Origin of the sequence: Sphingomonas sp. Leaf32 (assembly GCF_001421765.1) — a bacterium.
Classification (GTDB): domain Bacteria; phylum Pseudomonadota; class Alphaproteobacteria; order Sphingomonadales; family Sphingomonadaceae; genus Sphingomonas.
This window is the reverse complement of the sequence record NZ_LMLA01000001.1, coordinates 1-54133: the sequence shown is the minus strand read 5'-3', so window position 1 is coordinate 54133 and position 54133 is coordinate 1. Positions and strand designations below refer to the sequence as shown.

Here is a 54133-nt window from a genome sequence, read left to right as displayed (position 1 = left end):
CCGAGGGCTGCGCGCTGGCGCAAGGCTATCTGTTCGGGCGCCCGGCCGCCGGGCCGGCGCACTGCGTGACCGCGCCGGTGCAGGCACTTCGGGCATGATGCGGCAGAGGTTCGAGGGGGGAAGGGTTCAGATGATCGCATGGTTTTCGCGCAACGCGCCGATCCGGGTCAAATTCCGGGTGCTGGCGCTGGTCTATCTGCTGCTGTCCGGGGGGATGGCGGCACTGGCGACGGTCGCGGCGCTGGGTGCGCCGGTCGGGCCGGGCATCGTCGTCGGCGGCGCGCTGGCGGGAGTGGCGGCGATCGTCGCCGTCACGCTGAGCGCGTCGCGGCTGATCTGCACGCCCTATGTCACGACGGTCGTGCGGATGGAGGCGCTGGCGGCGGGCGATCTCGAAAGTCCGGTCGCCTATACCGGCAACCGCGACTGCGTCGGCCGCATCACCAAGGCGATGGCGACGTTCCGCGAAAGCGCGCTGGCGGCGCTGGAACGCGATACCCAGCGGCAGATGGTGGCGATCATGGGCGAGGGGCTGGGCAAGCTCGCCGCCGGCGACCTGACCGCGCGGATCGATGTCGAGTTGCAGGCGCCGTTCCTGTCGCTGCGCGACGATTTCAACGCCGCCGTCGCATCGCTGCGCGCGACGATGCTGTCGGTGTCGACCGTCGCCGGTGGCATCCACAAGGGCGCGGGCGAGATCAGCACGGCGTCCGACGACCTGTCGCAGCGGACCGAGCAGCAGGCCGCCAGCCTCGAACAGACCGCCGCCGCGATGGAGCAGATCACCGCGTCGATGCGCGAAACCGCCGACAGCGCGTCGCGCGCCGACCAGATTGTCGGCACGGCGCGGGGCGAGGCGATCGAATCGGGCGACGTCGTCCGCCGCGCGGTCGACGCGATGGCGCGGATCGAGCGCACCTCCGCCGAAATCTCCGACATCATCGCGGTGATCGACGGCATCGCGTTCCAGACCAACCTCCTCGCCCTCAATGCCGGCGTCGAGGCGGCACGCGCGGGCGATGCGGGCAAGGGCTTTGCCGTGGTCGCTTCCGAAGTCCGCGCGCTCGCGCAACGCTCGGCCGAGGCGGCCAAGGACGTGAAGCAGCGCATCACCGCCTCCGTCGAGACGGTCGATACCGGCGTTGCCCTGGTCAGCGAAACCGGGCGGTCGCTCGAACGGATCATCGGCCGTTTCGGAGAGATCAGCGCGCTGGTCGCCGATATCTCGGGATCGGCGGATCAGCAGTCGCAGGGGCTGTCGCAGGTCAACACCGCCATCGGCGAGATGGACGGGGTGACCCAACGCAACGCGGCGATGGTCGAGGAAAGCAGCGCCGCCGCCCGCAGCCTGGCGTCTGAAGCCGATGCGCTGTCGGGCGAGATCGCCCGTTTCCGTCTGGGCGGAATCGCGGTCCGCGACCAGCGCGACACGGTCCGGCGCCTGCCGGTACGCCCGGCACCCCGCGCCCTCCCGCAGCGCCTGTCGCACGGCAATGCCGCGCTGGCGATCGGCGAGGACGACTGGTCGGAATTCTGATCCGTGTCGACCGGGACGCGCGACTCCGAGTTGGCGCGTCCTTTTTTCGGGTGACGCACGCGGTCATCGGCGCAGCGCCGATGCTGTTCGTTTCGTGTATCTTAGGACCGATCGACATTCAGCTACTTCTGGTGTCGTTCCTGATCGCTGCCTCCAGCCTCTCCGTCACCCCGGACTTGTTCCGGGGTCCACCGAGCCGCTATCGTGGTCGATAGAGGCTCACGCCGCACCGATTGCCGCGCCGTAGACCCCGGAACAGGTCCGGGGTGACGATAGACCGGTGAATGTCGATCGGTCCTAGGAGTTTGCCCCACCCTGTTTGAACCGAACGTCATCCCAGCGAAGGCTGGGATTTCCTTATCGTAGCGCGGGGCAGGAGCCGGTCGAGGCCCCAGCCTGCGCTGGCGCGACGTTTTCAGAAAGATGGAGCAGACTCTGATCGGGCCATTGCATCGATGGCTGGCATATCTTGCGAACGGGAAAGATCGGATCGCGCAGAAAGATTCGACCCATCTGCGTCGTTCGGCAGGGCGGAGCAGGAAGCACCGTCGAAGGGAGGTCGCGGCATGGCAAAGACATGCCGTCGGTCGCCGCAAGCGGCGCCGGCCAAAGTCGCTGACTATATCGCTGATTAGCGGCCGCTAATCAGCGGCAGCGACTGGAGCGGGCGAAGGGATTCGAACCCTCGACCCCAACCTTGGCAAGGTTGTGCTCTACCCCTGAGCTACGCCCGCTCTGGCGTTCCGAACCGGCGAGCCGGCTGGGGTGAGGCGGGCTATTAGCCGGGGGTTTTGGGGTGCGCAACCCCTAAATGAACTCTTTTCTGTTTTGCTTGGGATGCCCACATAGGGGCGGCTGTCACAGGATAAGGAATCGACGCTTGGCCACGCTAGGACTGACCGCCCCGGAAAAGGACGCCGTGGAGGCGTTCCGCCGCGACGTCGTCGAACCGTCGATGACGCAACTGGTCATCATCGATTTCTGGGCGGAATGGTGCGGGCCGTGCAAGGCGCTGACCCCGATCCTCGAAAAGGTCGCGGAGGCCTATGCCGACAAGGGTGTGGTGCTGGCTAAGATCGACACCGACAAGAACCAGTTCATCGCCTCGCAATTCCAGATCCGGTCGATCCCGACCGTCTATGCGATGTTCCAGGGGCAATTGGTCGCCGACCTGACCAGCGCGCGCACCGAAAGCCAACTGAAGCAGATGCTCGACCAGCTGCTGCGCCAGTTGCCGGTGCAGCCGGGCGAGGCGGCGGGGCCGGACATCGAACCGCTGGTCGCGATGGGCGAGGAGGCGCTGGCCGAGGGCGATGCCGCGCGTGCGCTGTCGATCTTCGACCAGATCGCCGAGATGGTGCCGGACGACGCGACGGTCGCTGCGGGGCGCGTCCGCGCGCTGATGGCGCTGGGCGACCATGACGCGACGCAGGCCGCGCTCGATGCGCTGTCCGAGGATGCGGCGAAACAGCCCGGCATCGAACAGGTCCGCGCCGCCCTTGCGCTGGCCCGCGATGCGCAGCCGGTGGACGACCTTGCCGGCCTGAAGGCCGAGGTGGAGGCCAATCCGGACGACCACGACGCGCGCTTCCGCCTTGCCGGGGGGCAGATGGCGGCGGGCGACCGCGACGGTGCCGCCGAATCGCTGCTGAAGATCGTCGCGGCCGACCGGACGTGGAACGACGATGCCGCGCGCCAGCAACTGTTGAAGGTCTTCGAGGCGGTGGGCCTCGAAGACCCGTGGGTGTCGCAGCAGCGGCGCAAGCTGTCCGCGATCCTGTTCGGATGAGCGGGCGCGTCTCCGTCTTCCCGCTGGCGGGGGCGCTGCTGTTTCCGAACATGCATCTGCCGCTGCACATCTTCGAGCCGCGCTATCGGGCGATGGTGTCCGACGCGCTGGCGCGGGATCGGCGCATCGGCATGATCCAGCCGCGCCCGGCGGGCGACGAGAGCGACCGGCCGCCGCTGTTCGATGTCGGCTGTATCGGGCAGATCGTCGATGTCGAGGCCCATGCCGATGGCCGCTACGACATCGTGCTGCGGGGGCTGCATCGGTTCCGCGTGGTGCGCGAACTCGATGTGACCACCGCGTTCCGGCAGGTCGAGGCGGAGACGCTGCCGATGATCGGCGATACGACGCTGGCGCTCGCCGAGCGGGCGTCGCTGGAACTCGAATCGCGCCGCTTCGCCGACCGGCTCGGCTATGCCGTCGACTGGGAATCGGTCGGGCGGCTGGACGACGAAAGCCTGGTCAACGGCATCGCGCAGATCGCGCCGTTCGACGTGGCGGCGAAACAGGCGCTGCTGGAAGTCGACGCCCTGTCCGCCCGCGCGGAACTGATCGTGCAGCTCATGCAATTCTTCGGCAGGCATGGCGATGACGAAGAGGCGACGCTGCAATGACGCTGGAACAGGGGAAGACCGGGGGCCACGCGATCGATCCGTGGCTGTTGTCGATCCTGGTCTGCCCGGTGACGCGTACCCCGCTGACGCATGATGCGGCGGCGGATGAATTGATCTCCGACGCCGCCGGTCTCGCCTTTCCGATCCGCGATGGCGTGCCGGTGCTGCTGATCGAAGCGGCGCGGCCGTTGTGAGCCGCGACCTGAGCGGCAAGTGGAGTGGGATCTTCAACTATCCGCACACCAACCCGCCGACCGCGTTCGAGGCGGACATCGCCGATCTGGGCGGGTCGCTGGTGGGGACGATCCACGAACCGGACCTGTATTCGGTCCCGCCCGGCGCGCTGATCGCCGCCGCGATCGACGGGCATCGCGACGGCGCCAAGGTGCGCTTCAGCAAATTCTACGACGATAGCGGCAGCGAGGGCTATGGCGACATGGTCGTCTATGCCGGCGTGCTGAGCGACGACGGTTGCGAGATCAGCGGGCGGTGGGACATTCCGGGCGTCTGGTCGGGCAGCTTCCTGATGATCCGCCCGGCGGCCGAACCGGTTGCGGCGGAGGAAGCGGCCGAGGCCACGCGCGACGGACGGGCATAGGCCGTGGCGCTGCTGCACCGGCTGCTGGGCAAGGCGGCGCGGTTGGTATGGCGCGTCACCCGCCCGCGCACGATCGGCGTACGCGCGCTGCTGCTCGACCCCGATGGCCGCGTCGCGCTGGTGCGGCACACCTATCTCGACGGCTGGTACCTGCCCGGCGGCGGGGTGAAGAAGGGCGAAGCCATCGCCGATGCGCTCCACCGCGAGCTGGCGGAGGAGGTGGCGGTCACCGGTGCCACGGTCGAGCGGATACTGGGCGTCTATCACAACCGGCGCGAGAGCAAGGACGACCATGTAGTCGTCTATGTCGCGCGGGCGGCCGGCGACACGCTGCGCGGTGCGGACCGGCTGGAGGTGGCCGAAGTCGGCTGGTTCGCGGCCGATGCGCTGCCGGCCGGCACGACGCCGGCGACGCGGCGGCGGATCGCGGAATGGCGACAGGGTGAGACGGGCGGCGGAACGTGGTGACGGCCGGCCGTTACAGCAGATAGACGATGACGTAGCGGCCGACGAGCGCCAGCATGACCAGCCGGCACCACCGTTCCCCCCGAACCGTCATGGCCGCGATCATCAGCGCCATCAGGATCGCGGTCAGCGCCAGTGGCAGCGGCCGGGCAAGATGTACTGCCATGCGCGGCACGCTGGCATACCAGCCCAGCTGGCACAGCAGCAGGACGAACATGATGCCGATGACGACCCGTCGGACCCGTAGGAAATGCGCGTCGAGCCCCGTCGACATATCGCGGGGAAACACCAGGCGCGCCGCCAGATAATAGGCGCTGGCAAAACCGGTGATCGCCATCAGCGACTTGCCCGATACGGCGACGATATCGCGTCCGGTCCACGCCGCCTGCCAGAACGACAGCAGGTCGAGCATCACGAACGCGCCCAACAACGGCGTCAGCCACCCGATGCGCACCATCGAACCGGGTTGCAGCCGCGTTTCGATCGCACGCGCCACCCCGCCCAGCACTTCGGCGATCGAAAGGCCCAGCAACAGGCCGAACAACGCGAAGATGAACTCGAACTCGGACATCGCCATTTCCCCCCGCAGGGGTCTTTAGAGCGGTTTCCGACCAAGTTGAACCATCGTCATCGCCGTGGCGGGCGACCGCTGGCGCGGCAAGGATGGCGGCGTTGCTCGTCGGCTACGATGCCTTGGCATCGCACCCTCCTCGCGCCTTGCCATGAACCGAAATCGACTCCGTGCCGATGATCCAACCCGATCGGAAAACGCTCTGGCGGCGTACCGCGAACCGCGAAACCGGCGTTATGCCGTAACCCCCTGCAACAGTTTCGGCAGCTTGCCCGTCTCACCGCGCGCTTCGGCCATGAACGCGGCTTTGAGCGGCGGGATCGAGTTGACCGCCGACAAGCCGAAGCGCCGCACCGCGCTGGCCGTCTTGCCCGGAATGCCGAACAGGCGGGTCAGCCCGTCGGTCGCCAGCGCCACCGCGAAGGTGTCCAGCCCCCGCCACCGCTGATAGCGTTCCAGCAGATAAGGATCGCCCAGGTCCAGCCCGGTACGCTTGCCCTCGACCAGCACTTCGGTCAGCGCCGCGACGTCGCGCAGGCCCAGGTTCAGCCCCTGCCCGGCGATCGGGTGGATGCCGTGGGCGGCATCGCCCACCAGCACCAGCCGGTCGGCGGTAATCCGCGCCGCATGGTGGAAGCCCAGCGGATAGCTCGACCGCGCCGACAGGTTGGACAGCTCGCCCAGGAAACCGCCCATCTTTTTCGACGCTTCGGCCAGGAACGCACGCTCGGACAGTTTCAGGAAACCGCCGCGATCCTTCGTATCCACGGTCCACACGATCGCCGAGCGGTGGCCGTTGGCATCGTCATTCAGCGGCAGGATCGCGAACGGGCCGGCGGGGTAGAAGATTTCATAGGCGATGTTGTCGTGCGGTTCGGCATGGTTCAGCGTCGTGATGATCGCGGCATGGTCATAGCTCCAGCGCGCGACGCGGATGCCCGCCGCCTCGCGCGTCGGCGAATTGCGCCCCTCGGCGGCGATCAGCAGCGGCGCGGTGAGCGTGTCGCCGCCCGCCGTCGTGACGGTCACGCCATGCCCCTCGCGCCGCACGTCGATCGCGCGGTCCTTGTAGCGCAGGTCGACATGGGGCGAGGCGATGGCGGCGTCGTAGATCGCCTGCCGCAGCCGCTTGTTCTCATACATCACGCCGACCGGATCGTCGGCGGCGTCGGGGACGAAGTCGAGCTTGCCCGGTTCCAGCCCGTCGGTCGCGCGGATCGCGGCGATCGGGCAGCCTTCCCGCCCAAGGCCCGGCGCGATGCCGATCGCCTCGAACATGCGGTGCGTCGCGCTGGCGATCGCCGAGGCACGACCGTCGAATCCGGGCGCCAGCGTCACCGCCGGATCGGCGGGATCAAGGATGATCGAGCTGAGGCCGTGCACGCCCAGCGACACGCCCAGCGTGCTGCCGACCAGCCCGCCGCCCAGGATGATGACGTCCGCCTGTGCCATGAAACCCGTCCCATCCTATCAACCGGCCCCGTTGGTTCGGGGCAAAAACAATGTCCCCACGTCCGTTCGTGCTGAGTAGGGGCTGAGCGAAGTCGAAGACCCGTATCGAAGCACCGCACGTCACGGGTCCTTCGATACGCCATTTCGACAAGCTCAATGGCTACTCAGGACGAACGGACCGTCCGGATGCCCTTCCGATCTAGGCTCTCACGCATCCCGCCGCAACGCCGCCTTGACGACGGAGCCGGGTGCAGCGCAAATCAAGATATTCTTGAATATAAGGTAAAACGAATGGCGACCAACGCGCAGCCGATGTTGTGGCGCGACGCGATGAAGGCGGGTGCGAAGCGCAGCGGCGCGATGATCGGTGCGACGATCCTGTTCGTCGCCATGATCGTGATCGCCATCGCCCTAGTCAGCTATTCGCCCGCCGACCCGTCGTTCAGCACGGCGGCGGGCGGCCCGGTCGCGAACCGGCTGGGGGCGGGCGGGGCGATGCTCGCCGACCTGCTGCTCACCATCTTCGGCGTGCCCGTCGCCATGTTGTTGCCGCTCGGGCTGATCGTCAGCGTCCGGTTGTGGCGCGACGTGCCCGTGGGACCGTGGCCACGCATGGTCCGCGACTGCGGGGTCGGCGTGCTGGCGATGGGCACCACGCTGGCGTTCGTGTCGGGAGAGGCGATCCTGTCGCTGCCCGCCGGCTATGGCGGGGTGATCGGCTGGAGCATCGCGCAAGCCGTGCAGGGGCTGATCCACCTGATCGGCGTATCCGTCGCCGAGCTGTGGACGATCCGCATCGTCGCGCTCGCCACCGGACTGTTCGGCGTATGGCGCTGGGCCAAGGGACTGACGATCGAGATTCCCGATGGCACGTTCCGGCTGCCGAAGTTCGAACGCCGGGCGCGCGTGGGCGCGGACGAGGGCGATGTGCTGGTCGAGGACGACGATCTGCCGTTCGACCCCGCCCCCCGTGCGGCACCGCTCGCCGAGGACGAGGAGGACGACGCGTCCGCCCGGCCGCAGCCGCGCCGCGTCGCCCAGCCCGACGATCGCGCCCCCCCGGTCATCGCCGACCGCGCCGCATCGCCCGCGCTCGCCAGCGCGCCCCGGCCCGCCAGCAGCGAAGGTCGCGACAATTTCGCGCTGCCGTCGATCGACCTGCTCAGCCCCCCGCCCGAATCGACCGGGCCGACGGTCGACAAGGCGGCGCTGGAGCGCAATTCGCGCCTGCTCGAAAGCGTGCTCGACGATTTCAACGTGAAGGGGCAGGTGGTGAAGGTCGCCCCCGGCCCGGTCGTCACCATGTACGAACTGGAACCCGAACCCGGCATCCGCGCCAGCCGCGTGATCCAGCTCGCCGACGACATCGCCCGCAACATGTCGGCGATCTCCGCCCGCGTCGCGACGATTCCGGGTCGCACCGTCATCGGCATCGAACTGCCCAACCAGCGGCGCGAGATGGTGTCCCTGCGCGAACTGATCGCCAGCCAGGCGTTCGCCGACCAGAATGCGCAGCTGCCCATCGTGCTGGGCAAGAATATCGCCGGCGATCCGGTCGTCGCCGACCTTGCCCCCATGCCCCACCTGCTGGTCGCCGGCACCACCGGTTCGGGCAAGTCGGTGGGGCTGAACTGCATGATCCTGTCGCTGCTCTACCGGCTGACCCCGGACCAGTGCCGCATGATTATGATCGACCCGAAGATGCTGGAACTCAGCATGTATCGCGGCATCCCGCACCTCCTGGCCGATGTTGTCACCGACCCGCCCAAGGCGGTGCGCGCGCTGAAATGGGCGGTCGAGCAGATGGAGGACCGCTATCGCATGATGGCGTCGATCAACGTCCGCTCCCTCGCCAGCTTCAACGACAAGGTGCGCGCGGCATCGGCCAAGGGGCAGAAGCTCGGCCGCAAGGTGCAGACCGGCTACGACGCCGACAACGGCACGCCGATCTACGAGGAGGAGACGCTCGACCTGTCGCCGTTGCCGCAGATCGTGGTGATCGTCGACGAACTTGCCGACCTGATGATGACGGCGGGCAAGGAAGTCGAATTCCTGATCCAGCGTCTGGCGCAAAAAGCGCGCGCGGCGGGCATCCACCTCATCATGGCGACGCAGCGCCCCTCGGTCGACGTCATCACCGGCGTCATCAAGGCTAATCTGCCGACGCGCATCAGCTTCCATGTCACGTCCAAGATCGATTCGCGCACCATCCTCGGCGAACAGGGCGCCGAGCAGCTGCTGGGGCGCGGCGACATGCTCTACATGCCCGGCGGCAAGGCGCTCGCCCGCGTCCACGGCCCGTTCGTCAGCGACGACGAGGTGCAGGCGGTGTCCGATTTCTGGCGTAGCCAAGGCGCACCCGACTATATCGACGCGGTGGTCAACGAGCCGGAGGGCGATGCCGGCTTCAGCCTCGACGGCGCGCCGACCGGCGACGATTCGCCGGAGGAACAGACCTTTCGTCAGGCGTGCCAGCTGGTGGCCGAAAGCCAGAAGGCGTCGACCAGCTGGCTCCAGCGCCAGTTGCGTGTCGGCTATAACTCGGCGGCGCGGCTGATCGAGCGGATGGAAAAGGAAGGGCTGGTATCGCGACCGGACCATGTCGGCCGGCGCGAAGTGCTGATGGACGCGGACGGGCGGCCGACGGGGTAAGGGGGCCTCTCCAACGCCTACCCGTTTGCTTCGAGCGCAGGTTCGAGCCTATCGAGAACCGAAGTCGAGAAGGGGTTGCCCCACGCGGAGGGTTCTCGACGAGGGTCGGGTCGGATTGTCCCCCGGACAATCCTGATACCCAAGCGGGGCATGGTTCAACCGATCCCCTTCTCGACAAGCTCGAAGCTGCTCGAACCGAACGGGTTGGGGGCGTTGGCCCAAAACTCCTCCGTTCGTCCTGAGTAGCCATTGAGCCTGTCGAAATGGCGTATCGAAGGACCGTTTGGGGCAGATGCTTCGATACGGGCTTTCGACTTCGCTCGGTCCCTACTCAGCACGAACGGAGCGGGGCAGGGACGCGAGGGAACGGATCACCCCGCCATTCTTTGGAAACCCGACCCCCAACCACACGGACTCCCCCATGACCGACTTGACCCTCAACGACGGCCGCACCATCCCCGCGATCGGCTTCGGCACCTACAAGGTCCCGGCCGACGACTCCGCCCGCCTGTCGCGCGACGCGATCGACGCCGGCTATCGCCTGATCGACACCGCCGCCTTCTACGGCAACGAAGCGGGCGTCGGCGAGGCGACCGGCGGCATCGACGTCTTCGTCACCACCAAATTATGGCGCGACGCCATGGGCTATGACGGTGCGCTCAAGGCGTTCGATGCCAGTGCCGCGAAGCTGCCGCGCATCGACCTGTTCCTGATCCACTGGCCGATGCCGTCCGAAAACCGCTATGTCGATACGTGGAAGGCGCTGGTACGGCTGTGCGAGGAGGGGCGGGTCGGGTCGATCGGCGTTTCGAACTTCTCGCCCGACCATCTCGACCGGATCGTCGATGCGACCGGCGTGGCGCCCGCGCTCAACCAGATCGAGCTGCATCCGACCTTCCAGCAGCAGGCGGCGCGCGCCGCGCATGAACGGCTGGGCATCGTTACGCAAAGCTGGTCGCCGCTGGGGCAGGGCACGCTGCTGACCGACCCGACCATCGCCGCCATCGCGCAGGACGCGGGCGCGACCCCGGCGCAGGTGATCCTCGCCTGGCACCTTCAGGCCGGGCTGGGCGTGATCCCGAAAGCGTCGTCGCGGGCGCGGATCGAGGAGAATCTGGCGGCGCGGTCGGTGATGCTGACGACGGACCAGATCGCGAAGCTCGACGCGATGGATCGCGAAGACGGGCGATTGGGGCCAAACCCCGACACCCTCTAAATCCTCCCCGGCACGGGGAGGGGGACCATCCGCAGGATGGTGGAGGGGGGTGTCCGCATACGGAACGGCAGCGTTCGCGGTGAACCCCTTTCACCAGCTTCGCCCGCGGCTTGCTTGCGCAAGCCGACTTCGCGGCTGCGACCTGCCCCCGGCAGGTCGCCGGTCGCCGCTACGTCCCCCTCCCCGTGCCGGGGAGGATTTGGTAGGCACCCCCATGCTTCCCATCCACGCGGCCCTGCCCCACCTCCTCCAGACGCTGCGCGACCGCACCTCCGCCGTCCTCGTCGCGCCGCCGGGTGCGGGCAAGACCACCGCCGTCGCCCCGGCGCTGCTCGGCGAAGCGTGGGTCAGCGGCGAAATCCTGCTGCTCTCCCCCCGCCGTATCGCCGCCCGCGCCGCTGCCGAACGCATGGCCGCGACGGCAAACGAACCGGTCGGCCAGACCTTCGGCTACGCCACCCGCATGGACAGCAAGCGGTCGGCGACGACCCGCGTGACGGTAATGACCGAGGGCATCTTCGTCGCCCGCATCCAGGCCGATCCCGAACTGGCCGGCGTGTCGGCGGTGCTGTTCGACGAAGTGCACGAACGCAGCCTCGACAGCGATTTCGGCCTCGCTCTCGCGCTCGACGCACAGGCGGCGCTCAGGCCCGACCTGCGCATCCTCGCCATGTCGGCAACACTCGATGGCGAGCGCTTCGCCGCGCTGATGGACGATGCTCCGGTACTCGAAAGCGAAGGGCGCTCCTGGCCGCTCGACCTGCGCCATATCGGCCGCAACGCGGAGGCCCGGATCGAGGATTCGGTCGCCGCCGCGATCCGCCGTGCACTGGGGGAGGCGGAGGGCGGCATCCTCGCCTTCCTGCCCGGCGTGGCGGAGATCGAACGCACCGCCGAACGCATCGCCGTGCCCGACGGCGCGGTGCTGCACCGGCTGCACGGAACGCTGTTGCCGGCCGAACAGCGCGCCGCCATCGCGCCCGATCCGGAGGGACGGCGCAAGATCGTACTGGCGACCAGCATCGCCGAAACCTCGCTGACGCTCGACGGCATCCGCATCGTCGTCGATTCCGGCCTTGCCCGCCGCCCGCGCTACGATCGCGCGGCAGGAATGACGCGCCTCACCACCGAACGCGCCAGCCAGGCCGCCGTCACCCAGCGCGCCGGCCGCGCCGCGCGGCAGGGGCCGGGCGTCGCCTATCGGCTGTGGGAGGCCGCCGCGACCGCCGGACTGCCGCGGTTCGACCCGGCGGAGATATTGGAGGCGGACCTGTCGGCGCTGGTGCTCGAATGCGGCAAATGGGGCGTCACCGATCCGACGACGCTGCGCTGGCTCGACCCGCCGCCCGCCGCCGCCGTCGACGAAGCGCGCGCGCGCCTTGCCACGCTCGACGCGATTGATGCCGATGGCCGGCCGACGCCGCATGGCCTCGCCATCGCCGCGCTGCCGCTCAGCCCACGCCTCGCCCATATGCTGATCCGTGCCGGGGAGGGCGGCTTTGCCGGCGCGGCGGCGGAGGTTGCGGTGCTGCTCGGCGAACGGGGCCTTGGCGGCAACGACACCGATCTCGACCAGCGCCGCCGCCGCTGGCGGACCGAGCGCGGCCAGCGGGCGGAGGCCTCGCGCCGCCTCGCCGATCGCTGGCGCAAATTGGTGAAGGGCCGCGACGATCCGCCCGCCTATGCGCTGGCGCGCAGCGTCGCGCTGGCCTTTCCCGATCGCATCGCCCGGCGGCGCGACGCCGGTGGCGAACGCTGGGCCTCGGTCGGCGGGCGCGGCTTCACGCTGGATGCCGCCGCGCTCGGATCGGCCGAATGGCTGGCGGTTGCCGAGACGCAGGGGCAGGCGGCGGGCGCGCGCATCCTGTCCGCCGTCGCGATCGATCCGGCGACGGTCGAGCAGCTGTTCGGCGACCGGATCGAGACGCGGCGCAGCGTCCGCTTCGATCCCGCCACGCGCGGCATCGTCGCGTTGCGCGAACGCCGGCTGGGCGCGATCCGGCTGTCGTCCGGTCCCGATGCGGCGGCATCGGCGCAAGAGATCGTCGCGGCGCTGGTCGAAGCGGTCCGTGGCGACCTGTCGCTGTTACCATGGGACGGGGCGGAGACGCTCCGCCGGCGCTCTGCCTATGTCGCGGCGATGCTGGGGAAGGATGATCCGCTGGGCGATGCGGCGCTGACTGCGGCGATCGACGACTGGCTGCCGCCGCTGCTCACCGGCAAACGACGGCTCGACGCGGTGACCGGGCTGCACGATGCGCTGGAGCAGCAGGCGGGATGGGACTGGATGCAGCAGCTCCGCCGCCTCGCCCCCGCGCGCTTCGAAAGTCCCGCCGGGTCGAGCCACGCGATCGATTACGCGGCGGAGGGCGGCCCGCGCGTCGAGTTGCGGGTACAGGCGCTGTTCGGCCTCGCCACTCATCCGATGGTCGCCGGGCAACCGCTGACGCTCAGCCTGACCTCGCCCGCCGGTCGCCCGATCCAGACGACGCGCGACCTGCCCGGCTTCTGGGCGGGATCATGGCGCGACGTGTCGAAGGAAATGCGCGGCCGATATCCGCGCCATCCATGGCCGGACGATCCGACGGCGGCGTCGGCGACGCTGCGGACCAAGAAGGCGGATGCGCGGCGGAGTTGAGTGGATGCGAACCGTTCGTCCTGAGTAGCTGCTGAGCTTGTCGAAGCAGCGTATCGAAGGACAGGGGGCAGGTGCTTCGATACGGGCCTTCGACTTCGCTCAGTCCCTACTCAGCACGAACGAATCGGGCTTGCTCACCCCTCGCCATGCCCCTTCGCCAGATAATCCTCCGACCGCATTTCCTCCAGCCGGCTGATCGTCCGGTCGAATTCGAACCGCCCGTCACCGGTCGGATACAGCGCGCCCGGCTGCGCATCCGCCGCCGCCAGCAGCTTCACCCGATATTCGTACAGCGCGTCGATCAGCGTCACGAACCGCGCGGCCTCGTTGCGGTTTTCCGGCCCCAGGATCGGAATCCCGACCAGGATCACGGTGTGGAACGCCCGCGCGATGGCGAGATAGTCGGGCGCCCCGCGCGCCTCGCCGCACAGCCGCTTGAAGCTGAATACGCCGACGCCCTTCAGCGCCTTGGGCACGTGCAGCGTCCGGCCCCCGCCGACATCAAGGTCGCACGACGGCACATGGTCGCGATCCTCGACCGGATAATCGGTGAGGCGGAAGAACGCCGCCGATAAAGCCTCGATCGCCGCCGCGCCGTTCGGCACCAGCCACGTATCGACCGCGCCCAGCCGGTCGCGGCGGTAATCGGTCGGCCCGTTCAGTGGCAGCACGTCGAGACTGGATTCGAGCAGCGCGATGAACGGCAGGAAGCTGTCGCGCTGCAACCCGTCCTTGTACAGGTCGACCGGCGGCCGGTTCGACGTCGCGACCATGGTGACACCGTGCGTCATCATCTCGGTGAACAGCCGGGACAGCACCATCGCATCGGCGGTGTTGTTGATGACCATCTCGTCGAACGCGAGCAGTTTCAGGTCCTTGGCCAGCGCCTCGGCCACCGGCGGCACGGGGTTGCCGACCTCCTTGGCGCGTTCGGTTGCGAGGCGGGCATGGACCTCGATCATGAAGGCGTGGAAATGGACGCGGCGCTTGGCCGGTTCGGCGACACAGTCGTAGAACAGGTCCATCAACATCGACTTGCCCCGCCCGACGCCGCCCCACAGGTACACGCCGCGTGGGGGCACGGCGTCGCCGCCGGTCAGGCGCGCGAACAGCCCGCGCTTGGGGGGATGGTCGATGGCGTCGGCGAGGCGCGACAGCCGCTCGGCGGCGGCGCGCTGTTCGGGGTCCGGGCGCAACTCGCCGGCGGTGACGAGGCGGTCGTAGCGGGCGAGGACGGTCATGGCAGGATTACTCCCCCTGAATGACCCCTCCGTTCGTCCTGAGTAGCCATTGAGCTTGTCGAAATGGCGTATCGAAGGATCGTCGCCGCATAAACCGTCCTTCGATATGCGCCTTCGACAAGCTCAGCCGCTACTCAGGACGAACGGGTGGTGTGTGCAACACCACGCGAGACGGATCAGATGATCCGCTCGACTTCCATCTTCTTGATCTCGGCGATCGCCTTGGCGGGGTTCAGTCCCTTGGGGCAGACATTCGCGCAGTTCATGATCGTGTGGCACCGATACAGGCGGAACGGATCTTCCAGCTCGTCCAGACGCTCGCCGGTCATCTCGTCACGGCTGTCGGCCAGCCAGCGATACGCCTGGAGCAGGATCGCCGGGCCGAGGAACTTGTCGCTGTTCCACCAATAGCTCGGGCACGAGGTCGAGCAGCAGGCGCACAGGATGCATTCGTACAGCCCGTCGAGCTTGCTGCGATCCTCCGGCGACTGGAGCCGCTCCTTGCCCGCAGGCTCGGGCGTCACCGTCTGCAGCCACGGCTTGATCGACGCGTACTGCGCATAGAAATGGGTGAAGTCCGGCACCAGGTCCTTGATGACGTCCATGTGCGGCAGCGGCGTGATGCGGATATCGCCCTTGATATCCTCGATCGCGGTGGTGCAGGCGAGGCCGTTGCGGCCGTCGATGTTCATCGAACACGACCCGCAAATCCCTTCGCGGCACGACCGGCGGAAGGTGAGCGAGGGGTCCTGCTCCGACTTCATCTTGATGAGCGCGTCGAGGACCATCGGACCGCATTCGTCCAGATCGATCTCGAAATCGTCGTAGCGCGGATTCTGGCCCGAATCGGGATCGTAGCGATAGACCTTGAATTTCTTGATCCGGCCCGACGTCGGCGACTTGTGGGTCGTACCCTTTTTGACGACGCTGTTCTTGGGCAAACGGAATTCGGCCATGATACTCGCTCGGTTCGGCTAGTGGGTGGCAATTCCACCCGGTCTGCGGGTCAGATACATGACAGCTAGGGTTGCCGCAAACGCGAACAAGGGAAAATTGCCCATAGGGGAAGGGGAGCATCCGCTCTCCTTCCCCCAGGCAACGCTCCTCAGACCGCCGGCAATCCCTCCAGCAGCTTGTCGAGGGTCGCGGGATAGTCGCGGACCCGGACCCCGGTGGCGTTGTAGATCGCATTGACCACCGCCGCGCCCGCGCCACCGATGCCCAGTTCGCCAATCCCCTTGGCATGGAGCGGATTGGCATGGGGGTCCCGTTCGTCGAGGAACGCGATGTCGATCGGCGGAATATCGGCGTGCGCGGGCACGTGATATTCGGCCAGGTCGTGGTTAACGATCCGCCCGTCGCGGTCGTCATGGACCAGTTCCTCGGTCAGCGCGGCGCCGATGCCGAACACGATCCCGCCGATGCACTGCGACCGCGCGGTCTGTCGGTTCAGGATGCGCCCCGCCTCGAACGTCGCGTGCCAGCGGGTGACGCGGACTTCGCCGGTGACGGCATGGACCTTCACTTCGCAAAAATGCGCGCCATAGCCGGCCTGCGTCGTTTCCTTCTCCTGTTTGCCCGGCTCGATCGATCCGGTGGCGGTGATGCCGTCGCCGACCAGCTCGGCGATCGGCACCCGGCGATTGCCGGCGATCGCATGGCCGTCCTTCAGCGTCAGTTCGTCCGCCGACACGTCCATCGCCTTCGCCAGCTTGTCCCGCAGCGCCTGTGCCGCCAGATAGACCGACGACCCGCTGCTGCCGGCACCCCAGGACCCGCCCGACCCCGCACCCGGCGGCGACTTCGTATCGCCCAGATGCACGTCGATCCGCTCGATCGGCAGGCCCAGTAGCTCGCCCGCGATCTGCGCCAGGATGGTATAGGTGCCGGTGCCGATGTCGGTCATGTCGGTTTCGATCAGCGCCCGGCCGTCGGGACCGATCGACACCGCCGCTTCGCTGGGTTGCAGCATGTTGGTGCGCGTGGTCGCCGCCATGCCCTGTCCGATCAGCCAGTCGCCTTCGCGCCGGCTGCCCGGCGTCTGGTTGCGCTGGTCCCAGCCGAACGCCTTCGCCCCGGCGTCGAGGCAGCGGGTCAGCGAGCGGGTCGAAAACGGCACGTCCTTTTGCGGATCGCGTGACGGATCGTTGCGGCGGCGCAGCTCGACCGGATCGATCCCGATCTTTTCCGCCAGCTCGTCCATCGCATTCTCGTGCGCCAGCAGCCCGACCGCCTCGCCCGGCGCGCGCATCGACCCCGACAGCATCCGGTTCAGCTCCACCACGTCATGGGTGATGACGCGGTTCTCGCCGGCATAAAGGAACTGGGTCGCGATACCCGCCGGTTCGAAATAGCCCTCGCCCGGCAGGTTGCTGGTGATCGTCTCATGCCCGATCCCGGTCAGCCGGCCATCGGCATCGGCGGCCAGCCGCATCCGCTGATGCGTGTTCGACCGGCGCACCGTGGTGTCGAACACCTGCTGACGGGTCATCACCGTCTTTACCGGCCGCCCGACCGCCTTGGCCGCCAGCGCGGTCGCAACCGATTCCGGGGCGATGCCCAGCTTCGACCCGAACCCGCCGCCGACATAGCGCGCGACGATCCGCACCCGCGACGCCCGCTCGCCCAGCGCCTTGGCCAGTTGCAGCTTGTCCGACGACGGCATCTGATACGCGCCGTACAGCGTCAGCCCGTCATCGTCCCACACCGCGGTCGATGCGTGCGGCTCCATCGCCGCCGAATTCTGCGACGGGGTGGTCCATATATCATCGATGGTGAACGCCGCCTCGGCCATCGCCGCGTCGAGGTCACCCTGCTTGTGATAGGGCGGCATCGTGCCAGCCGGCGGCTTCTTCGCGCTGTCCAGCCGGTCGTCGAAGGTGAAGACGCCGGGTGCCGGATCGAACCGGATCGACACCAGCTGCGCCGCGTCGCGCGCGATCTCGAAGCTCTCGGCAACGACGATCGCCACCGGCTCACCGAAATAGGCGACGTCCTTCACCCCCTGCGTCGGGGCGCCGGTCTCGCCGCCCTGCTGCGCGTTGCGGATGAAGGTCTTGAGGTCGACCACCACGTCCAGCACGCCCGGCAGCGCCTTCGCCCCTTCGGCATCGATCGCGGTGATCTTCCCTGCCGCAAACGGCGCACGGACGAGGAAACCATAGGCGAGATCATCGGGCGCATATTCGGCGGCATAGGTCGCCTGTCCGGCGACCTTCAGCGGACCATCGATCCGTTCGATCCCCTTGCCGATGATCCCCTGGACGCCGGTGTCGAGCAGACTGTGTTCGACGGGCTTGTCCATGCGCAGTGCGTTGGTGGTCATGCCGTCAGCTCCCGGAGCGTCGCGATCAGCGTGCGGCGCGTGAGTGGAATCTTGAAATCGTTGCTGCCGAAGCCTTTGGCGTCGCGCAGCAGCAGGTCGGCGGCTTGCGCGAACAGCGCGTCGGACGGGGCCTGCCCGACGAGCAGGCGCTCGACGCCTTCGTCGCGCCACGGCATCGGACCGAGGCCGCCGAACGCCAGCCGCGCCGAACTTATCTTGCCGTCCTCGACCGCGACGATTCCCGCGACCGACACCAGCGCAAAGGCGTAGGACGCACGGTCGCGCACCTTGCGATAGGTCTGGCGACCCTCGGGTGCGGCCGGCAGTTCGACATGGGTGATGAGTTCGCCGGGGCGCAGCACATGCTCGACCTCCGGCGTATCGCCCGGCAGGCGATAGAAGTCGCCGATCGCGATCCGCCGTTTTTCCCCGTCGCTGCCCAGCGTCACGATCGTCGCGTCGAGTGCGCGCATCGCCACCGCCATGTCGCTCGGATGCGTCGCGATGCACGCCTCGCTGGTGCCCAACACGGCGAGGATGCGGTTGAACCCTTCCTTCGCGTCGCAGCCCGATCCCGGCACGCGCTTGTTGCAACGCGCCGCCGTCTCGTAGAAATAATAGCAGCGGGTACGTTGCAGCAGGTTGCCCCCGGTCGACGCCTTGTTGCGCAACTGCCCCGACGCGCCGGCCAGCAGCGCGCGGCTGAGCACTTCGTAGCGTTCGCGGATGATCGGGTTCGCCGCCAGGTCCGAATTGGGCACCAGCGCTCCGATCCGCACCCCGCCGCCGTCGATCTCCTCAATGTCGGTCAGCGGCAGGCGGCTGATATCGACCAGTCGCGCGGGCGTCTCGATCTGCAATTTCATCAGGTCGAGCAGGTTGGTCCCGCCCGCGATGAACTTCGTGTCGCGCGCCGCGCCTTCGCGGACGGCTGCGTCGGCGCTGTCGGCCTTCGCGTAATCGAACAGCTTCATGCCACCGTCTCCGCCTTTGCATCGGCGACTTCGCGGATCGCGTCGACAATGTTGGGATAGGCCGAGCAACGACAGATATTGCCGCTCATCCGCTCGCGGATTTCGTCGTCGGTGAAGTCGGCGTCGTTCAGGTCGGCGCTGACATGACTCGGCCAGCCCTTCCTGACCTCATCGAGCATCCCGACCGCCGAACAGATCTGTCCCGGCGTGCAATAGCCGCACTGGAACCCGTCATGCTTGACGAACGCGGCCTGGAGCGGATGCAGGTCCCCGGGCGTGCCCAGTCCCTCGATCGTCACGATCTCGTCATCCTGATGCATCACGGCAAGCGTGAGGCAGGCATTGATGCGGCGGCCGTTCACCAGCACGGTGCACGCGCCGCATTGGCCATGATCGCAGCCCTTCTTGCTGCCGGTGAGCGAGAGATGTTCGCGCAGCAGGTCGAGCAGCGAGGTACGGATGTCGACCTCCGCCTGATACGGCTGTCCGTTGATGGTGAATTGCATGGGGGGGGCGCTCCGTTGGTCGTCAAGGCTAACGATCGCCAACCAAAGGGTTTCCTGTTGCGAGAGGGTCGCAGATGTTGGGGATGATAGTGGCGGCGATGATGGGAAGCGCACCGATGGCTGAGGAACGTCCGCTGACCAGCCCGCCGATCGTGATCGCGCATCGCGGGGCCAGTGGATCGCGCCCCGAACACACGCTCGCCGCGTACGAACTCGCGATCGAACAGGGGGCGGATTTCATCGAACCCGATCTGGTGCTGACCAAGGACAATGTGTTCGTCGCCCGGCACGAGAACGAGATTTCGGGCACGACCGATATCGCCGACCACCCCGAATTCGCCACCCGTCGCACGACGAAGAGGATCGACGGGGCCGCGATCACCGGCTGGTTTACCGAGGACTTCACCCTCGCCGAACTGCGTACGCTGCGCGCGAAGGAACGCCTGCCGCAATATCGCCCCGGCAACACCGCCTTTGACGGCCAGCAGCCCGTGCCCACGCTGGCCGAGGTGATCGCGCTGGCCAAGCGCACTACCGCCGAGACGGGGCGCACGATCGGCATCTATCCTGAAACCAAGCATCCGAGCTATTTCGCGTCGATCGGCCAGCGCATGGAGGCGCGGCTGGTGGCTGAGCTGCGCGCTGCCGGCTGGGACCGCGCCGACGCTCCGGTCTTCATCCAGTCGTTCGAGGTGAACAACCTCAAGGCACTGAAGAAGCTGACCCGCATCCGCCTGATCCAGTTGATGAACGACACCGACGGCCCGGCCGACCACGCGGTCGACAGCTATGCGACGATGGCGACCCCGGCGGGGCTGAAGGCGGTCGCGGCCTATGCATGGGGCATCGGTCCGAACAAGGTGCTGGTGGGCAAGGACAAGCCGTTGGTGCGCGACGCCCATGCCGCCGGTCTGCGCGTCCATCCGTGGACCTATCGCGCCGAGAACATCTTTCTTCCCGAAGCGTACCGCGTGCCGGGCGATCCGGCGACGCACGGCCGGATCGGACAGGAGATCGCCGACGCGGTCGACGCTGGCGTCGATGGTTTCTTCACCGATTTCCCGCTAATCGGGGCACAGATACGCGACAAACCTTATTGAGGACAATGTGATGCGACGGGCGTGGATGGTGCTGGCGGTGACGCCGCTGACCGGTGGGTGCGTCAGCACGGTATGGAACGTGGCGACCGCCCCGGTCCGCGCCGGGGCGCAGGTGGTAGACTGGACCACCACCAGCCAGTCGGAGGCCGACCGCAACTACGGCCGGAAAATGCGCAAGAAGGAAGCGCGCGAAGGCCGCGAACTGCGCAAGGAAGAGGCGCGACGACGGCGGGAACGGCGCGACGACGATTGATAGAATCTTGGAACGCAAATCCGTTCGTGCTGAGTAGGGGCTGAGCTTGTCGAAGACCCGTATCAAAGCACTGGCCCCGAACGGTCCTTCGATACGCCCCTTCGACAAGCTCAGTGGCTACTCAGGACGAACGGAGACGGTGCTTCGATTCCCCGCCAGCGCCTGCGCCACCGCGCGCAGGACGATCAGCCGGGTCTGCACGCCATAATGGCTGCTCACCACCTCGACCGCGCGGCAACCCGGTTCGCCCGGCACATGGCAGCCCATCCCGTTGACCAGCCCGTCACTGGCGCTCCAGATCGCGGTGGCGGGGACGGGCAGGGGGCGGCGCACCTCCTCGGCCAGCGCCAGTACCGCCGGATCGTCGACCGATTCACCGCTGATCCATTCGTACAGCCGCCACACCCGGGTCGACCGCGCCGGCCCGGCATAGGGGCTGGCGACCGTCACCACCTGTTCGATCAGGTCGGGGCGGCGATGTGCCACGAAGCGTGCCATGATCCCGCCCATGCTGACCCCGACCAGCGCCACCGCCCGTCCGCTGCCCTGCGCGACCGCATCGATCCGCTCGATCAGCCTGGCCCCGTCCACGCCGATGCTGCGCTGGCCGAAATTGCGGCCCAGCCCCCAGCCATGGGTGCCATGGCCCAGGTCGCGCAGATAGCGCGCCATGATCGTCATCGACCGGTCGCTGTTGAACAGGCCCGGCAACAGCATCACCGGCTCCCCATCGCCGCGCCGCACCCCGGCCAGCGCTTGTCGCCAGCCGAACGGCACGCCCGCCAGCGCCAGCGCGGCGCGCGGCGTCTCGATCAGGAACTGGCCGAGCGGCGGGGGCGGCAGGGTTTCTACAGCCACGACGTCACCGTGATCGGAAACGGCGTCCACCGCCCCATCGGCACGCCCGCCGCGCGCAGCATCCGTCCGGTCCATGCGTTGCAGGTCACCACCGCGCTGTACCGCCCGCGCGCGACGTAAAAGGCATCGGACGGGCCATAGCCGTGCACCGGATCGGTCCGCGCGGCGAAGCTCGCCCGGATCGCGCTCACCAGTCGGCGATATTGGTCGGGGGTCAGCATCACCGGGTAAACGCCGCGTTCGCCCACCGGCTCCGGCAGGTGCCCGACATGCAGCACGGTCGCATCGCTGCCGATCGCGGCGGCGGCGATCGTCGCGGGCTTCACATCGCCCCAGGTCGGCGTGCCGAGATAGAAGGCGCGGTCGCCCCAGCCGATCGACAGCCAGCCATGGCTGGCATAGCGCGGATCGGCCAGATCGTCGGCACGTACCAGATCGTCGAACGACATGCCCGCCGCGTGCTTGGGCAGGACGATGCCGGTATGGATGCCGTTATCCTCGACATAGATGCGGATGCCATCGGTCGGCGCCGCCTGTCCACCCGCCGGGATCGCCCCGCCGACCAGCCCGGCAAACAGGTACGACAGCGCGATCAGCGCGATCGCCCCCACCGTACCAGCCATTCGGCGCAGCCATTTCCGTCGCATCGTTTCCCATGCTACTATTTACCCATGGCAAGCGAAACCCATGTGCTCGACCGGCCGCCCGCAGGCGCCAATGCCGACTGGACCATCCCGCAGGGGTGGGACGCCTATAGCGCGCAGGACCATGCGACCTGGGACACGCTGTACGCGCGGCAGATGAAATTGCTGCCCGGCCGCGCGTCCGACGCGTTCCTGCGCGGGCTGGACGCGCTCAGGCTGTCCGAATCGGGCATCCCCGATTTCGAGGAACTGTCCGACCGGCTGGAGGCGCTGACCGGCTGGCGCGTGGTCGCGGTGCCGGGGCTGGTGCCCGACGATGTGTTCTTTACCCATATGGCCAATCGCCGCTTCGTCGCGGGCAATTTCATCCGTCGTCCCGATCAGCTCGACTATCTGCAGGAGCCCGACGTCTTCCACGACGTGTTCGGCCATGTGCCGATGCTCGCCGATCCGGTCTTCGCCGATTATCTGGCGGCCTATGGTCGCGGCGGCCTGCGCGCGCTCGAACTGGGATCGCTCAAGCAACTGGCGCGGCTCTACTGGTACACGGTCGAATTCGGACTGGTGCAGGAGAACGGGGCCTTACGCATCTATGGTGCCGGCATCGTGTCGAGCGCCTCGGAAACCCGCTTCTCGCTCGACGATCCCAGCCCCAACCGGATCATGCTCGACCTCGCCCGCGTGATGCGCACCGATTACCGCATCGACGATTTCCAGCAGACCTATTTCGTCATCCCCGGCTTCGACGAGCTGCTGCGCCTGACCGTCGAGACCGACTTCGCGCCGGTATACGACGCGATCCGTGACCAGCGCGAGATCGCGGTCGACGCAGTGCTGCCCGAGGATGTGGTAGTGACCGAAGGCACGCAGGACTATGCGCGGTCAAAGGCGTAAAAATCCTCCCCGGCACAGGGAATGTCGGGGGCGATAAGGACATAAGACCAGTCGTTTGTCCTGAGTAGGGGCTGAGCTTGTCGAAGCGACGTATCGAAGGACCGTCAGCGGTGCTTCGATACGGGTCTTCGACAAGCTCAGCCCCTACTCAGCACGAACGGGCTTTGTTGCATTTCATTCCGTTGCCTATCAAAGGTCCAGCGCCCAGCCGTCGCGCCCCTTGGGATCGATCGGCGCGGTCGGCACGAACCGCTCGGCCCCCGCAGTCAGCCGCAGCACGCTCCAGTCGCCCCGCCGATCGACGTCCTCCAGCGTGCAGCCGCACGCCGCATAGGCCGCGGCCACGTCCGCCCGCTGCGTTTCCAGCAACCCGGCCAGCACGATCGTCGCACGGGGGCCGGCGATCGCCGCCACTTCGGGCGCCATCGACATCAGCGGCCCGGCCAGAATGTTGGCGATGAGCAGGTCATAGGGCGCGGCGGCGGTGATCGCGTCGGACAATGCGCCATCGGCGACCACCAGATCGACCCGATCGACCGCGTTCAGCGTCGCATTGTCGGCGGTCACGTCGATCGCCACCGGATCGATATCGGTCGCGATCACCCGCGCCGATGGCCATAATTCGCGCGCGGCGAAGGCGAGCAGGCCGGTCCCGGTGCCCAGGTCGATGACGTTCGCGAAATCCTCGCTACCCATGCGGTCGAGCATGGCGAGGCACCCGCTGGTCGTCTCATGATGCCCCGTCCCGAACGCCCGACCCGCATCGATCAGGAACGCGCGCGCGCCGGCCGGGACCGCATCGGCATGGGTGGCGGTATGGACGAAGAACCGCCCGACATGCAGCGGCTCCAGCCCCGCCTGGCTCATCGTCACCCAATCCTCGTCGCCCAGCGCCTCGATCTCGGGCACCGTGCCGGCGGCGCTCGGTACCAGTCCGGCGATGGCGGCGATGGCGGCTTCGTCGGGTTCCTGCTCGAAATAGGCGTCCAGCCGCCACGTCTCGGTATCGTCCTCGACCGTCTCGGTGGTCATCAGCACGGGGGCGGGATCGATGCCGAAATCCTCGGCGGCGTCGATCGCCTCGGCCTCCGCGCGGGTGCAGGGGAGGGTGAGTTTCCAGCTCATCGCGCGGGGCCGGTCGGGGTCGGAAATGCCATGGCCGCGCGGTGTAGGCGCGGGCGCGGGCACATTCAATCCGCGCGGGGTGCGGGCGAAGGTCCGATCGGCCTCCCCACCCGCTTCATCACCCCGGACTTGTTCCGGGGTCCACCTCGCGGCGGCCGGTGCGGATCGAGGCTCGATCGGCGGCATTTGCGGCCCAGTGGACCCCGGAACAAGTCCGGGGTGACGAAATGGACGTTCGGAGGATACGGCCGCGGCCCCCGCCAAACGGGCAGTCGGGTGGAGCGAACCCCTACGCCGCGACCTTGCTGATGAACTCGACGGTGCTGGCCTTCAACGACCCCAGTTCGCCGTCGAGCGAGGAGAAGCCTTCGCCCACCCGGTCGATTTCCGATGCCACCGTTTCGGTATCCTCGCGGATCGCGGCGATGGTCGACGACATCGAATCGGCCGCCAGTGCGGTTTCGTCGACGGCGGCGGTGATCGCGGTCACGGTCTGCGCCTGCACCTCCATCGCGCTGCGGATGCGGTTGGCGCTTTCCTGCACCTCGGTCACCGTCGCGCGGATCGATGCGTTGGTTTCGACCGTCGAGCGCGTCGCGGCCTGGATCGCGGCGATCTTGGCGGCGATGTCGTCGGTCGCGCGCGCGGTCTGGCTGGCGAGGCTCTTCACTTCCTGCGCGACCACCGCGAAGCCGCGTCCGGCATCGCCCGCGCGTGCGGCCTCGATCGTGGCGTTGAGCGCGAGCAGGTTGGTCTGCCCGGCAATGTCGCGGATCAGGCCCAGGATCGATTCGATCGACTTGGCATGGTCCGACAGCGCCTCGGACATGCCGACGGCGGTGCCGGCCTGTTCCGACGCGCGGGTCGCGATCTCGGCGGCGGCCTCGACCTCCATGCGCGCATCCTCGATCGCACGGATCAGCCCGGCGGAGGTGGCGGCGGCTTCGCGCATCGCGACTGCCGATTGTTCGGCGGCGGCGGCGACTTCGGATGCCTTGCCCAACATACCGCGGACATTGGCCGAGCTGCGATTGGCATGGACGCGCAACGTGTCGCTCTCGCGGCTCGCGCGTTCGACGGTCGCGCCGATATTGTCGCGAAACTCATGCGCCAGCCGTTCGCGCGATTCCTGCAGGTCGTACTGGAAATAGGCATTGTACAGCGACACGAACACTTCGCATTCCAGCGAGCGCAGCCTGAACAGCAGTTCGGCGGCATAGCGGAACGCGGCCTCGTCGCTGATCCCCCGGCGCAGCACGTCCAGCAACGCCCGTGCGCCGGCATCGCCCATCGACAGGATGGCGGTCAGCGCGACCTCCGCCCCGAAGGCGGTAGCGACGGTGCGCTCGCACGATTCGACCCAGGCCAGCCCGGTCAGGTTGGTGAAGCGGTTGCGGAGGTACGCGACGCCCAGTTCGATCATCCGGTCGTAATTGCGGTGCATACTGTTCGCCCCGCCGACCTTCTGCGACTGGGTGAAGTGCGCGGCGGCGACGTCGCGCGCATGGGGTTCGATCACCGTCCACAATTCCCGGGCGGCGGCGACGTCGTCGGTGGAAATGTTGAACAGGCGCAGTCGTTCTTGCAGATCGATCGTCCGGCTCACGCTTTCCGGTGCCGGCAGCTTCCTGGTCCCCACGATTCGCTTCCCCTGTTCGTCGGCATCCGCAACTGGCACGGCGGACCCCTATGCCGTCCGGGGTAACGTGCAGGCGTTAACAGTCGGTTGACCACGGATCGACAGTGGCCGTCGCGCGGTTGCACACCGGCCCTTTCGTGCAAGCGGACTTGCATCGGCGGGACGGGCGCGTAGATAGGCCACGATCGCTGGAAATCCGCATCCGCCCGACGTGGCTGCGCGCGCTGCTTGAGGAACGTCCGACTTGGCCATGGTCCGCCCCAAATCCCGCCCCGTATCGCCCCACCTCCAGGTCTGGCGCTGGGGGCCGAACATGCTGGTGTCGATCCTGCACCGTGCGACCGGCGTTGCCATGGGCACTGTCGGCCTCGCACTGTTCGTGTGGTGGCTGGCCGCGCTGTCGGGTGGCGAGGAAAGCTATGCCCGCTTCCTGTCGTGGTTCACCGGGCCGTTCGCGCCGTTGGGCTATCTGGTCGGCATCGGGCTGAGCTTCGCGCTGTTCCAGCATATCGGCAACGGCATCCGCCATTTCTTCATGGATATCGGCGCCAATTTCGAACTGAAGGGCAACCGGCAGAGCGCGATCGCGACGATCGTGTTCGCCGCCTGCGCGACTGCCGCGCTGTGGGCCTGGCTGCTGGTGGGGAAGCACTGATGGGTAACGGAACCAGCATCGGCCGCGTGCGCGGCCTGGGGTCGGCCAAGGCCGGCGCGCATCATTTCTGGCATCAGCGGCTGACGGCGGTATCGAACCTCGTCCTCATGCTGTGGTTCGTGCTGTCGCTCGCGCTGCTGCCGTCCTATGATTACGACACGGTCCATGCCTGGGTATCGTCGGCCTGGGGCGCGGTGCCGCTGATCCTGCTCGCCACCTCGGTCTTCTACCATGCCAAGATGGGGTTGCAGACCGTGATCGAGGATTACCAGCATGACGAGACGCGCGTCGTCGCGCTGATCGCGCTGAACCTCGTCTACGGCGCGGGCTGGCTGCTCGCCGCCTTCTCGATCCTTCGCATCGCTTTCACCGGGACGCCCGCATAATGGCCACCGACGCCTACAAGATCATCGACCACACCTATGACGTCGTCGTCATCGGCGCGGGCGGCTCCGGCCTGCGCGCGACGATGGGCAGCGCCGAGGCGGGTCTGAAGACCGCCTGCATCACCAAGGTGTTCCCGACCCGGTCGCACACCGTCGCGGCACAGGGCGGCATCGCCGCCTCGCTCGGCAACAATTCGCCCGACCATTGGTCGTGGCACATGTACGACACCGTCAAGGGTTCCGACTGGCTCGGCGACCAGGACGCGATCGAGTATATGGTGCGCGAGGCCCCAGCCGCAGTCATCGAGCTGGAACATGCCGGCGTGCCGTTCAGCCGGAACGAGGACGGTACGATCTACCAGCGGCCGTTCGGTGGCCATATGCAGAATATGGGCGAAGGCCCTCCGGTGCAGCGCACCTGCGCCGCCGCCGACCGTACCGGCCACGCCATGCTCCATGCGCTGTACCAGCAGTCGCTGAAGTATGACGCTGACTTCTTCATCGAATATTTCGCGCTCGACCTCATCATGGAGGACGGGGAAAACGGCGAGAAGGTCTGCCGCGGCGTCATCGCGCTGTGCATGGACGACGGGTCGATCCACCGCTTCCGCGCCCATTCGGTGGTGCTGGCGACCGGCGGATACGGCCGCTGCTATTTCTCCGCCACCTCTGCGCATAGCTGCACCGGCGACGGCGGCGGCATGGTGCTGCGCGCCGGCCTGCCGTTGCAGGACATGGAGTTCGTGCAGTTCCACCCGACCGGCATCTACGGCGCGGGCGTGCTGATTACCGAGGGCGCGCGGGGTGAGGGCGGGTACCTGACCAACAAGGACGGCGAGCGGTTCATGGAACGCTACGCCCCCTCGGCCAAGGACCTTGCCTCGCGCGACGTCGTGTCGCGTTCGATGGCGATGGAGATGCGCGAAGGGCGCGGCGTCGGCAAGGACGGCGACCACATCTTCCTGCACCTCGACCATATCGATCCCAAGGTGCTGGCCGAACGCCTGCCGGGCATCACCGAAACCGGCAAGATCTTCGCCGGCGTCGACCTGACGCGCCAGCCGCTGCCGGTGACTCCGACCGTCCATTACAATATGGGCGGCATTCCCTGTAACTATCACGGCGAGGTCGTCACCAACCGCGACGGCAACCCCGATGCGGTCGTGCCCGGCCTGTTCGCGGTCGGCGAAGCGGCGTGCGTGTCGGTACACGGCGCCAACCGCCTCGGCTCCAACTCGCTGATCGATCTGGTCGTGTTCGGCCGCGCGACGGGCCTGCGCCTCAAGGAGACGCTGAAGCCCAATACCCCGCACAAGCCGCTGCCGGAAGGGTCGGCCGACCTCGCGCTTGCCCGCCTCGACAAGTTCCGCAACGCGAGCGGCACCACGCCGACGGCGAAGATCCGCCTCGCCATGCAGAAGACGATGCAGAAGCATTGCGCCGTGTTCCGCGACGACGCGCTGCTGAACGAAGGCGTGACGATGATGGACGACATCTATCGTTCGTTCGCCGACGTGAACGTCACCGACCGTTCGCTGGTGTGGAACACCGATCTGGTCGAGACGCTCGAACTCGACAACCTGCTGGCGCAGGCGATGGTCACCATCCGCTCGGCGCAGAACCGCAAGGAAAGCCGTGGCGCGCATGTGAACGAGGATTTCCCCGATCGCGACGACGCCAACTGGATGAAGCACACCATCGCGACCTTCGACGGCTGGGGCGGCAATGGCGGCCTGACCGCGATCGATTATCGCCCGGTGCACGACTATACGCTTACCGACGAGATCGAGTATATCAAGCCGAAGAAGCGGGTGTACTGAGGTCGCTATCTCTGGTTCGGAAAGGGCGATCGGCTTCGTAGGCCGGTCGCCCTTTTTGTTTTCACGCTAAGGCAAGAAGGCACGAAGAAGAGTGGTTCGCGCAGAGGCGCAGAGGCGCGGAGGGGGTGCGCCAGTGGCACCGTTCCGCCTCAAGCCATCCGCCCAAATCGTCACCCTAGCGAAGGCTGGGGTCTCTCGCGGCTCCTGCCCCGCCAGATCGACAAAGACCCCAGCCTGCGCTGGGGTGACGAATGCGACCGGAAGACCCTCAAACATTTCCAACCCGGACACGCAGGCGATCGGCCGCACCCTCCCGCCAAGGTGCAACCCCTCCGCGTCTCCGCGCGAACCCCTGAACTTCCCTTCTTCGCGGCTTCCGCGCCTTCGCGTGAATCAATTCCCGAAAAACCCGGAACCGAACCTATCCGCCCCCGGTTACCGCCGCCGACCACGCCAGAGGGAACACCCGCCATGCCCGATACCAACGTCAACGACTATCCGCTGCTTGCCCGCCCGCACGTCCATCTTGCCGGTCCGGTCGACCATGCGATGTACGAAAGCTTCCGCAACCAGGTCATCAATGCCCCCGCCGACGGCCCGCTGGTCGTGTCGATCTCGACGCTGGGCGGCGATCCGGAAGTCGCCCGCGCGATGGGCGACGACATCCGCCTGCTGCGTGACTACACCGGCCGCGAGGCGCTGTTCCTCGGCAAGGTCGCGGTCTATTCGGCCGGCTCGACGTTCATGTCCGCCTTCCCGGTCGACAAGCGTTTCCTGACCAAGGGTACGCGGCTGATGCTGCACGAGCGGCAGATGACCAGCACCGTCGAACTGTCGGGTCCGCTCAAGATGCTGGTCGCCACGCTGAAGGCCAAGCTGCACGAGATCGAAACCTCGGTCGAGATCGAGGAAGAGGGTTTCCGCGCGATCGTCGCCGGATCGCAGGTCCCGTTCGAGGAACTGGTCGAGAAAGCCCCGGCGAACTGGTATATCGGCGCCGAGGAAGCCAAGGCGCGCGGGCTGGTGCTGGACGTCATCTGAACCCCTGCCAGCCATCCCCCGTGTCACCCCGGGCTTGACCCGGGGTCCCGCTTCTTCTTCTCGAAGCGTCGTAAAGAAGCGGGACCCCGGATCAAGTCCGGGGTGACGGAGTTTCTGGCGACCCACACTGGCACCAGCCGACAAAGATCCCCATCATCGGAGCATCATGGCCGATAACGACACCATCCTGACAGCCGCCCGCGACTGGGCCGGCGCGCCGCTTGCGATTGCCACCGTGACCTCGACCTGGGGCTCCGCGCCCCGCCCGCGCGGCAGCCACATGCTGGTGCACGGCGACGGCCGGTTCGAAGGATCGGTATCGGGCGGCTGCGTCGAAAGTGACATCCTCGCCACCGCGGCCGAGGTCATTGCCGGCGCGCCGTTCGTCATCAAGCGCTACGGCGTGGCGGACGCCGCCGCGTGGGAAGTCGGCCTGCCCTGCGGCGGGGAGATCGAGGTGATGGTCCAGCGCGTCGACGCCGACGGCTTCGACCCCGCGCTGTTCGACGCGATCGATGCGGCGGGGGCGGAGGGCCGGGCGATCACCCTGTCCACCGACCGCACCATCGGGCGCACCAGCATCGGCGAGGTCGAGGGCGCCTTCGCCAATCGCTACGACCCGCCGCGTCGGCTGCTGATCGTCGGCGCGGTGCAGATCGCGCAGGGTCTGGCCGCCATGGCGCGCGAACTGGGCATCGCCACCACCGTCATCGACCCGCGCGCACGCTTCCTGACCGAGGAACGCTTCCCCGGCGTTGCGCTCGACGATCGCTGGCCCGACGAAGCCTTGCAGGCGCTGAAGCCCGACGCCGCCACCGCCGTCGTGACGCTCAGCCATGACATCAAGATCGACGACCCCGCACTGATCGAAGCGCTCAAATCCCCCGCCGCCTACATCGGCGCGCTGGGGTCGCGGCGCAGCCACGCCGCGCGGCTCGAACGCCTCACCGCCGCCGGGGCACAGGGGCTGGAGCGGATCGATGGTCCGGTCGGGCTGGACATCGGGGCGATCGGCCCGTCGGAAATCGCGCTGTCGATCGCGGCGGCGATGGTGAGGAGCTTCCATGCGCGCTGAAGATGCCGTCCTGATCCTGCTGGCCGCCGGCCGATCGCAACGCTTCGGCGACGCCGACAAGCTGGCGCAACCGTTCCTGCACAAGCCGGTCGCCTATCACGTCGTGACCGCGCTGGAGGCGATCCCCTTCCTGCGCCGGATCGCGGTGATCGACGGGACGAAGCTCGACTTTGCGTCGCGTGGGTTCGATGTGATCGTCAACGAGGCCCCGGCGGAGGGCATGTCGCGCTCGGTGCAGCTGGGCCTACGCGCGGCACGGGCGGCGGGGGCGAAGGGCGTGGTGATCGCGCTGGCCGACATGCCGCGCATCACCGCCGCCCATGTCTATCGCCTGCTCGACACCGCCCGCGACGACGCGGATGCGGTGGTCGCGTCGAGCGACGGGACCAAACCCTGCCCGCCCGCCGTGTTCGGCGCGGGTCGCTTCGACTTCCTCGAATCGCTGGAGGGCGATGCCGGTGCCCGCGATCTGGTGCGTGCCGGTCGTCATGTCGTGACCGCGCCGGCCGAATTGATCGACATCGACACCCCCGAAGACCTCGACCGCCTGCGCGCGATCGCCGAGGCCCCGGAACAGCATGACGCGATCACCCTACCGCGCCCCGAACCGTGGTGGCATCCTCCGCAGGAATGATTTTCCTACAGGGGCGGGGCGGGTTAACTTCGTGGGATTGGTTCACGCGGAGGCGCGAAGGCGCGGAGAAGAAGGAAGGATGTGATCGCGCAGAGGCGCAGAGGGCGCAGAGATGTCTCGCCCGCCGCGACAGCGGCTCTCTTTCTCAAAGGCCGAAAAAAGGAAAGCGGCTTCGCCAGACAGGCCGTGATCGCCCGGTCCACGACCTCTCAGCGTCCTCTGCACCTCTGCGCGAAAATAATCTTCTTCTCCGCGCCTCCGCGCCTTCGCGTGAAAACGATCTTTCTACTGTCCGGCCCCAAACGTCGCCCCAGCGAAGGCTGGGGCCTCCAGCGGCTCCTGCCCCGCGCCATAACGGGGGGATGCCAGCCTCCGCTGGCATCACGTCCGGTTCGAAAAGTGAGGAGAATTACCGCCACAAAAACGTGGCAAGTGTGAACTTTGTGAACTTTGGCCTCACACCATCGCTGCGTGCGCGCCCTGCAGATCCTCGACGAACCGCGTAAATTCTTCTTCCGCCTGCATTTTATCGGGCAGCCGCAGCAGATAGCTCGGATGGACCGTGATCCACGCCGCCCCGCCATCGGCCAGCGTCAGCACCCGCCCGCGCTCGCGCGAAATGGTCACCGTCTTGCCGGTCAGCGACCGCGCCGCCGTCGCGCCCAGCGCCACCGTCATGCGCGGGCGCAGGATGCCGCGTTCCTGTTCGATCCACCATCGGCAGGCGTCGATCTCGCCCACGCCGGGCTTGGCATGGATGCGCCGCTTGCCGCGTGGCTCGAACTTGAAATGCTTGACCGCGTTGGTGACGTAGACCCGCGACCGGTCGATCCCGGCCTCGGCCATCGCCCGGTCGAACACCTGCCCCGCCGGCCCCACGAACGGCCGCCCGGCCAGATCCTCCTGATTGCCCGGCTGTTCGCCGACCACCATCATCGCCGCATCGACCGGCCCTTCGCCGAACACGGTCTGCGTCGCCGGCTGCCATAGCGCGCAACGCCGGCACCCCATCGCCTCCTCGCGCAGCGCCGCCCACGCTCCCTCGCTATTGCCGCCGGGGGCCGCCCGTGCCGTCTCGATCATCGCCGCCTCGCGTGCCTGTGCCCCCGCAATCAGCGCCGGGACCAGCGCGGTTTCGGGCATGTTCTTCCAATATTTGCGCGGCATTTCCTTCAACATCGCGCCCTTCTTCAGCCGGGCGGGATTGAAGATCGATGCGTAATAGGTCTTCCATACCTCCTCGACCGGGTCGCCATCGGGCGCATCGGCCTTGGTCGCGCCCGGCCCTTCGCTGAGCGTTTCGCCGTCCCAGTGGAGCGAAACCTCGGGCGTCAGGATCGACCAGCGCATCGCCGCGAACCGGTCGACGAAGAATCGGCCATTGTGCCGGACGATGTGATGTTCCGGCTCGAACCACGCGACGAACCGCGTGGCCTCGTCCTCCTCGACCTCGCGAAAGCGCAGGAAGGCGCGCATCTTGTGGATGTCGCGCCGTACTGCCTTCGCCATTTCCTCCAGCCGCCGCATCGCCGGATCGGCCTTGTCGTCGATCAGGCGCGGCTGCTCGATCAGGCGGACAAGCATCGTGTAGAGCAGCGCGAACCGTTCCGGATCGCCGTGCATGGCCACGGTGCGCGCCAAGTCGATGAACGCGCGCGGCACACGGGGGGCGGGGGCGTCGCTGGCGACGATCGCCTCGTCGCCGAACAGGTCGGTGGGCAGGTCGCCGACCTGCCACACCACCTCGGCCGGGGGCACGCGTTGCGCGGCGAGCGACCGGGCGGCATCGCGCCACCCGTCGAAATCATCCGCCGCCGCCAGTGCCGCGACCCGCATCAGTCGCGGTCGTCGCCCGCTTCGGACGACTCGGCGATCTCCAGTTCCTTGGGCTTGCGATCCTCGAACACCTTGGCGATCCGCGCTTCCTCGGCATCGCTCAGTTCCTCGGCGGCGGCGGGAAACATCTCTTCCTCCTCCTCGTCGATATGATGTTCGTAGCGGTGGCGCATCTCGGCGAAGCGCTCGTTCCACGCGTCGCTGCCGGCGTCCAGCTTGGCGATCTCGCCCAGATAGTCGTTGATCTCCTTATGCTCGGACACCGAATGCCGCGCCTCGTCGCGCAGGTCGGGATTGGCGAGCATCGTGGCGTAGAGCGCCTCTTCCTCGGCGGCGGCATGGGCGGACACTTCGACGCGGAACGTCTCGAACAGCTCGGCGCGCTCGTCGCCCTTGGCGGTGTCGATCCGCTTCAGCAGGTCGCGGTGCCGGTCGTGATCGGCCTTCAGGTCGGCATAGATGCGGGCGTCGGCCATGGGGAATTCCTTTGCTGGTTCGGCCGGACCAACGGTGGGGGTGAGGGGAGGTTTCTCTTGCGAGGAATTTTCAAAGTGCCCCGTCATTCCGGAGCAGGCCGGAATCCATGGACACGACCGGTATCGATAGAATCGCGAAGTCCCGCATCCGTGGATCCCGGCCTGCGCCGGGATGACGGGGACTCAGCCGAACAGCTCCATCTGATCCGCCTTCTTCGGCGCCACCACCGGGCGCAACTCGGCGCGATCCGCCAGCACCACCGGCCGCCAGTCATCGGCGATCAGGAACGGCCGCAGCTTGGCGATCGACACCGTCAGCCGCGCGACATCGGCCAGCGCCAGCCGCCGCCAGCGCCGCGCGGTCAGGATCGCATTCACCGCCTTCACCCCCAGCCCGGGCACGCGCAGCAGCATCTCACGGGGCGCGCGATTGACGTCGACCGGGAAGCGATCGCGAAACTTCAGCGCCCAGGCGAGCTTGGGATCGATGTCGAGCGGCAACATCCCCGTCGCGTCGTCGGCCGCCGCCCGCACCTCGTCGGCGCGATAGTCGTAGAAGCGCATCAGCCAGTCGGACTGGTACAACCGGTGCTCGCGCATCAGCGGCGGGCGTTGCAGCGGCAGGACTGCCGATGCTTCGGGGATCGGGCTGAACGCCGAATAATAGACGCGGCGCAGGCCATAGCGATCATACAGCGTCGACGCCTTGCCGACGATATCGCGGTCGGTCGCCGAATCGGCGCCGACGATCATCTGCGTCGACTGGCCCGCCGGCGCGAACTTCGGGGCGGACTTGTACCGTTTGCGCGCGTCGCGACCGTCCGCGATGTCGTTGGCGACGTTGCCCATCGCCCCCTCGATCTGCGTCGCCGATTTTTCGGGGGCCAGCCGCTTCAGGCCTCCGGTCGTCGGCAGCTCGACATTGATCGACACGCGGTCGGCATGGACGCCGGCGAGATGGACCAGTGCGGGATCGGCGTCGGGAATGGTCTTGAGGTGGATATAGCCGCGAAAGTCGTGATCCTCGCGTAAGGACCGCGCCACCTCGACGATCTGCTCCATCGTGTAGTTGGACGACCCGATGATCCCCGACGACAGGAACAGCCCCTCGATGTAATTGCGCCGATAGAAGCTGAGCGTCAGCGCCACGACCTCCTGCGCGGTGAAGCGCGCGCGGCGGACGTTCGACGACTTGCGGTTGATGCAATAATGGCAGTCGAAGATGCAGCTGTTGGTCAGCAGGATCTTCAGCAGCGAGATACACCGACCATCGGGGGCATAGGCGTGGCAGATGCCCATTCCCTCGGTAGATCCGATCCCCTTGCCATCGCGCGAATTGCGCTTGGCGGTGCCCGAAGACGCGCAGGACGCATCATATTTCGCGGCATCGGCCAGGATCGCCAGTTTCTGCCGGGTGTCGAGCTGCGCCATACGTTCGATATATGTTCTAATAGCCTGTCCGCCAAGGAGTTTCAGTCGAGCGCTTCGGCCAATGCACGACGCAGCGCGGTAACCTCCGCATTCAGCGCGATCAGCCGGTCGGGCGTCATACCGCTGCGGGCGACGACCGTCGGGGCGAGGCAACCGGTTTCCGCCCAGCGCGCGCGGCCCGCGTCGGTCAACCGGACGCGCACCTGGCGTTCGTCCTCGGGATTGCGCACCCGTGTTACCAGCCCGGCCGCCTCCATCCGCTTGGCCAGCGGCGTGATCGTGCTCGGCTCCAGCGCCAGTCGTTCGGCGATCGCACCGATCGTCAGCCCTTCCGTCGATTCGTTCAGGGTCAGCAGGACCAGAAACTGCGGATAGGTGATCCCCATACGGTCGAGCATCGGCTTGTACGTCCGGTTGATCGCGATGGTCGCGGCGTAAAGCGAAAAGCAGAGCTGTTCGTCGAGGGGCAGGGGGGTGTCCATGCACTGCCCATAGCATGAATGATTGTCGCGATAAATAATTCTGGACAAGCGGCGTGTGTCATCCTAGATATTTATCGCGATAAATAAATGGAGCATCCGCCATGTCGGTCGACGTCAAATACAGCACCACCGCTACCGCCACCGGGGGTCGCGAAGGCCATGCGCGCAGCGAGGACGGCCGGTTCGACGTGAAGCTGTCGACCCCGCGTGAACTGGGCGGTGCCGGCGGCGACGGCAGCAACCCCGAACAGTTGTTCGCGGCGGGCTATGCCGCCTGCTTCATCGGCGCGATGAAGGTCGCCGGGCAGCAACTGGGCATCAAGGTGCCGAACGACGCCGCCGTGACTGCGACCGTCGGCATCGGTCCGCGCGCGCTGGGCGGGTTCGGCATCACCGCTGACCTGCAGGTATCGGTGCCCGGCGTCGATCCGCAGCAGGCGCAGGCGCTGGTCGATACCGCGCACGGCATCTGCCCCTATTCGAATGCGACGCGCGGCAATGTCGATGTCGGCCTGACGCTCGCCTGACCGTTCGACATCGGCGGCCGGCATCGCCTATGCCTTGCACGAAGCGAGGAAGGAGAAGCCGGTTGCTGATGACACAGACGATGCGGTGGTTCGGTCCGTCCGATCCCGTATCCCTGACCGCCATTCGACAGGCGGGGGCGACCGAGGTGGTCACCGCCCTGCACGACATTCCCAATGGTGCGGTCTGGACGCGTGCGGCGATCGCGGACCGAAAGGCCGTGATAGCCGCGGCGGGGCTTGGCTGGCAGGTGGTCGAAAGCCTGCCGGTCCATGATGACATCAAACGCGGCGCGCCTACCCGTGACGCCCTGTTCGAAACCTATCGGCAAAGCCTGACGAACCTTGCGGCCGAGGGTATCCGGGTCGTCACCTATAATTTCATGCCGCTGCTCGACTGGACACGGACCGACCTCGCCTATCCGATGCCCGACGGCGCGCTGGCGCTGCGGTTCGAATGGGAAGCGGTCGCTGCCTATGACATCCATGTGCTGCAACGGCCCGGCGCGGAGGGCGACTATGCGCCGAGCGTCGTGGAGGGTGCGGCCCGCCGGTTCGCGGCGATGGACGCGGCGGCGCGACGCGCGCTGGAAGCAACGATCCTCGCGGGACTGCCGGGTGCGGAAGCGGGGTTTACGTCCGCAGCGTTCCGCGCGGCGATCGACAGCTATGCCGTGATCGATGCCACGGTCCTGCGCGCCAATCTGGTCGCATTCCTGGCGGCGGTCTGCCCCCATGCCGATGCGCTGGGTATCCGTCTGGTGGTGCATCCCGACGACCCGCCCTTTCCGATCTTCGGTCTGCCGCGTGTCGTCAGCACCGAGGAAGACGTCGCCGCGCTGTTCGACGCGGTGTCGCACCCGTCGAACGGGCTATGCTTCTGTACCGGATCGTTCGGCGCCCGCGCCGACAACGACCTGCCGGCGATGGTGCGCCGGTTCGGCAGCCGGATCGGCTTCGTCCATCTCCGCTCGGTCGACCGGGAGGGCGGGACGGCGGCGTTCCACGAAGCCCCCCATCTGGCGGGAGATGCCGACATGCCGGCGGTGGTCGCGGCACTCCACGCCGTTTCGCGGGGCGAGGGGCGCAGCATCCCGATGCGGCCCGACCATGGGCATCAGATGCTCGACGACCTCACCCGGCGAACCAATCCGGGCTATTCGCTGCTCGGGCGGATGCGCGGACTGGCCGAATTGCGCGGGCTGGAACAGGGCATCGCCTTTGCCGCGCAGGGGGGTGCTTGACGACCATCGCCGATGTCGCGGCGCGGGCGGGAGTGTCGATCCGCACCGTGTCGCGCGTCCTCAACCGGTCGCCGCTGGTCAACGCCGCGACCCGGGAACAGGTGGAGACGGTGGTCGCCGCGCTGCAATTCCGCCCCAGCGCGCGGGCGCGGGGACTGGCGACCGGGCGGTCGTTCCTGCTGGGGCTGGTGCATAACGACCGCAACGCGCTGGTGCTCGACCCCCTGCAGCGCGGCATCGTCGGCGCGGCGGCGGCGCGCGGCTATGAACTGGTGGTGCATCCGGTCGCGCCGGGGAGCGGCGACCCAGTGGCCGACGTGCTCGATTTCGCCAGCCGCTCGCGGGTCGACGGCGTGGTCGTCGTGCCCCCGGTATCGGGCATCGCGGGCGTGTCGGAGGCGTTGGCGCGCGTGGACGTGCCGGCGGTCGCGCTCTCCTCGGTCGCGTTGTCCGGCTATGGCGCGGTGCTGGTGTCGGACGAGCGCGGGGCGGCCCGGTCGGTTGCCGACCATCTGGTCGCGCTCGGCCATCGGCGCATCGCCTTGCTGTCCGGCCCGGTCGATGCCCCTTCCGCGCGTGAACGACGCGCCGGGTTCGTCGCCGCGCTCGCCGGGCATGACCTGACCCTGACGCACGAGGCGGAGGGCGACTATGGCTTCGACAGCGGCGTGGCGGCGGCGATCCGGCTGTTGCGGGTCGAAAACCGCCCGACCGCGATCTTCGCAGCCAACGACGTGATGGCGGCGGCGGTGCTGAAGGTCGCGGCGTCGCTGTCGATCGACGTACCGGGCGCGCTGTCGGTCGTCGGGTTCGACGGCAGCATCCTTGCGCGGATGCTGACGCCTGCGCTGACCACGGTGCATCGTCCGATCGCGGCGATGGCGGGCGCGATCGCGACGCGACTGATCGACCGGATCGAAGGGGTAGCCGACGACACGCCCCTGTCCGCCACCCTGTCGCTGTCGATCGGTGGATCGTGCGGGCCGGTCAGGCGCGGATGAGGTCGAGGAAGCGGACGGCAGCGCGATAGTCCGCTGCATGGGCGGCGCGCGTTTCGGCCGCCAGGGAATCTTCGCCCCATTGCTCGGCCTGCCAGTCCTCGTCGACATGCGCCGCCGCCCATGCGCTGTCCGCGTCGATCGCCCGCTCGACGATCGCCAGCCCCAGCAGCAGCGATCCGGTCAGCGAGACGATCGGCGACAGTGGTGCCAGTTCCCATGGCGACAGCGCGACCACCGCCTCGCGCAGCCGGGCCAAGGTCCGCGGCGGCTGTTCGACCGGCATCACCCCGCCGGTGACCACGAAGTCGACGCCATGGCGATCGCGCGCCCATTCCAGCACCGGGTCCCACGCCGCCGCCTGCCGCTCCGCCAGCGGTCCCGGTTCGGCGCGGTAGCATAGCAGGTCGCTGCCGCCATAGACGGCGATGCCGCCGGCAAAGGTGGGGGCGTCGGGCGCGATCCGTTCGATCGCGGCATTGGCGAGGCCGGTCAGCGGCATCGCGCGCGGATCGACATCCTCGCCGACCGCGCGCCATTCGGCGGCGATCCCCTCGGCCAGCGCGGGGAAGGGCGCCACCAGCGCCAGCCGCCCCGGCGTGCGCACCGGTCGCCCGTCCAGCGCGATGCCGCCTTCGGCCGTGACCGCGACGTCCTGCCAGAAACGCTTCACTTGCTGCGCCACTTCGCGGTCAGCCCATGCGGCACGACGGCCATCGCATAGAGGGCCGACAGCACGATCGCCGCGCCCAGCACCCGCATCGCGGTATCGGGCGCGCGGGCCAGCACGATCAGGCCGAACACCGCGCCCATCGCGGTTACGATGCGGATCGCGACCAGCGCGAGCCAGCGGTTGCGGGCAATGGGGTCAGGGGTCATGGCATGTCCAGCAAGGCGGGAAGCGTGGCGGCATCGTCGCACATCCGATGCGCACCGGCGACGATCAGTGTGTCGCGGTCGTGATAGCCCCAGCTGACGCCGACCGCCTGCGTGCCCGCCGCCACCGCCATCGCCATGTCGAACCCGGTATCGCCGATCATCACCGTCCGGTCGGGCAGCGCGCCGGCCTGCGCCATCGCGGCATAAAGCATGGCCGGATGCGGCTTGGACGGGTGGCGGTCGGCGGTCTGTAGCGTCGTAAAATGTCGCGTCAGGCCATGATGGTCGAGCAGCAGCGCCAGCCCCCGGTCCGATTTGCCGGTCGCCACGCCCAGCGTCCACCCATCGTCGAGCAGCGCGGCCAGCGCGTCGGCAATGCCGGGGAACAACGGTTCTTCGGCCAGTCGCCCATCGGTCCGCATCGCGCGGAAATGGCGCTTATACCCCTCTGCCACCGCGTCGTGCAGCGCGGCGTCGCTGTCCGGTACCAGCATCGCGACCGCCTGCGGCAGGCTCAACCCGACGATCCGCCGCACATCGCGCGGATCGGGTTCGGCGAGGCCGGCATCGCCAAAGGCCAGCGCCATGGCGAGACAGATATTCGCCTGCCCATCGGCCAGCGTCCCGTCGCAATCGAAAACGGCGAGCCGGGTCATGCCGGCGCCTTGCAATCGGTCACGCGCAGCCGGATCGCGATTCCGCCCGTCACCGCGGTCCGCGCGGCGGGGCAGGCGGCGGTGACGGTGAGTTCGTCGGGGCCGGTCCATCGCGCCGCTACCGGTGCGCCTTCGCTACCGCCGGCATCGAACCGCAGGGCGACATCTTCTTCGGGCAGGTCGCCCTGCGGCGGAAATCCGTTGGTGCCGCGCTCAAGCGCGATGGCGCGGGTGACGGGCGACAGCGTGATCGCGATGCTGCCCGGCACGTCACACAGATCGGGGCACCATAGCCGCGCGATCCGCGTCCCGTCGGGCGAGCGCGCTGCCCCCAGCAGCCAGTCTGTATCGTCCGGCGACCCGCACGCCCGCAGGAACAGCGCCCCGCCAAGTGCAGCCGCCCGCATCCACGCCCCGAGCGGATGATCGCGGAGCCGTTCCGCCACGCGCGCGCGCACCTCGGCGGGCTTGTTCTGGCTGAGCTTGGCGGTGCCGCGCCACGCGGTCGGGACCAGTTCGAATGCGACGATGGCGTGCATCATCGCTTCCGCCTTGCGGGGGGCCATCCGCTCCACCGACCATCGCGGCTCCGGCTCGAACGTCGCGGTCAGCGTATCGATCTGGTCGCGAAGCCCCGCGCGGTCCAGCGCGCGGACCGTCCCCTCGACCTCGACCGCGACATAGTTCCAGGTCGGCACCTCGTCCGGTCCCGCCACATACCAGCCGGGCGCGATATAGGCGTGCGGCCCCTGCACCACGAACAGCGCGGTCGCCCCGTCCAGATGCGGCGTGACCCGGTTGCCGCGCGCGACATGGAAGCGCAGCGTGCCCCCGGCGGTCAGCACCACCGGCACCTGCGCCACGGCCGGGCCGGTCGGCGTAGACACGAACACCATGCCGAACCCTTCGTCGGCGACGAACGCCCGCGCGGCATCCTCGTCCATGCGAAAGGCGGCATTGGGATGCATCAGTCGCGGCTGCCCCGCGAGCGCCGTTCGCCGCGGCGCTCCTTGCGGTAATTCTTGGCATGGGCCTTGGCCTTGGCCTTCAGGTCCGCCCTGGTCACCGGCGGCGGAGCATCGTCGATCATCGCATTGCCCAGCGTCAGGTCGAATCCCAGTAGGTCGATGCTCTCGGCGAAATGCGGCGGCAGCTCGGCGGTCACGTCGACCTGCCCGCCATCGGGGTGGTCGATGCGGATGCGGCGGGCGTGCAGGTGCATCTTGCGACTGACCCCGCCGGTCAGGAACGCCGCCTGCCCGCCATATTTGCCGTCGCCGACGATCGGGTGGCCGATCGCCGACATGTGCACGCGCAGCTGGTGGGTGCGCCCCGTAAAGGGCTGCAATTCGACCCACGCCGCGCGGTTGCCGACGCGTTCGATCACGCGGTAGCGCGAGCGGGCGGGCTGTCCCTCCGCTTCGTCGACATGCATCTTCTCGCCACCGGTGCCCGGCTGCTTGGCGATGGGCAGGTCGACGATGCCGTCGGAAATGTCGGGAATGCCGACGACCAGTGCCCAATAGACCTTCTTCGCGGTCCGTCCCGAAAACGACTTGGCGAAGAACGCCGCCGCCCGCGCGGTGCGCGCGATCAGCAGCGCGCCCGACGTGTCCTTGTCCAGCCGGTGGACCAGCTTCGGTCGGCTCTCGCCATCGAACTGCAACGCGTCGAGCAGCCCGTCGACATGGTCGTGAGTCTTGGTCCCACCCTGCGTCGCCAGGCCCGGCGGCTTGTTCAGGACGATCGCCTGCCTGTCACGGTGGATGACCAGGCTCTGCGCGAACTCGGTCTGCTCGGCCGACAGCGGCGGCCGCTCGGCCTTGGGCTTGGGTTGCGCCACGATCGCCGATTCGGGCGGCGGTACGCGCAGCACCTGGCCCGCCGACAGGCGCGCGCCGGGCTGGGCACGCCCGCCATCGATCCGCAACTGTCCGGTCCGCGCCCAGCGCGAGACGATGTTGAAGCTGGTGTCGGGCAAATGCCGCTTGAACCAGCGGTCGAGCCGGATGCCGTCATCGTCGGCCCCGACCGTGAACTGCTGGACGTCGTTGTCGCTCATGCCGCTGCCCCCCGCGTCAGTTGCAGCCCGGCGAACAGCGCCACGCCTGCGCCGATGACCGAGATCAGCGCATAGCCGATCGCCCCGGCCGCTTCACCCCGTTCGATCATGGTCATCATGTCGAGCGAAAAGGCCGAAAAGGTCGTGAACCCGCCCAGTACGCCGACGCCCAGCGCCAGCCGCACTTGTTCGTTGCCGCCGCTGCGCGCGAGCAGCCCGACCAGCAGCCCCATCGCCAGCCCGCCGATCAGGTTGACGCCCAGCGTCCCCCACGGATAGCCCGGGCCGAAGGTCGTGAGCGTCCAGCGCCCGAAGAGATGTCGCAAGCCGGCGCCGATCGCGCCGCCGGCCATGACGATAAAGAGATTTCCCATGATCGGCTGTCGCCTAGCCGATTGCGACGCGCGATGAAACCGTCGTGCTGCGTCCCAGCCAGCCGGCCGCCTGCAACGCCTCCGTCTGTCCCCGCGCGACCGGCGCCTCGATCCCGCCCGTCAGCCGTAGGCGGACGTTGCGCCCGTCGCGCGCCGTGCCCGCGACATGGTCGCGCGCGACCCACCAGCTGCGATGGACCTGCACGCCTTCGATCCCGGTGAGTTCGGCGACCGCGTCGCGCATCCGCATCAGGATCAGCGTCGATCCGGCGGGCGTGTGCGCCCGGACATAATGATCCTCCATCTCCAGCGCGATCAGGTCGCGGCCCAGATGCGGCGGCAGCCGGTCGAGGAACGGCGCGGGGGGCGTGGAAACGACCGGCGCCGGGGCGACCGGATCGGCCGGTACCTCCGGCACGGCCGCCCGCTGTCGGCGCGCGCACCCGAACCAGAAGAGCGACGTGATCGCCGACCCCAGGACAAGGACATGGGCATAGCGGCTCAGCCATCCTTGCGCGGAGGGCAGGCGCAGCGGATGCCACAATCCGTCGACCGCCCATACAAGGACCGTCATCGGGACCGTGGCGACGATGCACGCCGCGACCCACATCCCCGCCTTCGGCAAGGCCAGCCGCCCCGCCAGCCGTGTCGCGACCACGGCGGCGGGCAGGTAGCAGGCATAGCCCGCCAGCGCGATGCCCAGCCAATAGCCGAGGCGCAGCGCGAACGGCATGGCGAAGCTGCCGAACGGTCCCAGCACCGCCAGCAGCACGCCGACGATCGTCATGATCGTGAGGTCGATCAGCAATTGGCGGGCATCGGGCATGGTCGGCTCGGGCTGAAGGGTGTCGCACCGCGATAGCGCGGTCGTCCGCGATTGGCACCCTTGGTTTGTCGAGCCCCGCCATTTCACGCATCGCGAACGGGCAGGGCGGACGATCCGCGACGGGGGCGGTCGTTTTACGCAGATCGCCTTGCCCGCCAACGGCGCGGCGGCACAGCCGGACGTACACCGATCACAGGAACCGTCATCATGTCCGCTACCGCCTCGACCGCCACCCGCCCGACCGACGTCTCGCCCCTGCTGCGCGGCGCGATGGTGATGAGCGGCGGCCTGCTCGGCCTGCTGAGCGTATTCGCGCTGGTTCGTGCGGCGACCGGCATGGCGCCGGTCGCGCCGGCGGCGCATGAGGTGGCGGTCGCCGTCCATCTGATGAGCGTCCTACCCGCCGTCCCGCTCGGCCTCTACATCCTCCTGACCCGCAAGGGCGGGGCGCGGCATCGATTGCTCGGACGAATCTGGATGGCGCTGATGGCGTCGACCGCGATCAGTGCTTTGTTCATCCGCCAGCTCAATCACGGCGGCTTCTCATGGATTCACATCTTCGTGCCGGTGACGCTGCTGTCCGCATGGGCCGCCATCGCCGCCGCTCGCTCCGGCGACATTCCCCGCCATCGCCGCCGGCTGGTCGCCATGTTCCTCGGCGCGATGGTGATCCCCGGCCTGTTCGCCTTCGCACCGGGGCGGGTCATGGCGATTTGGGCTTTTGGATGATTCCGTCCCCCTTGCTGACGGCGGTCGCAATCGTTACTTAATGCTGCGATGCACAACGACGCCGTACCCGAGTCCGCGACCGATACCGCAACGGAAGAGCTGCGCGCCTCGCTCAGCGACATCATCCGTTTCGCACTGATGCAGCGGATCTGCCTGTCGGTGCGCTACAACAACATGGACATGATCCTTGCGCCGCATATGCTGTGGACGAAGCATGGCGATCTGCATGTCGATGCGGTGACCGTCGAACGCGCGGGCAGCCCGCCGAAGATCTTCAAGGTCGGCACCTTCAAGCTGCTCGGCCTCGGCAATGTCGCGCTGACCTCGCGTACCTTCGATCCGCAGCCGGAGTTCGATCCGAACGATCCCAAATATGCCGAGGCACCGGTCGCGTCGGTCCAGCGCTGACGCTTCGCCCTGAAACTCGCGCTTCTGCGAGTTTCGGCAGACGACCCGACCGCTCCACAATCGCTTGCACATCCCCGCCGCCGGGGCCATGGACCGCGCGAGCCGGGGTCGCGTCGGGCGGCCGTGCGCAGCAGGCGGACGTAAAACCAGTGACCAGCATCGGTATCTTCGGATGGCAGGGCCGGATGGGACGCGCGATCGGGCAGGAGATCGAACGCGTCGGCGAAACGCTGGCCGGGGGTGTCGATCAGGGCGGTGATCCGGTCGATCTCGCGGCGCGTGCCGATGTCCTGGTCGATTTCTCGTCGCCCAACGCGCTTGCCGCCAACCTTGCCGCCGCACGCGGGGCGGGCACGCCGATCGTCATCGGCACCACCGGCCTGAACGATCGCCATCACGCGATGATCGACGAAGCCGCCGCCGAGGTCGCCGTGCTCCAGACCGGCAACACCTCGCTCGGCATCGCGCTCCTGTCGCGGCTGGTGCGCGACGCGGCGCGGCGGCTGGGTCCCGACTGGGACATCGAAATCGTCGAGAGCCATCACCGGCTGAAGGTCGACGCGCCGTCGGGCACCGCCCTCATGCTGGGCGATGCGGCGGCGGAGGGGATGGGCACGACGCTTGCCGACAGCGGCGTGATCGGTCGCGCCGGGCTGGTCGGCGCACGCGCCGGCGGCACCATAGGCTTCGCCTCGCTGCGCGGCGGCACCATCGTCGGCGATCACCAGGTCGTGTTCGCGGGCGAGGGCGAGCGGATCGAACTGGGCCACCGCGCCGACGACCGCGCGCTGTTCGCGCGCGGTGCGGTGCGGGCCGCGCTGTGGCTGGCAAGCGCACCGGCCGGGCGCTACACGATGGATGCGGTGCTCGGCGTTTGAAGAAGGCGGACGTCTTCGAATTTTTCCGGCGGCTGGCGGAGGATAATCCGCACCCGGAAACCGAACTCGAATCGGTCAACGACTATACGTTGCTCGTTGCGGTCGTGCTGTCGGCACAGGCGACCGATGTCGGCGTGAACAAGGCGACCCGCGCGCTGTTCGCCACCGTCGATACGCCCGAAAAGATGGTGGCGCTCGGCCTCGACGGTCTGAAGCAGCATATCCGCACCATCGGCCTGTTCAATACCAAGGCGAAGAACGTCATCGCCCTGTCCGAAGCACTGATCGCCGACCATGGCGGGCAGGTGCCGAACGACCGCGCCGCGCTGGAAAAACTGCCGGGCGTCGGGCGCAAGACCGCGAACGTGGTGATGAACGTCGCGTTCGGCGCGGAAACCTTCGCGGTCGACACCCATATCTTTCGCGTCGGCAACCGCACCGGCCTGGCGCGCGGCAAGACGCCGAACGCGGTCGAATCGGTGCTGGAACGCGTCGTGCCTCAGCCGTTCCGCCTGCACGCGCACCACTGGCTGATCCTCCACGGCCGCTACATCTGCAAGGCGCGCCGCCCCGAATGCTGGCGCTGTCCGGTCACCGACCTCTGCGCCTTTCGCCCCAAAACACCAGTGCCCAAGCAAAAGGCGGTCGCGACCGACTGAAACGGCTGGCAATGCCGCACGACCTTTGCTAGGCGCGTGCCTCCACGGCCAAGCACCCGTAGCTCAGCTGGATAGAGCGCTGCCCTCCGAAGGCAGAGGCCGCCCGTTCGAATCGGGCCGGGTGCACCACTTTTCAATGACTTAGCGGGCATGTGAGCCTCCAAAATCATTGACTGTCCGGGTTATGTCCGAGCAACGCATCAAACGGCTCGTTTCGTTCGGTTTGCGTTCCTGTTCCGATCCAGCGCATCCCGAGCGTCTTCCTGATAGTCCGGATGGTGGTGCGCATAGAGGGCTGTCGTGCGCGAATCGCTATGGCCGAGCCAACCGCCGATCTTGTGCAGGTCGACCCCCGCCTGTGCCAGCCACGTCCCGCAGGTATGGCGCAGCGTGTGCGGCGTCACGTCCGACAGCCCCGCACGCTTGCACGCAGACCCGAAGCTACCATTGGTCGCGTCGCCAATGTCCTTGATGCGTTGGCCCTTGTCGTGGATCACCCACCCGTCCTTACACTCTCGGCGCTTAGCCATTAGCAGGAACGTCCGCAGCCGGCGCGGGATCGGGATATGCGCGCGCAGCTTGTTCGTCTGGGTCTTGTCGCTCGGGCGGAAGTTGATGCGACCGCGGTCAAGGTCGACCTGATCCCATTTCAGCGACAGCACTGCATCCTTCCGGCCACCTGTATAGAGCGCGATGACGAGGAAGATCGGCAGGTACAGGCGCACGTCGCCGCGGGCAGTACGTGCCGCCTCTAAAAGCGCCGCCGCCTCCTGCCGGGTCAGCCACCGGTCCTTGCCTTCTGGCCGATCGGGCAGTTCGACATACGGGGCGCTCTCAAGCCGCTTCTCACCGACCATGAAATTGAGAGCCGCCCGCAGCGTGGTCAGCTCGCGCCGGATCGTAGCTGGTGCCTTGCCGCGCGCTTTGGCATATTCTCGACACGCCTTCTTCGTGACTTCGCTGACCTTCTTATCGCCCCAGAAGGTTAAGAGCGCGCTGATCGCATAGCCAATGCGGGCCGGGTCAGCGACGTGAGGTGCGTGTTCCTCGCCATAAAAGTCGAGCACGTCCGCGACCATAACCGCATCTTGTTCTAACGGTCGGTTCGGCCGCTCTGCCCGCCGCCGCTCGCGGAGGAAGTCTTCGAGAGCGCTTTGAGCTTGTCGGCCGTCTGTCGTGCCAGTCGACTTGCTATATTCGCGTCCGCCTTCGTACCAGACGATGTAGAACGCCTTGCGCTTGTCGAGCCACTTGATGCGCGGTCCGGTGTTTCGACGGGGCACGTTTGGACCTTTGCATCTTCGATATGACGCTCCAGATCGGCGGCGTCGAATAGGTAGGCTTTACCCAAGCGGATCGCGGGCAAGCCGCGCTGTCGCATGGTTCGGAGGGTGCGGGTCGACGGCAGCCCGAAGGTCACCACCGCCTCTTGCGCGGTCATCAGTCGCATCACCCCACCTCCCGCTGCACGATAGGCGCGTAGTCCCGGCGGGCGTAGAGGCGCGCCAGTTGGTAATCGTCCATAGTCTGTCCCGGATCGACCTCGTGCCGCCACGCATCAAATGCCGCACGCACAGGATCGTCGCCGCCGACAGCCTCAAGTCGGACGGCCAAGTCGCCTAGTAGCGCCTTCATCTGCCCGAATGGCGCCCGCTTGGCAGCGAGATAGCCCGCGCATAGTCGGGTAGGCTGACCTTCCTGCATACCGTGGTGGCAACCGAATGGGGCCGGATCGCCACCGATAGAACAGTTCAGCGCCTCAATACCGGTCGCGGCCTGCTGGTTGCTCATGCCGGGGCGGAAGGCGCACGTCAGGCAGGGATCGGGCAGGGGTTCGCCAGCATTCCGGCCGGCCTGTTCCAGCGCGATCAGCGTCTCGCCAAGAATAGCCCCGTGCTGCGACGGGCGTTCCCTCTCCCGCGCCTCCATCACATTCGCCGCCGCTTGGCCTTGCATGTCGGTGGTGGTGGTCATGCGTTGCTCGCTAGCTTAGCGTGGACAAGATCGATTTCGGCGTCGGTTTCGACTTGAAGGTCGCTATCGAACTGGTTGACCGCCATCTCTTCGGCCTCCTCTTCCGATAGAGCCTCGACCGTGTAGGAGCGCTGACCCTGCGTCGTGAACGAGTAGTCGATCCGGACCTTGAACAGACGCGGCTCGTCGTACTTTTCATCTGGCAGCGGCAGGCCCCATGCGGCATTGTAATGCTCCCGCATCGCCATCACCGAAGCCGGGTAGGGCATGGCGGCGATCTCGTGCAGTGACGGTTTACCCACGCCCCACCTCCCCCGTCGCCGGCAAGGCGCGGACAAAGGCGCTGAACCGACGCATGGTGCTAGCCGAACAGGCGTGAAGCGATGACATGACGGGATCGGTCTCTTTGCCTGCCTCTGCCTCCATCCCGGCGGCGAGAATGTCCGCCTCCTTCTCGACCCGCTCGCGCATGGCTGCGGCTTCTGCGTCGGCGATCGTGGCGATAGCCGGCGCAACATGACGCCGAAAAAGCTCCGCGATCTCTTGCCAGTCCGTGCCGTCAGCAAACGGTGCGACAATGCGCTGGCGATCAGGACCATGGAACACAAAGCCCATGTTCGCACCGTCAGCAGTCAGCAGTTCGCCAATCCACAACGCCTTGCCATCGCCGAGGCCAATGCTGGTCCCGACATCGCAGCCGCTGTCCTCGTCGCTGCCGAAGCATAGCACCTGTCCCGGTGCGGTTTCCTCCCGCGTCACGACAGCGCCTCCGCTTGGGCGCGAAGATCGATCGCAGCCTGACCACGCATACCGGTCCACTCGGGTGCCCAGCATGTCGTGTCGCGACCATCGAAATCGGTGTAGATGACCTTGGTCCCGGCATCATTGGCGCGAATCGATGCCCACGAAGGGGTAGGATTGAACAGGGCGACTTCGACCCGAACGTCAAGCCCATTGTCCAATCCTTCGCCGTTGGCCACCTCGCCAGCCAGCGCCAGCAGCTTGCTCCGATCGGTCATGCCGTCGTCTCCGGGGGTGTGGGGAGCCAGCGCACGTCATTGACGGCAGAGTGCTTGGCATCGCGCTGGATCAGGCCGACCTTCTCAAGCCGGTACAGAGCACGACGGGTCATTGGCGTATCCCAGCTCATGCGTGCGGCAATCTGAAACGTGCGCGCACCTTCGCCGATCGCTTCGATCAGCTTCCGGTCGCGCAGGCACAGCTGTTCATCACCCTGACCCCGCGCAGGGGTGAGGGCATCGAGACGGGCTTGGAGGGCATTCCGCTCCCGGAGCATTTCATGCAGCGCGGCCCCGATCGTCCGCTTGTCGGTGTTCGCCTGGTCGCGCTCGGCCCGGACCTTCGCCATCTCCGCATCATGGGTGCGGACCCGCATGAGGCCGAACATCATGCCGACACCTGGGCGAGCTTGTGATCGAGGGCCTTGAACGCCCAAGCGCGGGCTGCGCTCTCACGCCGCTTCATCTCGCCGCGAATACCGTCGACGGTCTGCACGAATTGCCGTGCTTCCTGTTCGTCGGCGAAAGTCGCCATTACGTCGAGCTTCTGCTTGGTCTCGTTGCGGCTGCTGCGAAGTTGCCGGATCGTCTTGGGCGTTTCGCTGTCGATGCGGAACACGGCAGGGCGTAAGCGGGCGTCGCTGAAAAGGCCGCTATACCCCTGCACGATAGCAAAGCGCCCCGGCGTGAAGTCCATTTCCTTCGTCATCATCTTCTCCGTATCTTGCGGGGGTTAGGCGGGGAGGTGGGACCACTCGGTCGGGCCATCCTCGCCCTCTTTCCATGTCATTGAGCGATCAGGTGCTTCCCACATTCCGGTCTGCCCGGGCGCGAACAGGTGATTGGTCGCAGTCGGGTTCCAGCACATGACGAAGGCGCCGACGTCGGGGTGCGACACGATGATCGCCAGACCATCCTTGGGCGCCGTGGCGATGGGGTAGCGATCCATCACTCGCCACCCCGCGTATCTTCGCCCATGTCGTCTTCCGAGCGGCCTTCGGTGGCGGCAGAGTTGTCGGGGGCGAGGGTGCCGTCGTTGGGGGTCAACGCGGCCTTGCGGGCGTCCAGTTCGGGTTGCAACGCGGTCCGGAAAGGCGCCATTGCCTTGCTGCTCCAGACGGCTTTGAGCGTGTCCAGATCGGGTGCGCTGGCAATGGCGTTGCGAGCGGCGTCGATACCGTCGTCCTGTCGCGCAACATCAAGCCGCAGCGGTTCGATCACATATGGCTTGCGCTGCCCCTTGGTCGCGGTGAGGGCGAGGACCAGTTTCTCCGGGATATGCGTCATGTGGCTGATGCGAATGCCGCCGACAGCCATGCCGCCCCACTTGACCGATGCATCGCGGTATAGGGTCAGCGAGCGGCCCACATAGACCTTGGCATCGGCACCCCAAGCCGCAACCAGCACGCGGCTCATCGACTTGCACGGACGGAACGCCTTGTCGCTGCCTTCGAAGCCGATCGATACCGGCTGCTCCTGCCCGCCGCGGATTTGCACGTCGGTAATGGTGATGGTCATCGGGCCAGCGATCAGATCGTCTGCGTTGATCTGGTCGGACTTCGGGGCGATGACGAAGCTCATGTCATTCATACGAACATCTCCTGTTCGATCACGCGCTCGGTCGGGACCAGGCGGGCGTCGGAATTGATTACGTCGAGGTATTGGGCGAGGCGGGCGGCGAGCCGTTCTTCGAAAGCGCCGGACGCTTCGACGATCGCGTTCTGCACGACCGGATCGGGGTGGACCGTGATCGCCGGCATGTGATAGCCACCGGCATATGAGAGGAAGTCGAGCCACGGCCGCTTCGACACCAGCAATCCAGTCTGGCACTGGGCGAGATATTCAGCCGGTATGCTGCCGCTCGGCACGCATTCGACCAGCGTCTGCACCTGATACTTCTGCCGGCGGGACTTGGCTTCGATCAGCCCGTCATCCCCCACCACGCCATCGGGACTATAGGCGAGGGTGAAGCCCCACTCATCATTCGTGATGAGGCCGACCTCCCGCACCGTGCGGCCGGTCATCTTCTCATAAGCAATGCGAGCGCGAATTTCGTCCTCGTGCCCGCGCAACATGTCATCGCCGATGTAATGCGGCTCGACATACCTGCTAATCCGCTGCGCCAGCAGTTCGTAGAGGTGCGCGACGGCGCGGTCATCATTCGGCGTTGAGAAGCGCATCGGCTGCTCGACCAGATACTTCTCAATTGCGCCGTCTTTGATGAGGCCGCGAATGACGCCATCGCTCACGTCGGCCAGAAAGCACAGCTCGGCTACTGACCCGCAGCGATTGCCGATTGCGTCCAGCGCCTGAGACTTCTTGGCCGTCAGCTTTTCGGGAACGGCCCCGGTCGCGCGGTACATGGCGACTGATCCACCGCCTTGCACCGACAGCACATGCTTCATTTCCGAAGCAGAAAGCAGCCCGCAGCGAGCATTCAGCCACTCGATACTGCCCTGCTCGAAAGCGTCGTGGTAGCGGATCACAGCGCACCTCCCTTCGAAAGCGGCGGCAAGATCCAAGCCTTCGGATAGACCGTGGCGACGACCCCGCCGCGCAGGATCAGCCGGGCTTGCGACGTGCGGACACAGGGCGCACCGAATGCCAGCGCGCGGGCGATGGCCTTGTCGTGCGCGTGGATTGCGGCAATGGCCTGAGCGATCGTAGCGCGAGGCTGGATGCGCTCCTGCCAACGAGCGATGGCGTGGGCGGTGATGACGGCGGTCATGCCATCACCATCACGGCGAAGAACGCCACGACGATCATCCCGCTAATCCAGTCGCCCAGATTGGCGCCGGCGATCTTCTCAATGACCAGCGGCATGGACTGATGGCGGCGCTCTGCCTGACGACGCAGGACAGCCGGCTCCACCGTCAGGCGGCGATGCTGGTCGGCGGTGTAGGATATCGGCTGCCACCTCACTTCCCCTGCTCCTTGGCGAGAGCGGCGAGCGGATCGACGGGGAACGTATTGTCAGCGATTGACTGTTGTAGTCCGGCGGCATGCGACACAGGATCGTGCGGCCATTCCGCGACAACCCACGACAGAACGGGGTCGAGTGGGCGGGGCTGCTGGCGTTGGAAGTGCCAGAACACCGTGTGTTGCGTCGCCCATAGCTGGGCGGTGGCGCGATCCGGTGCCGGATACACATCGTCCATGCCCAGCACATGCAGACACCACAGCGTGCTATCAGCCGCCTCGCTTAGCACCTGCGGTACGGGCGCGGTCATGCGGGCAACTCGTCATAGGTCGCAGCGAAGATGTCCGGCTTGCAGGGGTAGAACTCGCCCGCCACGCCCTTGATGATCCAGTCACCGGGCTGAGCCAGCATCACACCTTCCAGCGTGGTAATGCGAACACCGTCGTTGGACGCCTCCCACTCGGAGCCAGCCATGAAGTCGAACAGCGCACCGATCGTTGCACCGTAACCATCCGGCGAACTTGCGGGCGGAAGCTGAATTGCGTCGATAACGACCGGCTTTTTACGGAACTTACCCATGCCCATTCTCCCGTTCGATCATCGCCCAGATGCGCTCGCGGCAATGCGCGTCACGCTGGGCCAGGCGGTCGTTCATTTCGGCTTGGCGGACGGCGCGTTCGGCTTGGAACGGGCGCGGATCCTGCCAGTAGCGGCGCAGGGTCGGGATCATCAGCGGCGCGCCGTCGATGAACGTCATCCCCGCCCGGTTCGTGCTTTCGGATATCATGCTGCGGCTCCGGTCGCTTTGGCGATGGCGGCGTCTTCCTGCTCGTCCATGGCAATGCGAAATTCGGCGTACAGTTGCGCGTCGCCTTTGCCGTATTCGTACAGGGGATGCGCAGTCATATCGTAATGGAACAAGTGCTGCATCAAATGTGCGGCGGCTTCGTTTGCGACCTTGTGCTGCATGGCATCAGTCATCCAACCCATGACCGATGCCGCACCAAAAGCAGGTGCGTAGGAGTCCTTAATCGGCATCGCGATGTTGCAGAACACCGCCCATGCGTAATCTTCGTCAGCCTTGACGGCATCGGAAAGCAGAACGATCGGGTGCTTAGCGGACATATCTCATTCCTCCGTCGTGCGGTCGGTGAGGGGGCGGGCAAGGACGGCTGTGACAGCGCGGTCCCATTCCTCGCGGGCGGTGATGCCGTCGAACATGCGGGTCGCTTCCAAATAGCGCGCCTCGTTCGACAGGCCGCTGTAGCTATGGCTGACCGGCACCCGGACGATCGGACGCGGGCCACGCTCGGCTGCGACGATCAGTGCGGCAGCCTCGTAGGTCAGCCGGTCGTTGGCGGCTTTGATGCGGATGTGGATGCTCATGGCTGGACCCGATCCAGCAGGTAGCATCCGGGCATTGAACGCATCGCACTTGCGCTGTTGCGCGGCTGTCGTGCGCCCGTTCACTTCGCGCGCTCCCGCAGCATGGCGTCGGCTAATGCGTAAGCCAGTTCCGGGATGAACCGCGCATTGGTCTCCGTTGCAATCTTGGGGTCGCAAACGATCCCAGTCAGCGCCTGCCCCGCGAACCAGTCCCTCAGCGACATGCCGGGCATACTGGCTGGGTGGCCGGGATCATCAAGGCACACGCTCGGAAACGCCGCCCCGCCATCCGCCGGGGTCATGCGACGGCTCCCGAGCGAGCGGCTTCGGCATCAGCGGCGGCGCGCATATCTTCCAGCGCTGCATCATTACCGCAGTAGAAGTCGGGAAAGCGGCCGATCTGTGGGTCGCTGGCAAGGTAGATCAGCGATGCTGCGGCGGGCGTGCCGATGCGATCTTCCAGCGCCTTGCCTTCTTCGCCAGCCAGCGCGACGACCCAGCCAGCACGGCAGTGCGTCGTGTCGCACGTATGCCAGTCCGACATGTCCAGCGTGACGTGACCCCCGTTTTTTCCTCCAGTTGGAGCTAGAGTCCGACCCCGGAAAGGGACGGACAGATGAAGCGGAAGCAGTTTTCGGAAGAGCAGATCATCGGCATCCTGAAGGAGGCC

General features: G+C 67.2%; 67 protein-coding genes and 2 tRNA genes (1 of these 69 cut by a window edge). 27 read left to right on the top strand and 42 right to left on the bottom strand.

Annotated elements, in window-relative coordinates; translation table 11 throughout:
* On the top strand, positions 1-98 hold the 3' portion of the coding sequence (locus tag ASE83_RS00345) for a bifunctional diguanylate cyclase/phosphodiesterase (protein ID WP_055787456.1). The gene continues 2233 nt to the left of window position 1, outside the view; 98 of the gene's 2331 nt are visible here — the last part of the coding sequence; the start codon falls outside the window, past its left edge; its stop codon occupies positions 96-98.
* A gap of 32 nt (positions 99-130) precedes the next feature.
* Positions 131-1537: a methyl-accepting chemotaxis protein gene (locus ASE83_RS00340; protein ID WP_055787458.1), complete on the top strand. Its 1407-nt coding sequence runs from the start codon at positions 131-133 to the stop codon at positions 1535-1537.
* A gap of 659 nt (positions 1538-2196) precedes the next feature.
* Here ASE83_RS00340 and ASE83_RS00335 read toward each other — a convergent pair.
* Positions 2197-2271 (bottom strand) — tRNA-Gly (locus ASE83_RS00335).
* A 146-nt stretch (positions 2272-2417) separates the two neighbouring features.
* Here ASE83_RS00335 and ASE83_RS00330 point away from each other — a divergent pair.
* The 5 genes from ASE83_RS00330 to ASE83_RS00310 are packed head-to-tail and all read left to right on the top strand — an operon-like array spanning position 2418 to position 5006.
* Positions 2418-3326 (top strand): tetratricopeptide repeat protein, encoded by a 909-nt coding sequence (locus tag ASE83_RS00330; protein ID WP_443024299.1) that lies wholly within the window; start codon positions 2418-2420, stop codon positions 3324-3326.
* Positions 3323-3940 (top strand): LON peptidase substrate-binding domain-containing protein, encoded by a 618-nt coding sequence (locus ASE83_RS00325; RefSeq protein WP_055787461.1) that lies wholly within the window; start codon positions 3323-3325, stop codon positions 3938-3940. The genes ASE83_RS00330 and ASE83_RS00325 overlap by 4 nt, the downstream gene beginning before the upstream one ends.
* Positions 3937-4134, top strand: coding sequence for a Trm112 family protein (locus ASE83_RS00320; RefSeq protein WP_055787466.1), 198 nt, complete (start codon positions 3937-3939; stop codon positions 4132-4134). Before ASE83_RS00325 ends, ASE83_RS00320 begins: the two co-directional genes overlap by 4 nt.
* On the top strand, positions 4131-4538 hold the full coding sequence (locus tag ASE83_RS00315) for a hypothetical protein (RefSeq protein ID WP_055787469.1): 408 nt from the start codon (positions 4131-4133) through the stop codon (positions 4536-4538). Before ASE83_RS00320 ends, ASE83_RS00315 begins: the two co-directional genes overlap by 4 nt.
* Before the next feature lie 3 nt (positions 4539-4541).
* Entirely contained in the window at positions 4542-5006 is a 465-nt protein-coding gene (locus ASE83_RS00310) for an NUDIX domain-containing protein (protein ID WP_055787472.1), read from the top strand.
* Between the two features lie 10 nt (positions 5007-5016).
* Here the strand turns inward: ASE83_RS00310 and ASE83_RS00305 are convergent, their stop codons facing one another.
* Positions 5017-5574 (bottom strand): hypothetical protein, encoded by a 558-nt coding sequence (locus ASE83_RS00305; protein WP_156352563.1) that lies wholly within the window; start codon positions 5572-5574, stop codon positions 5017-5019.
* A gap of 234 nt (positions 5575-5808) precedes the next feature.
* A complete protein-coding gene (locus ASE83_RS00300) occupies positions 5809-7026 on the bottom strand; it encodes a UbiH/UbiF/VisC/COQ6 family ubiquinone biosynthesis hydroxylase (protein WP_055787477.1) in 1218 nt (405 codons plus the stop codon).
* A gap of 291 nt (positions 7027-7317) precedes the next feature.
* Between ASE83_RS00300 and ASE83_RS00295 the strand changes: the two genes are divergently transcribed.
* The 3 genes from ASE83_RS00295 (at position 7318) to hrpB (ending at position 13532) form a co-directional block, all read left to right on the top strand.
* Complete coding sequence (locus ASE83_RS00295; RefSeq protein ID WP_055787480.1) at positions 7318-9678, top strand: DNA translocase FtsK; 2361 nt, start codon at positions 7318-7320, stop codon at positions 9676-9678.
* Positions 9679-10099: 421 nt separating this feature from the next.
* Positions 10100-10894, top strand: coding sequence for an aldo/keto reductase (locus ASE83_RS00290; RefSeq protein ID WP_055787483.1), 795 nt, complete (start codon positions 10100-10102; stop codon positions 10892-10894).
* 214 nt (positions 10895-11108) lie between these two features.
* Positions 11109-13532 (top strand): ATP-dependent helicase HrpB, encoded by a 2424-nt coding sequence (gene hrpB, locus ASE83_RS00285; RefSeq protein WP_055787486.1) that lies wholly within the window; start codon positions 11109-11111, stop codon positions 13530-13532.
* A gap of 134 nt (positions 13533-13666) precedes the next feature.
* Here hrpB and zapE read toward each other — a convergent pair whose 3' ends face one another.
* From zapE to ASE83_RS00260, 5 genes are all read right to left on the bottom strand, one after another.
* Complete coding sequence (zapE, locus tag ASE83_RS00280) at positions 13667-14773, bottom strand: cell division protein ZapE (RefSeq protein WP_055787488.1); 1107 nt, start codon at positions 14771-14773, stop codon at positions 13667-13669.
* A gap of 176 nt (positions 14774-14949) precedes the next feature.
* On the bottom strand, positions 14950-15729 hold the full coding sequence (locus ASE83_RS00275) for a succinate dehydrogenase iron-sulfur subunit (RefSeq protein WP_055787491.1): 780 nt from the start codon (positions 15727-15729) through the stop codon (positions 14950-14952).
* A 149-nt stretch (positions 15730-15878) separates the two neighbouring features.
* The gene (locus ASE83_RS00270; protein WP_055787494.1) at positions 15879-18098 is read right to left on the bottom strand and encodes a xanthine dehydrogenase family protein molybdopterin-binding subunit; all 2220 of its coding nucleotides are present in this window, start codon (positions 18096-18098) and stop codon (positions 15879-15881) included.
* Positions 18095-19072 (bottom strand): FAD binding domain-containing protein, encoded by a 978-nt coding sequence (locus ASE83_RS00265; protein WP_055787497.1) that lies wholly within the window; start codon positions 19070-19072, stop codon positions 18095-18097. Before ASE83_RS00265 ends, ASE83_RS00270 begins: the two co-directional genes overlap by 4 nt.
* Positions 19069-19578, bottom strand: coding sequence for a 2Fe-2S iron-sulfur cluster-binding protein (locus ASE83_RS00260; protein ID WP_082443230.1), 510 nt, complete (start codon positions 19576-19578; stop codon positions 19069-19071). The genes ASE83_RS00265 and ASE83_RS00260 overlap by 4 nt, the downstream gene beginning before the upstream one ends.
* A gap of 116 nt (positions 19579-19694) precedes the next feature.
* Here ASE83_RS00260 and ASE83_RS00255 point away from each other — a divergent pair, with 116 nt between their 5' ends.
* Positions 19695-20678, top strand: coding sequence for a glycerophosphodiester phosphodiesterase (locus tag ASE83_RS00255; protein ID WP_082443247.1), 984 nt, complete (start codon positions 19695-19697; stop codon positions 20676-20678).
* A gap of 10 nt (positions 20679-20688) precedes the next feature.
* Positions 20689-20931, top strand: a complete 243-nt coding sequence (locus ASE83_RS00250) for a hypothetical protein (protein ID WP_055787501.1) — start codon at positions 20689-20691, stop codon at positions 20929-20931.
* Positions 20932-21048: 117 nt separating this feature from the next.
* Here the strand turns inward: ASE83_RS00250 and ASE83_RS00245 are convergent, their stop codons facing one another.
* Together ASE83_RS00245 and ASE83_RS00240 are read right to left on the bottom strand one after the other, a co-directional pair.
* Positions 21049-21789 (bottom strand): esterase/lipase family protein, encoded by a 741-nt coding sequence (locus ASE83_RS00245; protein WP_235513187.1) that lies wholly within the window; start codon positions 21787-21789, stop codon positions 21049-21051.
* Positions 21780-22412 carry a TIGR02117 family protein gene (locus ASE83_RS00240; protein WP_055787505.1) on the bottom strand — a complete coding sequence of 211 codons (633 nt, stop codon included), beginning with the start codon at positions 22410-22412 and terminating at the stop codon, positions 21780-21782. The genes ASE83_RS00245 and ASE83_RS00240 overlap by 10 nt, the downstream gene beginning before the upstream one ends.
* 48 nt (positions 22413-22460) lie before the next feature.
* Here ASE83_RS00240 and phhA point away from each other — a divergent pair, with 48 nt between their 5' ends.
* Entirely contained in the window at positions 22461-23327 is an 867-nt protein-coding gene (gene phhA / locus ASE83_RS00235; protein WP_055787507.1) for a phenylalanine 4-monooxygenase, read from the top strand.
* Between the two features lie 189 nt (positions 23328-23516).
* Here phhA and ASE83_RS00230 read toward each other — a convergent pair whose 3' ends face one another.
* Together ASE83_RS00230 and ASE83_RS00225 are read right to left on the bottom strand one after the other, a co-directional pair.
* On the bottom strand, positions 23517-24452 hold the full coding sequence (locus ASE83_RS00230) for a 50S ribosomal protein L11 methyltransferase (RefSeq protein ID WP_055787511.1): 936 nt from the start codon (positions 24450-24452) through the stop codon (positions 23517-23519).
* Between the two features lie 289 nt (positions 24453-24741).
* Positions 24742-26058 (bottom strand): methyl-accepting chemotaxis protein, encoded by a 1317-nt coding sequence (locus ASE83_RS00225; RefSeq protein WP_235513188.1) that lies wholly within the window; start codon positions 26056-26058, stop codon positions 24742-24744.
* A gap of 283 nt (positions 26059-26341) precedes the next feature.
* On the opposite strand from ASE83_RS00225, the gene sdhC reads away from it, so the two are divergent.
* The 6 genes from sdhC to ASE83_RS00195 all read left to right on the top strand — a co-directional run bounded on the left by sdhC (position 26342) and on the right by ASE83_RS00195 (position 31702).
* Positions 26342-26746, top strand: coding sequence for a succinate dehydrogenase, cytochrome b556 subunit (gene sdhC, locus ASE83_RS00220; RefSeq protein WP_156352661.1), 405 nt, complete (start codon positions 26342-26344; stop codon positions 26744-26746).
* Positions 26746-27132, top strand: a complete 387-nt coding sequence (gene sdhD, locus ASE83_RS00215; protein WP_055787516.1) for a succinate dehydrogenase, hydrophobic membrane anchor protein — start codon at positions 26746-26748, stop codon at positions 27130-27132. Before sdhC ends, sdhD begins: the two co-directional genes overlap by 1 nt.
* The gene (gene sdhA, locus ASE83_RS00210; protein ID WP_055787519.1) at positions 27132-28952 is read left to right on the top strand and encodes a succinate dehydrogenase flavoprotein subunit; all 1821 of its coding nucleotides are present in this window, start codon (positions 27132-27134) and stop codon (positions 28950-28952) included. Before sdhD ends, sdhA begins: the two co-directional genes overlap by 1 nt.
* A 471-nt stretch (positions 28953-29423) precedes the next feature.
* Positions 29424-29993: an ATP-dependent Clp protease proteolytic subunit gene (locus ASE83_RS00205; protein ID WP_055787522.1), complete on the top strand. Its 570-nt coding sequence runs from the start codon at positions 29424-29426 to the stop codon at positions 29991-29993.
* Positions 29994-30159: 166 nt separating this feature from the next.
* Positions 30160-31068, top strand: coding sequence for an XdhC family protein (locus tag ASE83_RS00200; protein WP_055787523.1), 909 nt, complete (start codon positions 30160-30162; stop codon positions 31066-31068).
* Positions 31058-31702, top strand: coding sequence for a nucleotidyltransferase family protein (locus ASE83_RS00195; RefSeq protein ID WP_055787527.1), 645 nt, complete (start codon positions 31058-31060; stop codon positions 31700-31702). The genes ASE83_RS00200 and ASE83_RS00195 overlap by 11 nt, the downstream gene beginning before the upstream one ends.
* A 456-nt stretch (positions 31703-32158) precedes the next feature.
* Here the strand turns inward: ASE83_RS00195 and ASE83_RS00190 are convergent, their stop codons facing one another.
* The 4 genes from ASE83_RS00190 to ASE83_RS00175 form a co-directional block, all read right to left on the bottom strand.
* The gene (locus ASE83_RS00190; protein WP_055787529.1) at positions 32159-33538 is read right to left on the bottom strand and encodes a UdgX family uracil-DNA binding protein; all 1380 of its coding nucleotides are present in this window, start codon (positions 33536-33538) and stop codon (positions 32159-32161) included.
* On the bottom strand, positions 33538-34014 hold the full coding sequence (locus tag ASE83_RS00185) for a hemerythrin domain-containing protein (RefSeq protein WP_055787532.1): 477 nt from the start codon (positions 34012-34014) through the stop codon (positions 33538-33540). Before ASE83_RS00185 ends, ASE83_RS00190 begins: the two co-directional genes overlap by 1 nt.
* A gap of 183 nt (positions 34015-34197) precedes the next feature.
* Positions 34198-35445 carry a putative DNA modification/repair radical SAM protein gene (locus ASE83_RS00180; RefSeq protein WP_055787535.1) on the bottom strand — a complete coding sequence of 416 codons (1248 nt, stop codon included), beginning with the start codon at positions 35443-35445 and terminating at the stop codon, positions 34198-34200.
* Between the two features lie 41 nt (positions 35446-35486).
* Entirely contained in the window at positions 35487-35927 is a 441-nt protein-coding gene (locus ASE83_RS00175) for a MarR family winged helix-turn-helix transcriptional regulator (protein WP_055787538.1), read from the bottom strand.
* A gap of 101 nt (positions 35928-36028) precedes the next feature.
* On the opposite strand from ASE83_RS00175, the gene ASE83_RS00170 reads away from it, so the two are divergent.
* The 3 genes from ASE83_RS00170 (at position 36029) to ASE83_RS00160 (ending at position 38696) form a co-directional block, all read left to right on the top strand.
* Entirely contained in the window at positions 36029-36454 is a 426-nt protein-coding gene (locus tag ASE83_RS00170; RefSeq protein WP_055787541.1) for an organic hydroperoxide resistance protein, read from the top strand.
* A 68-nt stretch (positions 36455-36522) separates the two neighbouring features.
* Positions 36523-37695 (top strand): mannonate dehydratase, encoded by a 1173-nt coding sequence (uxuA, locus tag ASE83_RS00165; RefSeq protein ID WP_082443248.1) that lies wholly within the window; start codon positions 36523-36525, stop codon positions 37693-37695.
* A complete protein-coding gene (locus ASE83_RS00160) occupies positions 37692-38696 on the top strand; it encodes a LacI family DNA-binding transcriptional regulator (protein WP_082443232.1) in 1005 nt (334 codons plus the stop codon). Before uxuA ends, ASE83_RS00160 begins: the two co-directional genes overlap by 4 nt.
* Here ASE83_RS00160 and ASE83_RS00155 read toward each other — a convergent pair.
* The 7 genes from ASE83_RS00155 to ASE83_RS00125 are packed head-to-tail and all read right to left on the bottom strand — an operon-like array spanning position 38683 to position 43490.
* Positions 38683-39366: an ATP12 family chaperone protein gene (locus ASE83_RS00155; RefSeq protein WP_055787848.1), complete on the bottom strand. Its 684-nt coding sequence runs from the start codon at positions 39364-39366 to the stop codon at positions 38683-38685. The genes ASE83_RS00160 and ASE83_RS00155 overlap by 14 nt on opposite strands.
* Positions 39363-39572: a hypothetical protein gene (locus ASE83_RS00150; protein WP_055787546.1), complete on the bottom strand. Its 210-nt coding sequence runs from the start codon at positions 39570-39572 to the stop codon at positions 39363-39365. The genes ASE83_RS00155 and ASE83_RS00150 overlap by 4 nt, the downstream gene beginning before the upstream one ends.
* Positions 39569-40228 carry an HAD-IA family hydrolase gene (locus tag ASE83_RS00145; RefSeq protein WP_055787548.1) on the bottom strand — a complete coding sequence of 220 codons (660 nt, stop codon included), beginning with the start codon at positions 40226-40228 and terminating at the stop codon, positions 39569-39571. The genes ASE83_RS00150 and ASE83_RS00145 overlap by 4 nt, the downstream gene beginning before the upstream one ends.
* Complete coding sequence (locus ASE83_RS18725; protein WP_082443233.1) at positions 40225-41196, bottom strand: FMN-binding negative transcriptional regulator; 972 nt, start codon at positions 41194-41196, stop codon at positions 40225-40227. Before ASE83_RS18725 ends, ASE83_RS00145 begins: the two co-directional genes overlap by 4 nt.
* Positions 41196-42290 (bottom strand): RluA family pseudouridine synthase, encoded by a 1095-nt coding sequence (locus tag ASE83_RS00135; protein ID WP_055787550.1) that lies wholly within the window; start codon positions 42288-42290, stop codon positions 41196-41198. The genes ASE83_RS18725 and ASE83_RS00135 overlap by 1 nt, the downstream gene beginning before the upstream one ends.
* The gene (locus ASE83_RS00130) at positions 42287-42664 is read right to left on the bottom strand and encodes a CrcB family protein (protein ID WP_200921858.1); all 378 of its coding nucleotides are present in this window, start codon (positions 42662-42664) and stop codon (positions 42287-42289) included. The genes ASE83_RS00135 and ASE83_RS00130 overlap by 4 nt, the downstream gene beginning before the upstream one ends.
* A 13-nt stretch (positions 42665-42677) precedes the next feature.
* On the bottom strand, positions 42678-43490 hold the full coding sequence (locus ASE83_RS00125) for a LytTR family DNA-binding domain-containing protein (protein WP_055787553.1): 813 nt from the start codon (positions 43488-43490) through the stop codon (positions 42678-42680).
* Positions 43491-43697: 207 nt separating this feature from the next.
* On the opposite strand from ASE83_RS00125, the gene ASE83_RS00120 reads away from it, so the two are divergent.
* The 5 genes from ASE83_RS00120 (at position 43698) to ASE83_RS00100 (ending at position 46293) form a co-directional block, all read left to right on the top strand.
* The gene (locus ASE83_RS00120) at positions 43698-44219 is read left to right on the top strand and encodes a DUF2306 domain-containing protein (protein ID WP_055787557.1); all 522 of its coding nucleotides are present in this window, start codon (positions 43698-43700) and stop codon (positions 44217-44219) included.
* A gap of 48 nt (positions 44220-44267) precedes the next feature.
* Positions 44268-44627 (top strand): hypothetical protein, encoded by a 360-nt coding sequence (locus tag ASE83_RS00115; RefSeq protein ID WP_235513189.1) that lies wholly within the window; start codon positions 44268-44270, stop codon positions 44625-44627.
* 149 nt (positions 44628-44776) lie between these two features.
* Positions 44777-45505 carry a 4-hydroxy-tetrahydrodipicolinate reductase gene (dapB, locus tag ASE83_RS00110; protein ID WP_055787559.1) on the top strand — a complete coding sequence of 243 codons (729 nt, stop codon included), beginning with the start codon at positions 44777-44779 and terminating at the stop codon, positions 45503-45505.
* Positions 45502-46164 carry an endonuclease III gene (nth, locus tag ASE83_RS00105; protein WP_055787562.1) on the top strand — a complete coding sequence of 221 codons (663 nt, stop codon included), beginning with the start codon at positions 45502-45504 and terminating at the stop codon, positions 46162-46164. The genes dapB and nth overlap by 4 nt, the downstream gene beginning before the upstream one ends.
* A gap of 52 nt (positions 46165-46216) precedes the next feature.
* Positions 46217-46293 (top strand) — tRNA-Arg (locus ASE83_RS00100).
* A 71-nt stretch (positions 46294-46364) separates the two neighbouring features.
* On the opposite strand, the gene ASE83_RS00095 is transcribed toward ASE83_RS00100, so the two are convergent.
* The 19 genes from ASE83_RS00095 to ASE83_RS00005 all read right to left on the bottom strand — a co-directional run.
* Positions 46365-47447 (bottom strand): tyrosine-type recombinase/integrase, encoded by a 1083-nt coding sequence (locus ASE83_RS00095; RefSeq protein WP_156352559.1) that lies wholly within the window; start codon positions 47445-47447, stop codon positions 46365-46367.
* A gap of 166 nt (positions 47448-47613) precedes the next feature.
* Positions 47614-48138, bottom strand: a complete 525-nt coding sequence (locus tag ASE83_RS00090) for a hypothetical protein (protein ID WP_055787569.1) — start codon at positions 48136-48138, stop codon at positions 47614-47616.
* Positions 48135-48440, bottom strand: a complete 306-nt coding sequence (locus tag ASE83_RS00085) for a hypothetical protein (RefSeq protein WP_055899607.1) — start codon at positions 48438-48440, stop codon at positions 48135-48137. The genes ASE83_RS00090 and ASE83_RS00085 overlap by 4 nt, the downstream gene beginning before the upstream one ends.
* Positions 48433-48897, bottom strand: a complete 465-nt coding sequence (locus ASE83_RS00080; protein WP_055787575.1) for a hypothetical protein — start codon at positions 48895-48897, stop codon at positions 48433-48435. The genes ASE83_RS00085 and ASE83_RS00080 overlap by 8 nt, the downstream gene beginning before the upstream one ends.
* Positions 48894-49157, bottom strand: coding sequence for a hypothetical protein (locus tag ASE83_RS00075; RefSeq protein WP_055787578.1), 264 nt, complete (start codon positions 49155-49157; stop codon positions 48894-48896). The genes ASE83_RS00080 and ASE83_RS00075 overlap by 4 nt, the downstream gene beginning before the upstream one ends.
* The gene (locus tag ASE83_RS00070; RefSeq protein WP_055787581.1) at positions 49154-49549 is read right to left on the bottom strand and encodes a hypothetical protein; all 396 of its coding nucleotides are present in this window, start codon (positions 49547-49549) and stop codon (positions 49154-49156) included. The genes ASE83_RS00075 and ASE83_RS00070 overlap by 4 nt, the downstream gene beginning before the upstream one ends.
* Positions 49546-49869: a hypothetical protein gene (locus ASE83_RS00065; protein ID WP_055787584.1), complete on the bottom strand. Its 324-nt coding sequence runs from the start codon at positions 49867-49869 to the stop codon at positions 49546-49548. Before ASE83_RS00065 ends, ASE83_RS00070 begins: the two co-directional genes overlap by 4 nt.
* A gap of 21 nt (positions 49870-49890) precedes the next feature.
* A complete protein-coding gene (locus ASE83_RS00060; RefSeq protein WP_055787588.1) occupies positions 49891-50106 on the bottom strand; it encodes a hypothetical protein in 216 nt (71 codons plus the stop codon).
* A complete protein-coding gene (locus tag ASE83_RS00055) occupies positions 50106-50747 on the bottom strand; it encodes a hypothetical protein (protein ID WP_055787590.1) in 642 nt (213 codons plus the stop codon). Before ASE83_RS00055 ends, ASE83_RS00060 begins: the two co-directional genes overlap by 1 nt.
* Positions 50744-51643 (bottom strand): YqaJ viral recombinase family protein, encoded by a 900-nt coding sequence (locus tag ASE83_RS00050; protein WP_055787593.1) that lies wholly within the window; start codon positions 51641-51643, stop codon positions 50744-50746. The genes ASE83_RS00055 and ASE83_RS00050 overlap by 4 nt, the downstream gene beginning before the upstream one ends.
* Positions 51640-51885 carry a hypothetical protein gene (locus tag ASE83_RS00045; protein WP_055787596.1) on the bottom strand — a complete coding sequence of 82 codons (246 nt, stop codon included), beginning with the start codon at positions 51883-51885 and terminating at the stop codon, positions 51640-51642. Before ASE83_RS00045 ends, ASE83_RS00050 begins: the two co-directional genes overlap by 4 nt.
* Positions 51882-52079 carry a hypothetical protein gene (locus ASE83_RS00040; protein ID WP_055787598.1) on the bottom strand — a complete coding sequence of 66 codons (198 nt, stop codon included), beginning with the start codon at positions 52077-52079 and terminating at the stop codon, positions 51882-51884. Before ASE83_RS00040 ends, ASE83_RS00045 begins: the two co-directional genes overlap by 4 nt.
* Positions 52076-52387, bottom strand: coding sequence for a hypothetical protein (locus ASE83_RS00035; RefSeq protein ID WP_055787601.1), 312 nt, complete (start codon positions 52385-52387; stop codon positions 52076-52078). The genes ASE83_RS00040 and ASE83_RS00035 overlap by 4 nt, the downstream gene beginning before the upstream one ends.
* Positions 52384-52656: a hypothetical protein gene (locus ASE83_RS00030; protein WP_055787854.1), complete on the bottom strand. Its 273-nt coding sequence runs from the start codon at positions 52654-52656 to the stop codon at positions 52384-52386. The genes ASE83_RS00035 and ASE83_RS00030 overlap by 4 nt, the downstream gene beginning before the upstream one ends.
* The gene (locus tag ASE83_RS00025) at positions 52649-52864 is read right to left on the bottom strand and encodes a hypothetical protein (protein WP_055787604.1); all 216 of its coding nucleotides are present in this window, start codon (positions 52862-52864) and stop codon (positions 52649-52651) included. The genes ASE83_RS00030 and ASE83_RS00025 overlap by 8 nt, the downstream gene beginning before the upstream one ends.
* Positions 52861-53202 carry a hypothetical protein gene (locus ASE83_RS00020; protein ID WP_055787607.1) on the bottom strand — a complete coding sequence of 114 codons (342 nt, stop codon included), beginning with the start codon at positions 53200-53202 and terminating at the stop codon, positions 52861-52863. Before ASE83_RS00020 ends, ASE83_RS00025 begins: the two co-directional genes overlap by 4 nt.
* 3 nt (positions 53203-53205) lie before the next feature.
* Entirely contained in the window at positions 53206-53463 is a 258-nt protein-coding gene (locus ASE83_RS00015) for a hypothetical protein (RefSeq protein WP_055787610.1), read from the bottom strand.
* An 80-nt stretch (positions 53464-53543) separates the two neighbouring features.
* Positions 53544-53765, bottom strand: a complete 222-nt coding sequence (locus ASE83_RS00010) for a hypothetical protein (RefSeq protein ID WP_055934272.1) — start codon at positions 53763-53765, stop codon at positions 53544-53546.
* Positions 53762-54133: hypothetical protein (locus ASE83_RS00005; protein WP_235515964.1), on the bottom strand; the 372-nt coding region annotated here is incomplete at its 5' end. The genes ASE83_RS00005 and ASE83_RS00010, both read right to left, overlap by 4 nt.

Bases quoted from the DNA above. Each gene is read 5' to 3' on its own strand.
- ASE83_RS00065 (WP_055787584.1), bottom strand. From the start codon at position 49,869: ATGATGACGAAGGAAATGGACTTCACGCCGGGGCGCTTTGCTATCGTG.
- ASE83_RS00045 (WP_055787596.1), bottom strand. From the start codon at position 51,885: ATGACCGCCGTCATCACCGCCCACGCCATCGCTCGTTGGCAGGAGCGC.
- ASE83_RS18725 (WP_082443233.1), bottom strand. From the start codon at position 41,196: ATGCATCCCAATGCCGCCTTTCGCATGGACGAGGATGCCGCGCGGGCG.
- ASE83_RS00170 (WP_055787541.1), top strand. From the start codon at position 36,029: ATGTCGGTCGACGTCAAATACAGCACCACCGCTACCGCCACCGGGGGT.
- sdhC (WP_156352661.1), top strand. From the start codon at position 26,342: ATGGTCCGCCCCAAATCCCGCCCCGTATCGCCCCACCTCCAGGTCTGG.
- ASE83_RS00175 (WP_055787538.1), bottom strand. From the start codon at position 35,927: ATGGACACCCCCCTGCCCCTCGACGAACAGCTCTGCTTTTCGCTTTAC.
- ASE83_RS00200 (WP_055787523.1), top strand. From the start codon at position 30,160: ATGGCCGATAACGACACCATCCTGACAGCCGCCCGCGACTGGGCCGGC.
- ASE83_RS00130 (WP_200921858.1), bottom strand. From the start codon at position 42,664: ATGGGAAATCTCTTTATCGTCATGGCCGGCGGCGCGATCGGCGCCGGC.
- zapE (WP_055787488.1), bottom strand. From the start codon at position 14,773: ATGACCGTCCTCGCCCGCTACGACCGCCTCGTCACCGCCGGCGAGTTG.
- ASE83_RS00320 (WP_055787466.1), top strand. From the start codon at position 3,937: ATGACGCTGGAACAGGGGAAGACCGGGGGCCACGCGATCGATCCGTGG.
- ASE83_RS00060 (WP_055787588.1), bottom strand. From the start codon at position 50,106: ATGGATCGCTACCCCATCGCCACGGCGCCCAAGGATGGTCTGGCGATC.
- ASE83_RS00020 (WP_055787607.1), bottom strand. From the start codon at position 53,202: ATGTCCGCTAAGCACCCGATCGTTCTGCTTTCCGATGCCGTCAAGGCT.
- ASE83_RS00135 (WP_055787550.1), bottom strand. From the start codon at position 42,290: ATGAGCGACAACGACGTCCAGCAGTTCACGGTCGGGGCCGACGATGAC.
- sdhD (WP_055787516.1), top strand. From the start codon at position 26,746: ATGGGTAACGGAACCAGCATCGGCCGCGTGCGCGGCCTGGGGTCGGCC.
- ASE83_RS00195 (WP_055787527.1), top strand. From the start codon at position 31,058: ATGCGCGCTGAAGATGCCGTCCTGATCCTGCTGGCCGCCGGCCGATCG.
- hrpB (WP_055787486.1), top strand. From the start codon at position 11,109: ATGCTTCCCATCCACGCGGCCCTGCCCCACCTCCTCCAGACGCTGCGC.
- ASE83_RS00120 (WP_055787557.1), top strand. From the start codon at position 43,698: ATGTCCGCTACCGCCTCGACCGCCACCCGCCCGACCGACGTCTCGCCC.
- ASE83_RS00295 (WP_055787480.1), top strand. From the start codon at position 7,318: ATGGCGACCAACGCGCAGCCGATGTTGTGGCGCGACGCGATGAAGGCG.
- ASE83_RS00290 (WP_055787483.1), top strand. From the start codon at position 10,100: ATGACCGACTTGACCCTCAACGACGGCCGCACCATCCCCGCGATCGGC.
- ASE83_RS00240 (WP_055787505.1), bottom strand. From the start codon at position 22,412: ATGGCTGGTACGGTGGGGGCGATCGCGCTGATCGCGCTGTCGTACCTG.
- ASE83_RS00265 (WP_055787497.1), bottom strand. From the start codon at position 19,072: ATGAAGCTGTTCGATTACGCGAAGGCCGACAGCGCCGACGCAGCCGTC.
- ASE83_RS00230 (WP_055787511.1), bottom strand. From the start codon at position 24,452: ATGAGCTGGAAACTCACCCTCCCCTGCACCCGCGCGGAGGCCGAGGCG.
- ASE83_RS00300 (WP_055787477.1), bottom strand. From the start codon at position 7,026: ATGGCACAGGCGGACGTCATCATCCTGGGCGGCGGGCTGGTCGGCAGC.
- ASE83_RS00180 (WP_055787535.1), bottom strand. From the start codon at position 35,445: ATGGCGCAGCTCGACACCCGGCAGAAACTGGCGATCCTGGCCGATGCC.
- ASE83_RS00145 (WP_055787548.1), bottom strand. From the start codon at position 40,228: ATGACCCGGCTCGCCGTTTTCGATTGCGACGGGACGCTGGCCGATGGG.
- sdhA (WP_055787519.1), top strand. From the start codon at position 27,132: ATGGCCACCGACGCCTACAAGATCATCGACCACACCTATGACGTCGTC.
- ASE83_RS00150 (WP_055787546.1), bottom strand. From the start codon at position 39,572: ATGACCCCTGACCCCATTGCCCGCAACCGCTGGCTCGCGCTGGTCGCG.
- ASE83_RS00015 (WP_055787610.1), bottom strand. From the start codon at position 53,463: ATGAGCATCCACATCCGCATCAAAGCCGCCAACGACCGGCTGACCTAC.
- ASE83_RS00185 (WP_055787532.1), bottom strand. From the start codon at position 34,014: ATGGCCGACGCCCGCATCTATGCCGACCTGAAGGCCGATCACGACCGG.
- ASE83_RS00075 (WP_055787578.1), bottom strand. From the start codon at position 49,157: ATGACCGATCGGAGCAAGCTGCTGGCGCTGGCTGGCGAGGTGGCCAAC.
- ASE83_RS00190 (WP_055787529.1), bottom strand. From the start codon at position 33,538: ATGCGGGTCGCGGCACTGGCGGCGGCGGATGATTTCGACGGGTGGCGC.
- ASE83_RS00125 (WP_055787553.1), bottom strand. From the start codon at position 43,490: ATGCCCGATGCCCGCCAATTGCTGATCGACCTCACGATCATGACGATC.
- ASE83_RS00250 (WP_055787501.1), top strand. From the start codon at position 20,689: ATGCGACGGGCGTGGATGGTGCTGGCGGTGACGCCGCTGACCGGTGGG.
- ASE83_RS00055 (WP_055787590.1), bottom strand. From the start codon at position 50,747: ATGAATGACATGAGCTTCGTCATCGCCCCGAAGTCCGACCAGATCAAC.
- ASE83_RS00275 (WP_055787491.1), bottom strand. From the start codon at position 15,729: ATGGCCGAATTCCGTTTGCCCAAGAACAGCGTCGTCAAAAAGGGTACG.
- ASE83_RS00325 (WP_055787461.1), top strand. From the start codon at position 3,323: ATGAGCGGGCGCGTCTCCGTCTTCCCGCTGGCGGGGGCGCTGCTGTTT.
- ASE83_RS00115 (WP_235513189.1), top strand. From the start codon at position 44,268: ATGCACAACGACGCCGTACCCGAGTCCGCGACCGATACCGCAACGGAA.
- ASE83_RS00010 (WP_055934272.1), bottom strand. From the start codon at position 53,765: ATGACCCCGGCGGATGGCGGGGCGGCGTTTCCGAGCGTGTGCCTTGAT.
- ASE83_RS00305 (WP_156352563.1), bottom strand. From the start codon at position 5,574: ATGTCCGAGTTCGAGTTCATCTTCGCGTTGTTCGGCCTGTTGCTGGGC.
- ASE83_RS00260 (WP_082443230.1), bottom strand. From the start codon at position 19,578: ATGCAATTCACCATCAACGGACAGCCGTATCAGGCGGAGGTCGACATC.
- ASE83_RS00030 (WP_055787854.1), bottom strand. From the start codon at position 52,656: ATGGGTAAGTTCCGTAAAAAGCCGGTCGTTATCGACGCAATTCAGCTT.
- ASE83_RS00090 (WP_055787569.1), bottom strand. From the start codon at position 48,138: ATGACCACCACCACCGACATGCAAGGCCAAGCGGCGGCGAATGTGATG.
- ASE83_RS00025 (WP_055787604.1), bottom strand. From the start codon at position 52,864: ATGATATCCGAAAGCACGAACCGGGCGGGGATGACGTTCATCGACGGC.
- ASE83_RS00340 (WP_055787458.1), top strand. From the start codon at position 131: ATGATCGCATGGTTTTCGCGCAACGCGCCGATCCGGGTCAAATTCCGG.
- phhA (WP_055787507.1), top strand. From the start codon at position 22,461: ATGGCAAGCGAAACCCATGTGCTCGACCGGCCGCCCGCAGGCGCCAAT.
- uxuA (WP_082443248.1), top strand. From the start codon at position 36,523: ATGACACAGACGATGCGGTGGTTCGGTCCGTCCGATCCCGTATCCCTG.
- ASE83_RS00255 (WP_082443247.1), top strand. From the start codon at position 19,695: ATGGCTGAGGAACGTCCGCTGACCAGCCCGCCGATCGTGATCGCGCAT.
- ASE83_RS00035 (WP_055787601.1), bottom strand. From the start codon at position 52,387: ATGACCGCGCCCGTACCGCAGGTGCTAAGCGAGGCGGCTGATAGCACG.
- ASE83_RS00070 (WP_055787581.1), bottom strand. From the start codon at position 49,549: ATGATGTTCGGCCTCATGCGGGTCCGCACCCATGATGCGGAGATGGCG.
- ASE83_RS00205 (WP_055787522.1), top strand. From the start codon at position 29,424: ATGCCCGATACCAACGTCAACGACTATCCGCTGCTTGCCCGCCCGCAC.
- ASE83_RS00270 (WP_055787494.1), bottom strand. From the start codon at position 18,098: ATGACCACCAACGCACTGCGCATGGACAAGCCCGTCGAACACAGTCTG.